The following is a 56,983-nucleotide window of genomic DNA, read 5'->3' on the forward strand; positions in this document are numbered from 1 at the left end:
GGCGTCGGCAGCATGGAGAAAATCTGCCCGCCGTTGTTGTTCACCACGATCAGCACCAACGGCGCCGACGCCTGGCGCAGCAGGGCCAGCGAGTTGAGATCGTACAGCGCCGAAAGATCGCCGACGATAGCCAGGGTTGGCCGGGCGCTGGCGCGCTGGACGCCGGCGGCGGTGGCGATCAAGCCATCAATGCCGCTGGCGCCGCGGTTGCTGTAAACCGGGTAGCCAGCCGGCAGCTGCGCCAGGGCGTCGATCAGGCGCACCACCAGGCTGTTGCCGACAAACAATTGCCCCTGTTCCGGCAGATAGCGCCGAATTCGCTGCGCCAGCTGCGCTTCGCCAAAGGGTTCGTTGCTGGCGACCGCCGCCTCCCACGCCTGTCGGGCCAGTTCAGGAATAGCCGTCGCCCACGGCTGGCGTTTCTCCGCCGGGTGAAGCTCAAGCCAGCGGTCAATGCTGGCGAGCAGACGACGGCCGCGGTGCTGCGCCGGATCGAGACGGCCGGGCAGATTATCCACCAGCCAGTATTCATCAGGCTCGCAGGTGGCCTGCCACTGCAGGACCCGCTTGCCGGTCAGGCTGCTGCCGAGCTGAACCACGATCTGCGCCTGCGCCAGCTCGCTCACCGCTTTGCCGTTGCCCAGCCACAGGTCAGCGCACGGCAGCGGCTGCCCGGTCTGCGACAGGACATCGCCGATCAGCGGCCAGCCGAGGGTTTGCGCCCACTCGGCCACTTTTTTCCCTTCGGCGGCGCTCATTCTGCCCGCCACGACCACGCCGCGCTTTTGCCGCCAGAAGAACCAGTCGCGCTGTTTCTCACTTTCCATCTGCAGCGCCTGACGTAACCAGGGTTTATCGCTCTGCCACCAGTTGCCGAGCTGCTGCTGCCACTCCACGCCGGTATCATCCATATCGCCATACAGCGGTTCGGCGAACGGGCAGTTGATATGCACCCCGCCGGCGTGCAGCTCGCCCAAGGCCTGGTCGAGGGTCGAGACCAGCCAGCGGGCGGAAATATCCTGCGAGGGACGCGGCAGAGAAATCGTCTGCGACGGATGGGAGGCGAACATCCCCGGCTGACGAATCGCCTGATTGGCGCCGCAGTCGATCAGCTCCGGCGGACGGTCAGCGGTCAGGAGAATCAGCTTTTCCCCGGTAAGCCCCGCCTCAATCAGCGCCGGATATAGGTTCGCGGTGGCAGTCCCGGAGGTCACAATAACCGCCACCGGCTGACGACTGGCTTTCGCCAGACCGAGCGCCAGGTGGCCAAGGCCGCGTTCGTCAAAATGGGTATGATGGATAAAGGCGCGGTTTTCCGCCGCCGCCAGGGTTAAGGGTGTCGAGCGCGAGCCCGGCGCAATGCAGATATGCTGCACGCCGTGGCGCGTTAAAGCTTCCAGGATCACCGCCGCCCAGCGTCGGTTAAATGCGCTTACTGACATGAAATTGTCCGGTATCAAATATTGATGCTAAGTATAGATAAGGCAAAGTGACGGCGTTTTGATATGCATCGTCATTCCCGTCTTATGGACACAGCAGCGAGCGCAGCCCGGCCGCTTTGTTGTCAATCTCCTGCCACTCCTGCTGCGCATCGGAGCCGCTGACGATCCCCGCCCCGGCATACAGTCGCAGAGTGTCGTTGTCCACTTTCGCCGAACGCAGCGCCACGCAAAACTCGCTTTGCGCCAGCGACAGATACCCGGCGGAACCGGCGTACCATTCACGGGAAAAAGGTTCATGGCGCTGAATGAATGCCAGCGCCGCCCGCCGCGGCAGGCCGGCCACCGCGGCGGTGGGCTGGAGCTGCAGCAGGCAGCGGCTGTCGTCAGGCTCCGCCAGCTCGGTCCAGATGCAGCGTCGGAGATGCTGCACCTTGCGCAGCCTCACCACCTGCGGCGGCAGAACGTCCAGCGTCGAGGCCTCACTCTGCAGGCGCTGGCAGATATCCTCCACCACCAGCATGTTTTCCCGCTGATTTTTGTCGTCTTTCATCAACCAGTCGGCCAGCTGCTGCGCCTTCGCGTCATCCTGATGATTAGCGACGGTGCCCGCCAGCGCTTCGGTGCGTAGCAGCGCGCCGCGCCGGCGCCACAGCCGCTCCGGCGTGGAGCCGAAAAACGCCTGCCGGGCATTGAACGCCATCAGGAAATGAAAACAGTTAAGATTGCGGCTGCGGCTGGCGGCCATGATACTCACGGCATCCAGCGGGGCGGCAAACTGCAGGTCGGTTGCCCGCGCCAGCACCACTTTATCCATGTCGCCGGCGGCGATGGCCTGCGTCGCCTGGTCTATCATTGCCTGCCACTGGGGATAATCGGAGGAGTGGCGCTCGCTCAGCAGCGGCGGCACGCCGCCAGGGGTCGCCTGGGCGGTGGTCAGGCTGGAGAGAAAATCACCCGCCGTCACGGCATCGTCGCGCAGGGAGAGGTCGCTGTGCAGCACCAGCCGCATCGCGGCCCTGCCGCCGCACCGACGCCACTCCAGACGCGGCAGCACCAGCCGGCCCTGCTGCGGGGCAAACGCATTCAGGCCGCAAATGCGCAGATCCTGCCGCCCGGCCTGGTGTAAAAAGCGGTTTGCGGCGTCGAGCGAGGGAAAGCTTTTTACCGCTCCCAGCGCCGCCAGCTCCTCGTCGCCATTGCGCTGCTGCCAGTAGAACTGCGGCCACTGCGGCTGCTGGCCGCACCATAGCAGCGGATCGAAGGCATCATTCAGCGGAAAGGCAATATCGATAATTCGCGTGCCGGGTGAGTCAGGAAAGGGCTCACTCAGGCCGTCACGTAAACGGGCCAGCGCAGTGGAAACAGACAGCACGCAAACCTCCACGGTAGTAAAACCCCACATTATAAGGGGTTCAACGGCGGAATAGCAGTACCCATGACGAGGGAGCGGGTTTTAACTCCCCCGCTCGCCGGCCCGGAACAAGGTTGGGACGCGAGTGTTCAGGGGTCAGAGAGCGCGGCTTTCCCGCGCCATGCCGATGTGCGGAATGCCATCCTCATCATAGACCTCAGTCACTGGCGTAAAACCGAAGTGGGCGTAAAAGGCTTGCAGATGCGCCTGCGCCCCGAGGTAAATCGCCTTTTGCGGCCAGTGCCGCTGACAGCTGGCCAGCGCCTGCGCCATCAGCTGATGGCCGAGCTTTTCACCGCGCGCGGCGGGGCTGACGATAACCCGGCCAATCACCACCGGATCGTACGTCTCTTCGCTTTTAAGGATCCGCGCATAGGCCACCAGTTCGCCATCGCGCCAGCCGAGCAGATGGCGATTTTCCCCGACCAAATCATCGCCGTCGACATCCTGATAGGCGCACTGCTGCTCCACGACAAAGACTTCGCTGCGCAGCTTCAGCAGCGCATACAGCTGGGGAACGGTAAGTTCACTATGATGGAGATCCTGCCAGGTCATCATCTGCTGCTCCTTATTGATATACTGATACTTTGCGACTCGCCCTGAGGACACTGGACGATGGAATTAACTTTTTTGGGGACATCCGCCGGGGTGCCGACCCGCACGCGTAATATGACGTCGATAATACTCAATTTGCAACAGCCAACCCGCGCCGAAATGTGGTTGTTTGACTGCGGCGAAGGGACCCAGCATCAATTTCTGCATACGCCCCATCATCCTGGCAAACTGAATAAGATCTTTATTACCCATCTGCACGGCGACCATCTGTTCGGCCTGCCCGGCCTGCTGTGCAGCCGCTCGATGCAGGGGAATTCGCTGCCGCTGACGGTCTACGGACCAAAAGGAATAAAGGAATTCATTGACACCGCGCTGCGCCTCAGCGGTTCGTGGACCGATTATCCCCTGACCATCATCGAAGTCGGCCCCGGTCTGGTGTTCGACGAAGAGGGCTATCGGGTCACCGCGTTCCCGCTCAGCCATCCGGTGGAGTGCTACGGGTATCGCATTGAGCAGCATGACAAGCCCGGCGCCCTCGACGCCGCCCAGCTGATTGCCGACGGCGTGCCCCCCGGACCGCTGTTTCACCGGCTTAAGCGCGGTGAACAGGTCACGCTGGCGGATGGCCGGACGATCGACGGCAGCCGCTACCTGGGGCCCGCTACGCCGGGTAAAACGCTGGCCATCTTCGGCGATACCGCCCCCTGCCCGCAGGCGCTGGAAATGGCGCGCGGGGCGGATGTGATGGTGCACGAAACCACGCTGGAGCAGGCGATGGCGGAGAAAGCCAATAGCCGCGGCCACTCTTCCAGTCAGCAGACCGCAGCGCTTGCCAAAGAAGCGGGGGTCGGCACGCTAATCGCCACCCACTTTAGCTCACGCTACGATGCCGAAGGCTGCCTGCGGATGCTGGCGGAATGCCGGGAGATTTTCCCGGACACCCTGCTGGCGGAAGACTTTATGGTCTACAGGGTGGCGTAACATTCCGGGCATAAAAAAACCGCCATTCCGGCGGTTTTTTTATTGAGGCAATCAACTTACATCAGCGGCGTCGCCAGCTGCACGATGCTAATCAACGGCTGCGGCCAGATACCGAGCACCAGCACCAGCAGGGCAGAGATCAGCACCACGATACCGCCCGCGCTGTACTGCCAGTTCGACGGCGCATCACGGTTCAGCTGCTCCGGCGCGCTCAGGTACAAACTCACCGCCACGCGCAGGTAGTAGTAGAGACCGATCGCCGAGCCGACAACCACCGCGGCAACCAGCCACCACAGATGGGCGTGAACACCGACGGCCAGCACGTAGAACTTACCGATAAAGCCGAGCGTCATTGGGATACCGGCCAGGGAGAGCATCATCACCGTCATCACCGCCGACAGGATCGGACGGTGCCAGAACAGACCGCGGTAGGAGAACAGCGAGTCCGCGTCCGGGCCACGGTATGGGCTGGACATCAGGCTGACCACGCCGAACGCGCCGAGGCTGCTGAACAGGTAGCCGGCCAGGTAGACGCCAACGGCTTCCATCGACATTTCGCCGCTTTGCAGGGCGATCAGCGCCACCAGCAGATAGCCGAGGTGGGAGATAGAAGAGTAACCGAGCAGACGTTTGATATTGGTCTGGCTCAGCGCCATCAGGTTACCGAAGATGATAGAGGCGAAGGCGATCAGCCCCAACACCACGCGCACCGCTTCGCTGTTGCCCACCGGCATGTACAGGAACAGACGCATCACCACGCCGAAGATAGCAATCTTGCTGGCGGTCGCCAGGAAGGTGGAGACCGGCGCAGGCGCCCCCTGGTAAACGTCCGGCGTCCACAGGTGGAACGGCACCAGCGACAGCTTAAAGCCAAGACCGACGATCATCAGGCCGAGCCCCGCCAGCAGCAGCGGCTCGTGCAGGGTGTTGTCCGCCAGGCTCTTGCCCAGCGCAAGGAAGGACAGGTTGCCGGAGTTCGCATACACCAGCGCCATACCGAACAGCAGGAAAGAGGAGGCTGCCGCGGAGAGGATGGTGTATTTGATGCTCGCTTCCAGCGAACGCTTCTGGCGGAAGGCGTAGCCGACCAGGCCGAACAGCGGCAAGGAGATTAACTCGATGCCGAGGAACAGCGCCGCCAGATGATTCGCACCGGCCAGCAGAATGCCGCCCAGGGCGGCAATCAACACCAGCAGGTAGAACTCTTCTTTGTTGTCCTTGTAACCCTCAAGCCACGGGTAGGCGAAAGTACAGGTCGCGAGGCTCGCCAGCAGCACCAGCCCGGTATAGAGCATAGCGTAGCCGTCAACGCGGATCAGCGGCGTGACGTCCATCGCCCCGTTCTGGCCGACGAACCAGAGCGAGACCAGCGCGGCGTTAAGCCCGAGAACCGACAGCGTGGCATTGAGAAAATGATTGCGTCGCCACGCAATGGAGAGCATCACAACCACCACCGTCAAGCCGACGATCAGCAGCGGTAGCAGTGCGATCAGTTGTTGTGGAGTTATTGTCATGGCGAATTACGGCCTTGTAGTAGAAACAGAATTAACAAACCACTGCTGAATGTTGCTCATCGCAGCATGCGAGGTGTCGAGGATCGGCTGCGGGAAGAAGCCCAACAGCACCAGCAGCACCACCAGCAGCAGGATGATAGACAGTTCACGCAGGGACATCCCCGGCAGCGCTTTCGCCGCGATTTCGCTTTTCGCTTTACCGAAATAAGCGCGATGCAGCATCGACAGCGAGTAAACGGACGCGAATACCAGACCAAAGGTCGAGATCACGGTGATCACCGGCACCACTTTATAGCTGCCGAAAAGGATCATAAATTCGCCGACGAAGTTACCCGTGCCCGGCATCCCCAGGGTGGCGACGGCGAAGAACATCGACATCGCCGGCAGCCATTTGATTTTGCTCCACAGACCGCCCATCTGACGCATGTCACGGGTATGCAGACGTTCGTACAGCTGGCCGCAGAGAATAAACAGACCCGCCGCGGAGAGACCGTGAGCAATCATCTGGATCACCGCCCCCTGATACGCCAGCTGGCTGCCGGTGTAGATAGCAATCAGCACGAAGCCCATGTGGGACACGGAGGTGTAGGCGATAAGACGTTTGATATCCGTCTGCGCAAAGGCCATCCACGCGCCGTAGAAGATCCCGATCACGCCCAGCCACATCGCGATGGGCGCAAACTCGGCGGAGGCGTTCGGGAACAGCGGCAGCGCAAAGCGCAGCAGACCGTAGGCCGCAGTTTTCAGCAGGATCCCCGCAAGGTCGACGGAACCGGCGGTCGGCGCCTGGGAGTGGGCGTCCGGCAGCCAGCCGTGCAGCGGCACCACCGGCATTTTCACCGCGAAGGCGATGAAGAAGCCGAGCATCAGCAGATATTCCACGCCGTGGGACATCGGGGTTTTCAGTAGCTCTTCATAGTTGAAAGTCCACACGCCGGTGGCGTTGAAGTGGACGAATGCCAGCGCCAGAATGGCAATCAGCATCACCAGGCCGCTCGCCTGGGTATAGATGAAGAACTTGGTGGCCGCCGTGATACGCGTTTTACCATCAGAGGCTTTGTGGCCCCACAGCGCAATCAGGAAGTACATCGGCACCAACATCATTTCCCAGAAGAAGAAGAACAGGAACATGTCGATGGCGAGGAACACGCCGATGACGCCGCCCAGGATCCACATCAGGTTGAGGTGGAAGAAGCCCTGGTATTTTTCGATTTCGCGCCAGGAACAGAGCACCGCCAGCACGCCGAGCAGGCCGGTCAGCACTACCATCAGCAGCGACAGGCCGTCGATCGCCAGATGAATGCTAATGCCGAAGCGTGGGATCCACGGCAGCACGAACTCAGACTGCCACTGCGGAATACCCGCGGATTGCGTCAGAGAATAGCCGCCCTGCATCCACAGCTGCAGGCCAAGCACCAGCGTCAGTCCCATGGTAATCAGCGCGATCCAGCGCGGCACTTTCACGCCAAAGCGTTCGGTCTGCCAGCACAGGAAGCCGCCGATAAAGGGGATTAATATCAACCAAGGCAATAACATGGTGATTTTTATTCCTTATTTAAGTCCGGTTCAGGCTATCTTACTCGTCATAACGAACTCCGGCTGTGCTCACAATCCTCACGTACTTTAGTACGCTTCGATTGCTCCGCGCAGGCGGCGTCCACTTTGACTTCGCCGATAACGCCTGTCCTTTACGACCTGATTTTCAACGAATTCTCACAGAAAATTCACTTCGGTTTGAGGCTTGTTTTGTCAGGTGGAGCTAATGCTAACCCGACCTACGCTCCCGTAGGCCCGGCAAGCACCGCGCCGCCGGGCAACACAAAGGTTCTCAAACTCAACGCAATACCATCAGCAGCGCCAGCACCACCACCGCGCCAATGCTCATTGACGCCACATACCAGCGCAGATAGCCGTTCTCGCTCACCAGCAGGCCTTTACCTGCGAAGCGGGAGAGGAGCGCCGGGATGTTCATCAACGAGTTCAGCGGATCGCTCTTCAGCAGCCAGGCAATGCCGAGGAATGGCTTAACGAAGACTTTGTCGTATAACCAGTCGAAGCCCCAGGCATGGAACCACCAGGTACCGAAGAAGCGGCCAGGCGCGCTGTTGGCGATAGAGGTCACCAGGGTGCGTTTGCCCAGCCACAGCCATGCGGCGATCAGGATGCCGGCAATAGCGATGATCCCGGAGGCAATCTCCAGCGTCATCACGCTGCCGTGCGCCAGTTCAGTGGTCTGCGGTAAGACGCCTTCCAGCGGCGGCACGATCAGCGCGCCAACGAAGGTGGACAGCACCAGCAGCACAATCAGCGGCAGATGATGGGTGATCCCCTTCCCTGCGTGCGCGTGAATTTGCTCTTTACCGTGGAACACAATGAAAATCATGCGGAAGGTGTACAGCGAGGTCATAAAGGCGCCGACCAGGCCCGCCACCATCAGGTTGATATGACCGTTGGCCATCGCCCCCGCCAGGATCTCATCCTTACTGAAGAAGCCTGCGGTAATGAGCGGCAGAGCGGACAGCGCCGCGCCCCCCACCAGGAAGCAGACGTACACCAGCGGAATAGATTTGCGCAGGCCGCCCATCTTGAAGATGTTCTGTTCGTGATGGCAGGCGAGAATCACCGAACCAGACGACAGGAACAGCAGCGCTTTAAAGAACGCGTGAGTCATCAGATGGAAAATCGCCGCGTCCCATGCCTGCACGCCCAGCGCGAGGAACATGTAGCCAATCTGGCTCATCGTGGAGTAAGCGAGAACGCGTTTAATGTCGGTCTGCACCAGCGCGGCGAAGCCCGCCAGCACCAGGGTAACCGCCCCGACGATCCCGACCAGATGCAGCACTTCCGGCGTTATCAGGAACAGACCGTGGGTACGGGCGATCAGGTAGACGCCCGCGGTGACCATGGTCGCGGCGTGGATCAGCGCGGAAACCGGCGTCGGACCCGCCATCGCATCGGCAAGCCACGTTTGCAGCGGCAGCTGGGCGGATTTACCGACCGCGCCGCCGAGCAGCATCAGCGTCGCCCACTGCAGCGTGGTGCTGCCGTTAGCAAAGTGCTGCGGCGCCAGCTCAACCATTTCGCGGAAGTTGAGGGTACCCAGTTCGTTGTAGAGGATGAACAGCGCGAAGGCGAGGAACACGTCGCCGACGCGGGTCACCACAAACGCTTTCATCGCTGCGGCGCCGTTCTTCGGATCGGTGTAGTAGAAGCCGATCAGCAGGTAAGAGCAGAGACCCACCCCTTCCCAACCCAGGTACATCAGCAGCAGGTTGTCGGCCAGTACCAGAACCACCATGCTGGCGATAAACAGGTTGGTGTAGGCGAAGAAGCGGGAGTAGCCCTCTTCACCGCGCATATACCAGGAGGCGAACATGTGGATCAGGAAGCCGACGCCGGTCACCACGGAGAGCATGGTCAGCGACAGGCCGTCCAGCACCAGGTTGAAGCCGATGTTGAAATCCCCTACCGACATCCAGGTCCACAGCGGCACGCTGACCGCCTGTTTGCCGTTAGCGAAAAAGTCGACGCCGACATAGGCGGTGACCAACGCCGCCAGGCCTACCGAGCCCATGCCAACGGTGGCGGAAAGGTTTTCCGACCAGCGCCCGCGGGAGAAGGCCAGCAGCACAAAGCCAATCAATGGCAAAAGAATGGTTAAGGCAAGCATGTTCATCCACGCAACTCACTTACTGAATCGATGTTCAGGTTCTGGCGGCGACGATGGAGCTGCAGCAGCAGCGCCAGACCGATACTCGCTTCCGCAGCCGCAAGGCTGATGGCGAGGATATACATAATCTGACCATCTGCCTGGCCCCAGTAGCTTCCCGCAACCACAAAGGCCAGCGCGGCGGCGTTAATCATGATTTCCAGGCTGATCAACATAAACAGCAGATTGCGGCGGATCACCAGCCCCGTCAGACCAAGCACAAACAGGATGGCCGCGAGGATCAGTCCATGTGTTAAGGGGATCATGCGTGTTCCTCCGTTTTTCTTTTGTCGCTGTCGTTCACGCGGTTGCTCAGCACCTCGCCGGCGCGCTCTTCGCGACCGATGTGGAAGGCGACCACCAGGCCCGCCAGCAGCAGCATGGAGGCCAGCTCCACCGCCAGGACGTACGGCCCAAACAGCGCAATACCCACTTCTTTAGCGTTGATTGCCGCGCCGTCGATACCCTGGTCGTTAATCCCCAGAATGGCGTAAACGATAACCACCAGCAGCACTGCGGAGAGGATGGCCGGGCCAATCCAGATCCCCGGCTGCAGCCATTTGCGTTCCTGTTCGATTTCGCTGCCGCCCAGGTTGAGCATCATCACCACGAAGACGAACAGCACCATAATGGCCCCGGCGTAGACGATAATCTCCAGCGCCCCGGCGAAGTAAGCGCCCAGCGAGAAGAACACCCCGGCAATCGCTAACAGCGAAATGATCAGGTACAGCAGCGCATGCACCGGATTGGTGTGGGTGACGACCCGCAAGGTTGCGAGGATGGCGATCAGGCCACAGATATAAAAAGCGAATTCCATTGCCCTCTCCTTACGGTAACAGGCTCTTGACGTCGATCGGCTTAGCTTCGTTTTCCGCTTCGCCCTTATCTTTGCCGTCGATTGCCATACCCGCCATCCGGTAGAAGTTATATTCCGGGTATTTGCCCGGACCGGAAATCAGCAGATCCTCTTTTTCGTACACCAGATCCTGACGCTTGTATTCACCCAGCTCAAAGTCCGGGGTCAACTGGATCGCCGTGGTCGGGCACGCTTCTTCACACAGACCGCAGAAGATGCAGCGTGAGAAGTTGATGCGGAAGAACTCAGGGTACCAGCGGCCGTCTACCGTCTCTGCTTTCTGCAGCGAAATACAGCCCACCGGGCAGGCTACCGCACACAGGTTACAGGCGACGCAGCGCTCTGCACCGTCCGGATCGCGCGTCAGCACGATGCGGCCGCGATAACGCGGCGGCAAATAGACCGGCTCTTCCGGGTACATCCGGGTTTCACGTTTGGCGAAGGCATGCAGGCCAATCATCCAGATACTCCGGACCTGGGTGCCGAACCCCACCAATAATTCTTTTAAGGTCATGTTCAATTCACCCCTTATTGCGCCTGCCAGAGAATGACAGCCGCCGTTACCAACAAGTTGACCAGCGTTAACGGCAGGCATACCTTCCAGCCAAAGGACATTACCTGGTCATAGCGCGGACGCGGTAATGATGCGCGGATCAAAATGAACATCATCATGAAGAACGCGGTTTTCAGCGCGAACCAGATGAAAGGAGGTAACCACGGGCCATTCCAGCCGCCGAAGAACAGCGTGACGATCAGCGCTGAAACGGTGACGATACCGATGTATTCACCCACGAAGAACAGACCGAACTTCATGCCGGAGTATTCAATGTGGTAACCATCGGCCAGCTCCTGCTCCGCTTCCGGCTGGTCGAACGGGTGACGGTGACACACCGCCACGCCGGCGATGGCGAACGTCACGAAGCCGAAGAACTGCGGGATAACGTTCCACAGATGCGCCTGGTTGTTGACGATATCGGTCATATTGAATGACCCCGCCTGCGCCACCACGCCCATCAGGGAGAGGCCGAGGAACACTTCGTAGCTTAGGGTCTGCGCGGAAGCACGCATCGCCCCCAGCAGGGAGTATTTGTTGTTGCTCGACCAACCGGCGAACAGCACCGCGTAAACCGCCAGGCCTGCCATCATCAGGAAGAACAGGATCCCGATGTTCAGGTCAGCCACCACCCACGTCGGGCTGACCGGCACGATAGCGAAGGCCAGCAGCAGCGAGGTAAAGGCGATAACCGGCGCCAGAGTAAAGATCACGCGATCGGAAAAGCGCGGGATCCAGTCCTCTTTAAAGAACATCTTGATCATGTCGGCGACCAGCTGCAGCGAACCGCCCCAGCCCACCCGGTTTGGCCCGTAGCGGTTCTGGAACAGACCGAGCAGACGACGCTCGCCGAAGCTCATGAACGCGCCGCAGGTGACCACCACCAGCAGAATGACCACGGCCTTCAGGATGCTTAACAGAATGTCGATAAGATCCGGCGTTAACCAGCTCATGCTTTCGCCTCCTGCAGTGAATCAATACGCGATCCGGTCAGTACCGGCGCAATGCCCGGCATGCCCATCGGTAAGCCAACCTGCCCTGCGGTCAGACCTTCAGAGATAACCAGCGGCAGACGCAGGGTCTGGCCTTCCACGCTAAAGGAGAGCATCGCCCCGGCGTTGACGCCAAGCTTCGCGGCATCCGCCGGGTTCAGCTTGATGTACGGCTCAGGCATCCGGCTCTGGAACACCGGCGCGCGCTGTGACAACTCATCGCTGCCAAACAGGTGATAATAAGGTGCGATACGCCATTTCCCCTCTTCCGCCTGGAAGCTGGCCGGCACCGCCGTGAAGTATTCCAGCCCGCTGGCGGAAGCTTCAAACAGGCGGACGCCCGGATCGCCATGGCGCAGTTTCCCGCCCACTTCATCCTGGAACTTGTTCCATGCCTGCGGGGAGTTCCAGCCCGGCGCCCAGGCGAACGGGATCTGCGAACGCGGGGCAGACGGCTGGTTGTTCCCTTCCATGGAGAAGGCGAACATCGTGTCTTTATCCTGCGGCTGACGCGGCTCGTGGACGCTGATGTTAGCGCGCATCGCCGTGCGGCCGCTGTAGCGGTGCGGTTCACGCGCCAGTTTCTGCCCACGAATGCGGAAGGTCGCATCCGGCGCGGCATCTTTTATGCCCGCCAGCTGCGGCAGTGCGGCAATCGCGGCATCGATAACGTGGTCCAGCTGCGTCCAGTCAACCTGACGGTTGTTAACGGTGCTGTGCAGAGAATGCAGCCAGCGCCAGCTTTCCAGCATCACGGTTTTCGCGTCGTAGTAGGCCGGGTCGTAGACCTGGAAGAAACGCTGGGCGCGGCCTTCGTTGTTCACCACGGTACCGTCGCTTTCCGCAAAGCTTGCTGCGGAGAGCACCAGGTGCGCTTTGTCCATAATCGCCGAGCGCTGATGGTCAACCACCATCACCAGCGGCGCTTTGGAGAGCGCTGCGTCGACGCGGGCGGCGGAAGCATGACGGTGAAGGTCGTTTTCCAGCACGATAACTGCGTCTGCGGCGCCGCTTTCCAGTTCGTCGAGCGCCTCCTCGAGCGAGCCGCCGCCGATCATACCCAGACCGACGCTGTTCACCGCGCGGGCAACCATGGTCACGCCGACGTCGGCGCCACGGCCTTTCAGAGCTTTCGCCACGTTAGCAGCGGCCTGGATGATCTCCATGCTGCCGGCGTTGGTCCCGGAAATAATCAGTGGTTTTTTCGCCCCGGCCAGCGCCTGGACGATGACATCGACTTTACCCTGCAGTTCGCGGCTCAGGCCGTCAACCGCCGGCGCGCTGTCGTCCAGCGCATGGGCGATGGCGAAGCCGAGACGCGCCTGATCTTCTACCGGCGCGCGGTAGGTCCACGCGGCGATGTCATCCAGGCGGGTGTCATCGATGTTGGTGACGAATAGCGGGTGCTTGGCGCGCTGGCCGATGTTGAGGATCGCCGCAATCTGCCAGTCGGCCACTTTCTGTGCCGCCGCCATTTCGCGTGCTTTCCCTTTCACCGCCTGACGCACCGCCAGCGCGACGCGCGCGCCGGTCTGGGTAATGTCTTCGCCCAGCACCAGTACCGCGTCGTAGGATTCGATATCGCGCAGGCTTGGGGTGTGGATCCCACCTTCGCGCAGCACTTTCAGCATCATCTGTAGGCGCGCTTGTTCGCCTTTGGCGATGCCGGTATAGAAGTTGTCGGCGCCCACCAGCTCGCGCAGCGCGAAGTTGCTTTCAATGCTGGCGCGCGGGGAGCCGATGCCGATCACTTTCTTCGACTGGCGCAGAATATCCGCCGCGCCCTGCATCGCCTGCTCGGCGTTGAGGGTAATCAGATCGTCGCCGCGGCGCTGAACCGGCTGACGTGGACGGTCTTTCAGGTTCACATAGCCATAGCCGAAACGACCGCGGTCGCAGAGGAAGTAGCGGTTAACGGTCCCGTTATAGCGGTTTTCGATACGACGCAGCTCGCCATAGCGTTCGCCTGGGCTGATGTTGCAGCCAATGGAACACTGCTGGCAGATGCTCGGCGCAAACTGCATGTCCCACTTACGGTTATAACGCTCGGAGTGCGTTTTATCGGTGAAGACGCCGGTCGGGCAGACTTCCACCAGGTTGCCGGAGAATTCGCTCTCCAGGGTGCCATCTTCCGGGCGGCCGAAGTAGACGTTGTCGTGGGCGCCATAGACGCCCAGATCGGTGCCGTCGGCATAATCTTTGTAGTAGCGCACGCAGCGGTAGCAGGCGATGCAGCGGTTCATTTCGTGAGAAATAAACGGCCCCAGATCCTGGTTGCGGTGGGTACGCTTGGTAAAACGATAGCGGCGGAAGCTATGGCCGGTCATCACCGTCATATCCTGCAGGTGGCAGTTGCCGCCCTCTTCGCAGACCGGGCAGTCGTGCGGGTGGTTGGTCATCAGCCACTCCACCACGCTTTCGCGGAACTGCTTCGCTTCGCCGTCGTCGATAGAAATAAAGGTGCCGTCGGATGCCGGAGTCATACAGGACATCACCAGGCGACCACGCGTGTCTTCCGCGTTCTGATATTGCTTCACCGCACACTGGCGGCAAGCACCGACGCTCCCTAGCGCCGGGTGCCAGCAAAAGTAGGGAATATCAAGCCCAAGAGAGAGACAAGCCTCCAGCAGGTTGTCCGCTCCGTTGACCTCGTATTCTTTGCCGTCTACATGAATCGTAGCCATTAGCGTGCTTCCAAAAATAAAAAAACCTTTAGATTACCAGCGCGTCTTAAGCAGGTTCGGCTGAATCCCGTTGATTGCATGGGTATTGCTGAACTGCTGCTTAATGCCAGCCTCGAATTCTTCGCGGAAATATTTAATCGCGCTCTGCAGCGGCTCAACCGCGCCCGGCGCGTGCGCGCAGAAGGTTTTACCCGGGCCCAGGAATCGACACAGTTGCTCAAGCGTTTCGATATCGCCAGGCTGACCTTCGCCGCGCTCCAGGGCGCGCAGGATCTTCACGCTCCACGGCAGACCATCGCGGCACGGCGTACACCAGCCACAGGACTCGCGGGCAAAGAACTCTTCGAGGTTGCGCACCAGCGAGACCATGTTGATCTCGTGGTCAACGGCCATCGCCAGCGAGGTGCCCAGACGGCTGCCCGCTTTACCAATGCTTTCGAACTCCATCGGCAGATCGAGGTGCGCTTCGGTGAGGAAGTCGGTCCCTGCCCCACCCGGCTGCCAGGCTTTAAACTTCAGGCCATCGCGCATACCGCCGGCGTAATCTTCCAGGATCTCGCGGGCAGTGGTGCCGAACGGCAGCTCCCAGACGCCCGGGTTCTTCACGCGGCCGGAGAAGCCCATCAGCTTGGTGCCGGCATCTTTACTGGTGGAGATGTTCTGGTACCACTCGACGCCGTTAGCCAGAATCGCCGGCACGTTGCACAGGGTTTCCACGTTGTTGACGCAGGTCGGCTTACCCCACACGCCGGAGCTCGCCGGGAACGGCGGCTTGGAGCGCGGGTTAGCGCGGCGGCCTTCCAGGGAGTTGATCAGCGCCGTCTCTTCGCCGCAGATATAGCGTCCTGCCCCGGTGTGGACAAACAGCTCGAAGTCAAAACCAGTGCCGAGGATATTTTTCCCCAGCAGGCCCGCCTCGGTGGCTTCGGCAATCGCGCGGCGCAGATGCTGGGCCGCTTCGATATACTCACCGCGCAGGAAGATGTAGCCGCGATAAGCCTTCAGCGCAAAGGCGGAGATCAGCATGCCTTCCACCAGCAGGTGCGGGAGCTGCTCCATCAGCAGGCGGTCTTTATAGGTGCCCGGCTCCATCTCATCGGCGTTACACAGCAGGTAACGGATGTTCATGGATTCGTCTTTCGGCATCAGGCTCCACTTCAGACCGGTGGAGAAGCCCGCGCCGCCGCGCCCTTTCAGGCCAGCGTCTTTTACCGCCGTGACGATCTCGTCCGGCGCCATGCCGGTCAGCGCTTTTCGCGCCCCTTCATAGCCATTTTTGCTGCGATACTCGTCCAGCCAGACCGGCTGCTTGTCGTCGCGCAGGCGCCAGGTGAGCGGATGCGTTTCCGCAGTACGAATTACGGTTTTCATTTGTACTGCTCCAGCAGGTCAGGAATTGCCTCCGGCGTCAGATGGCTGTGAGTGTCCTCATCAATCATCATGGTCGGTCCCTTGTCGCAGTTGCCCAGGCAGCAGGTCGGCAGCAGGGTAAAGCGGCCATCAAAGGTGGTCTGCCCTGGCTTGATGTTCAGCTTCTTCTCGATGGCGGCCTGAATCCCCTGATAGCCGGTAATGTGACACACCACGCTGTCGCAGTAGCGGATCACGTGACGGCCAACCGGCTGGCGGAAAATCTGGCTGTAGAACGTCGCCACGCCTTCGACGTCGCTGGCCGGGATGCCCAGCACATCGGCAATGGCGTAGATCGCGCCATCCGGCACCCAGCCGCGCTGTTTCTGAACGATTTTCAGCGCTTCGATGGACGCCGCACGCGGGTCTTCGTAGTGGTGCTTCTCGTGCTCAATAGCCTCACGCTCTGCCGCACTCAGCTCAAAAGCCTCGGTTTGTGGTTGTTGATTCTCGTGCATAATTAGCGGTCCACGTCTGACATAACAAAATCGATACTACCCAGATAGACGATCAGGTCGGATACCAGGCTGCCGCGGATCGCCGACGGGATCTGCTGCAGGTGCGCAAAGCTCGGCGTGCGGACGCGGGTACGGTAGCTCATGGTGCTGCCGTCGCTGGTCAGGTAGTAACTGTTAATCCCCTTGGTCGCCTCAATCATCTGGAAGGATTCGTTGGCCGGCATGACCGGGCCCCACGATACCTGCAGGAAGTGGGTGATCAGGGTTTCGATATGCTGCAGCGTGCGCTCTTTCGGCGGCGGCGTTGTCAGCGGGTGATCCGCTTTGAACGGCCCTTCCGGCATATTGTCGAGGCACTGCTGAAGAATGCGCAGGCTCTGGCGCAGCTCTTCGACTTTCAGCATCACGCGGGTGTAGCAGTCAGAGACGCCGCCCCCGGTCGGGACTTCGAAGTCGAAGTTTTCATAGCCAGAATAAGGACGCCATTTACGCACGTCGAAGCCGATACCGGTGGCGCGCAGGCCTGCGCCGGTGGTGCCCCACTCCAGCGCCTCTTTAGCGGTATAGGCTGCCACGCCGACGGAACGGCCCTTCAGAATGGTGTTGCGCAGGGCGGCTTTTTCATAGGAGTCCAGACGCTTCGGCATCCACTCGAGGAACTCACGCAGCAGACGATCCCAGCCGCGCGGCAGATCGTGCGCGACGCCGCCGATGCGGAACCACGCCGGGTGCATACGGAAACCGGTGATCGCTTCCACCAGATCGTAGATTTTCTGCCGATCGGTAAAGGCGAAGAAGACCGGGGTCATCGCGCCGACGTCCTGAATAAAGGTAGAGATATACAGCAGGTGGCTGTTGATGCGGAACAGTTCGGAGAGCATTACGCGGATCACGTTGACGCGATCCGGCACGGTGATCCCGGCCAGTTTTTCCACGGCCAGCACGTACGGCATCTCGTTGACGCAGCCGCCAAGGTATTCGATACGGTCGGTGTACGGGATGTAGCTGTGCCAGGACTGGCGCTCGCCCATCTTCTCGGCGCCGCGGTGGTGGTAACCGATGTCCGGCACGCAGTCGACGATCTCTTCGCCATCCAGCTGCAGAATAATGCGGAACGCACCGTGCGCGGAGGGGTGGTTCGGACCGAGGTTGAGGAACATGAAGTCCTCGTTGTCGGTGCCGCGCTTCATGCCCCACTCTTCCGGTTTGAAAGTCAGCGCTTCCATCTCCAGATCCTGCTTGGCTTTGGTCAGCTCAAACGGATCGAATTCGGTGGCGCGCGCCGGGTAGTCTTTACGCAGCGGGTGACCTTCCCAGGTCGGCGGCATCATGATGCGACGCAGATTCGGGTGGCCATCGAAGGTAATACCAAACATTTCCCAGGTTTCACGCTCATACCAGTTGGCGTTGGGGAACAGTTTGGTGAAGGTCGGCAGATGCAGATCGTTTTCAGACAGCGCCACCTTGAGCATGATGTCGCGGTTGCGGTCGATGGAAATCAGGTGATAGAAAACGGAAAAATCCGCGGCGGGCAGGCCATCGCGGTGCGTGCGCAGACGTTCGTCCATGCCGTGCAGGTCAAACAGCATCACGTAAGGCTTCGGCAATTTCTTCAGGAAATCACCCACCTCAAGCAGCTGCTCGCGCTTGACCCATACCACCGGTACGCCGGTACGGGTTGGCTGAACGGTAAAGGCATCCGGCCCAAAGCGGTTGCGCAGTTCGCCGATCACCGGGTCATCAAGGTGATCGCGGGTTTGCCAGGCTGGTGCGGCGTCATGCGCGGTTAAATCGGTCATATTGTTCACCATTGCAAAAGGTCCGTGGTGACTGCCGGGCGAGACTTCGCGCTGTTGTAGATTGATTTGCGAAGTGGTTCTCCCGCCCGCAGGCGCAAATTAAATCTCGTCCGGCGTCCGCAGATTGGTCACTGCAATACGTTCGCCGCGTTTACGCTCGCGTTCCGACTGCATATTGGCGCGATAGACGCCCTGATCGCCAACCACCCATGAGAGCGGACGACGTTCTTTACCAATGGACTCCTGCAGCAGCATCAGCGCCTGCATATAGGCCTCCGGACGCGGCGGGCAGCCCGGGATGTACACATCGACCGGAATAAACTTATCCACGCCCTGGACGACGGAATAGATGTCGTACATGCCGCCGGAGTTCGCGCAGGCGCCCATGGAAATCACCCACTTCGGCTCCAGCATCTGATCATAGAGACGCTGAATCACCGGCGCCATTTTGGTGAAGCAGGTTCCGGCGACCACCATCAGGTCCGCCTGACGCGGAGAGGCGCGCAGAACTTCGGCCCCAAAGCGCGCAACGTCATGCACCGCAGTGAATGACGTCACCATTTCCACATAACAGCAAGAAAGGCCGAAGTTATACGGCCAAATTGAGTTCTTACGGCCCCAGTTCACCATGTCATGCAGCGCGTGTTCGAGTTTCCCCATATACACGCTTTTGTTGACTTCCTGCTCCAGGGGGTCGGTAACGATCTCCTGTTTCTGCAGGGGGTAACGGTCGTTCTCACCGTTAGGATCTATGCGGGTGAGCGTATAATCCATCTTATTGCCTCGCTTTTACTGCATATGACGGTTAGTGGGACTGTCTGTTTCCGGGTTAACCAGCGTGCGACGGGAACGCGCAGGCGTCCAGTCCAGTGCGCCGATGCGAACGAGATAAACCAGGCCAGCCAGTAGCACTAAAATGAAAATTGCGGCTTCCACAAAGCCGACCCAGCCGCTCTCGCGGATGGAGGTCGACCATGCGTAGAGATACAGGGCTTCCACGTCGAAGATCACGAAGAACATGGCAACCAGATAAAACTTCGCAGAAAGACGTAAGCGGGCCGAACCAACGGAGTCGATCCCCGATTCAAACGGCGTGTTTTTGCTTCGCGCGCGCGCGCGACCGCCAAGGTACCAGCCGCCGACGAGCATCAGGCAGCACAGACCGATAGCGATGATGAGAAATATAGCGAATGCCCAGTGATGAGCGATGACTTCAGTGGATGTTGACATACGCATTGCTTAACCAAAAAAGTGTAGCGCCAAAACCCTCTGCTCTTACTGGCAGATGAACGCCACAGCGTTTCACGGGAGGAATAAAAAATAACCGTGCAAAAAAGCGTCCCTGGAAGATGTGAGAAGCCCAGATGCCGTGGCTTTTTACCCCTTTCTTTAACCTTTTGTCAACTTTAACAAAAGTTTTCATAACATTAATTTACATTGGAATCTTTTCATTAACATTAAATGCCCTTTTATGCGAAATAACCTTGCATACTGTTCGGTTTTAGTGTTGTTGAATCGTGTCCGTTTCCGTCGTAAATCAAAAATCCCTGCTATTTTGACAGGATTTAGCCTCGATTCCTCCCCCCAAAGAGGGGTATTTTCTTGATCTGCGACACGGTTTTGTTAATTACCCCAGAAAATCGGCAACAATCCATCCGGTTTTTTAACATTAGCAGGAAGTGTTGAAAGTGCAGGAAAAAGTCGACAAGGTGAGCGTCCGGTCACGCCAATATGCTGATTTTTCTGCAAAGAAATAAAAAAAAGATTCAAAACATCAATAAGAGTGCAAAAAAAAGAGCCACCAGACGAGAAACCCACCCCTGAGGCTCTTTTTGGACACTTACATTCTGTTACCAGTTTTTGTGATCTTTGTTAGCAAAATAACCTCACAAAATGAAGGTGCTTCCTCCCTCTTCCGGAGTAAGTACCGGCCCCGCGCGCCAGGGATCGCTCTCCTGGCTCAGAGACTGAAAAATCGCCTGCGGTAGTTCGCTCACCGTCTGCGGATTGCAGCTGACGACGTACCGGGTATCCGGCAGGACCGGCAGGCCATCGCTAATGCCGGCCACGCGCAAATCCGGGCTCATCATTTCGACCGGACGCGCGGTGACCCCCAGCCCGGCTTTCACTGCCGCTTTCACCCCGGAGAGCGACGAGGCGCCGTGGGCCAGATGCCAGGAGACGCGAGCAGCCTCCAGCGCGGCGATGATGTCCTCACGGAACGGGCCAGGCTCTTCGAGCAGGATCAGGGGGATCGATTCCCCTTTCGCCAGCACGTAGTCCGCCGCACAGTACCAGAGGGTAGGCGACGTTCTCAGCGTGAAAGCGGTAAAACCGGGAAGCTGATGGGTGGTTAATGCCAGATCGACCTCTCCCCCGCTCAGCATCGCCATGATGACGGCGTGGGGATGGACTTTAATCTCCAGCGTCATTCTGGGATAGAAGCAGCCGATGCGGTTTAACAGAAACGGCAGGATAGTATCAGCGGTTTCTTCCGACGCGCCGATGGTCAGTCCCCCCTGCAGACTGCCATACATCAGCGACATGCAGGCTTCATCGTTAAAGCGCAGGATTTTGCGGGCATAGCCCAGCAGCTGGATGCCCTGCTCGGTCAGCAGTTTATTGCGTCCGTGACGAGCGAAAAGCTCCTTGCCAACCAGCTGCTCCAGGCGTTGCATTTGCTGGCTGACCGCGGACTGGGTACGGCACACTGCGGCGGCGGCGGCGGCGAAGGTGTTCAAATCAGCGACGGCTACAAAGGTGCGCAGCAGATCGAGATCGAGGTTGAGTATCGGACGTGTTGTATTAATCATCTTTCTTCACTTACAGGTGGCTAACGCTGACCTGCCTTGTTGATGCTTTACGCCAGGTTTCCGGCTATTCCCTGAGCCTTGTGCTCACCGTCAGATGGCGGATAAACAACTGGACGAACGTTATTACATGCCAAAGTACTCATCTGAGCAAATGCGCAGAACACCGGAGTAATATATTGTTCGTATTCCTCATTATTATTAATTACCACGGCCAGCAAGGCGTCATACGTCGCCCCGGGAAATCGCACAGTGGTGGTGAGAAAGCCTCTCTTTCGCCGGACGTCTTTTTTGGCGAAAAACGAACAATAAAATTCTGTAATAACAATATATTAGATACCAATTCAGCCGTAAATCATACCGACTACCACTGATATTAACGGCGATATTCTAACCGATTCCCATCCTTTTTATAAGCCTTAATAAGGATTAACTGAGTTAATTTTAAATTTTTTTCAACATTTTATATAAATTAACAAACCTCAGATTATTACCTGTCAAAAATAATAATAATGCGCTTGCGCACAGTTTTTTATTAAAATTACTTAACATCAAGATTACAAATCAACCGCTATTACATTAAGGATAGCGTTTTTTTGCGGCCATCCATTCTTCAGCCCCCCCGTTTACCCGACAAACAAACCAGATAAATGATGGTAAAAAAGGCACTACCTCAACATAGACGACCGAAAAAATGCCATGAAAAGGCATAAACCACAGGAAAAATCAGCAAGCAGCAGATAAATCAATTACGCTTAAAATCCTGCGTTAACAAAATCTTCTCCTGCAAAGCCTTCAAAACAGCGGGGAGGCGGAGTACATTGTTCCGTGCTGACTTCCACGGCAGGGAGTGGCGATAACAGCTAAAAGGTCAAGATTCATGTCCCCCATCGAAAAATCCAGCAAGTTAGAGAACGTCTGTTATGACATCCGCGGCCCGGTTCTGAAAGAAGCGAAACGTCTTGAAGAAGAAGGCAATAAGGTTCTGAAACTGAACATCGGCAACCCGGCGCCCTTCGGCTTCGAAGCCCCTGACGAGATCCTCGTCGACGTCATCCGCAATCTGCCTACCGCCCAGGGTTACTGCGATTCGAAAGGATTGTACTCGGCGCGTAAAGCCATCATGCAGCATTACCAGGCGCGGGGAATGCGCGATGTCACCGTGGAAGATATTTACATCGGCAACGGCGTGTCCGAACTGATTGTCCAGGCGATGCAGGCGCTGTTAAACAGCGGCGATGAGATGCTGGTTCCCGCCCCGGACTACCCGCTGTGGACGGCGGCGGTGTCCCTTTCCAGCGGTAAAGCGGTGCACTATCTGTGTGACGAATCCTCTGACTGGTTCCCGGATCTTGACGATATCCGCGCTAAAATTACGCCTCGCACCCGCGGGATCGTGATCATCAACCCCAACAACCCCACCGGCGCGGTCTATTCCAAAGAGCTGCTGCAGGAGATCGTGGAGATCGCCCGCCAGCACAACCTGATTATTTTCGCCGATGAGATCTACGACAAGATCCTCTACGACGAAGCCCAGCATCACTCGATCGCCGCTCTGGCGCCCGATCTGCTGACGGTGACCTTCAACGGACTGTCGAAAACTTACCGCGTCGCCGGCTTCCGTCAGGGCTGGATGGTGCTGAATGGCCCGAAAAAACACGCGAAAGGCTATATCGAAGGACTGGAAATGCTGGCGTCGATGCGCCTGTGCGCCAACGTGCCGGCCCAGCATGCTATCCAGACGGCGCTGGGCGGCTACCAGAGTATCAGCGAATTCATCATTCCCGGCGGGCGTCTGTATGAACAACGCAACCGCGCCTGGGAGTTGATCAACGATATTCCGGGCGTCTCCTGCATGAAGCCAAAAGGCGCGCTGTACATGTTCCCGAAAATCGACGCCAAACGCTTCAATATTCACGATGACCAGAAAATGGTGCTCGATTTCCTGCTGCAGGAGAAAGTGCTGCTGGTGCAGGGTACTGCCTTTAACTGGCCGTGGCCGGATCACGTACGCATTGTGACCCTGCCTCGCGAAGACGACCTGGAGATGGCGATCTCCCGCTTTGGCCGCTTCCTCTCCGGCTACCATCAGCTGTAATCGTGCCGCCGCCGGCATTTGCATCCGGCGGCGATCCCTGCGCACAATGGAACCCGATGTTGTCACTGATTAAGGGTTCCTATGAGTCAGAGTCATTTCTTTGCCCACCTCTCCCGTCTGAAACTGATTAACCGCTGGCCGCTGATGCGCAACGTGCGCACTGAAAATGTCTCCGAGCACAGCCTGCAGGTGGCGATGGTCGCCCACGCGCTGGCGGCGATCAAAAACCGCAAATTCGGCGGCCAGGTCAACGCCGAGCGTATCGCCTTGTTAGCGATGTACCATGACGCCTCGGAAGTCTTAACTGGCGATCTCCCTACTCCGGTGAAATATTTCAATTCGCAGATTGCCCAGGAATATAAGGCGATTGAGAAAATCGCCCAGCAGAAGCTGGTGGATATGGTGCCTGACGAGCTGCGCGATATTTTCGAACCGCTGATTGACGAGCATCACTACAGTGAGGAAGAGCAGTCGATCGTCAAACAGGCTGACGCCCTCTGCGCCTACCTGAAATGCCTCGAAGAGCTGTCGGCGGGCAACAACGAATTTCTGCTGGCCAAAGGCCGTCTGGAAAAAACGCTGGCGTCGCGGCGCAGCGCGGAGATGGATTACTTTATGCAGGTGTTTGTCCCGAGCTTCCAGCTGTCGCTGGATGAAATCAGCCAGGATTCGCCGCTGTAATTTTTCAGGCCGGGCCGCGGTCGCCCCCTACCCGGCCTGCATACCTTAAAACGGGAAGAGCACCGGGATCAGCAGGACGCAGACCACCATTACCAGCACGGTAAAGGGCACGCCAATCTTTACAAAGTCGCTGAAGGAATACTTACCCGGGCCAAGCACCAGGGTGTTGACCGGCGAGGAGACCGGGGTCATAAACGCCGCCGAAGCCGCCATCGCCACCACCATGGCAAAGGGATAGGGCGACACGCCCATCGACTTCGCCGCCGCTAAGGCAATAGGCGCCATCAGCACTGCGGTGGCCGTGTTAGAGATAAACAGGCCTATCGCCGCGCACATCACAAACAGGCAGCCGAGCATCAGATAAGGCCCCTCGCCTCCGGCAACGTCCATCAGTCCCTTGACCACCAGATCCACCCCACCGGTTTTCTGCAAGGCCAGGGCAAATGGCATCATCCCGACAATCAGAATAATGCTCGGCCAGTGGATCGCCTTGTAGGCGCTTTCGGCGTTGATGCAGCGGAATTTGCCCATCAGCAGACAGGCGATGATCGCGGCGATGGGGTTGGGGATTTCATCCGTCAGCATCAGGGCCACCATCAGCACCAGACAGAAAATCGCGTGCGGAGCCTGGCTGTGGGCCGGCGAAGCGTCATCGACCTCAACCGGCATATTGAGCACCACGAAATCCCGACCGCGCTTCGCCAGCAGGGCAATTTGCCGCCAGTTGCCGACCACCAGCAGGATATCGCCGAGCTGCAGCGGCTCATCGACCACGGAACCATCCATCGCTTTGCCATCGCGCTTCATGCCGACGATATTGAGACCAAACCGGGTGCGGAAGGCTATCTCACGCACCGTTTTGCCTATCATCTCTGAATCCGGGATCAGCGCCACCTCCGCCATCCCCACATCCAGCGCCTGATCGGCAAAATACTCGCCGCGCAGCACCATCGGCTCGAGCATTTGCTCGCCGCAGAACTGGCGCAGGTCGACATCGGAGGCGGACATATCGATCAGCAGGACGTCGCGGGCGCGAAATTCCGATACCCCGTTGACGTTAACAATCACCCGACGGAACCGCCGCCAGCGCTCAACGCCGATAACGTTGGCACAGTAGCGCTCACGCAGCTTTAAATCATCCAGCCGCTGACCGATCATCGGCGAACCGGGTCGGATCGCCAGTCGGCGGGCGCGGCCGGTGAGGTGATATTCGCGAATCAAATCGCGGAAGGTGCTTCTTTTTCGTCCATCGCGCGCGGATTCGCCATTATCCGTCTTCAGCATAAAGCGCACCGCCAGCATATAGACGATGCCCAGGATCAGCACCACCAGGCCAATCGGGGTGACGCTGAAAAAACTGAAGCCGTGCAGCCCTTCGCGCAGCAGTTCGCTGTTGACCACCAGGTTGGGCGGCGTCGCCACCAGGGTCATCATCCCGCTGATAAGCCCGGCGAAGCTCAGCGGCATCATCAGCCGCGAGGGGGAGGTATTCATCCGCGCCGAGACGCTAAGGACCACCGGAATGAAAATGGCGACCACGCCGGTGGAGCTCATAAACGCGCCCAGCCCGGCGACAGTGAGCATCAGGTAGATCAGCATTTTGGTTTCGCTGTTGCCTGCTACGCTCACCAGCCAGGCGCCCATCTTGGTGGCTACCCCGGTACGCACGAGGCCGTCGCCGATAATAAACAGGGCGGCAATCAGGATCACGTTAGGATCGCTGAACCCGGAAAAAGCTTCGGTCAGCGTCAGCGTGCCGCTGAGGACAAAGGCGACAATGACCATCAGGGCGATAGCATCCATGCGCACCTTGCCGGTAGCAAACAGCACAACCGCGATGGCCAGGAGGGATAAAACCCAAATCAATTCACCGTTCACAACGTTTCCTTGTCACAAGTGGGAGTCGACATAGTGGCATAAAAAAGCCCCGACGACGCGGGGCGAAATCATGGGTTTACGCTTTAAGACGCACATTCACCACGCCGTCGGCCTGGCGTTCAACCAGCAGATCTTCCAGGCTGCTCAGCACGAGGTCGGCTTCATCCAGACGGGGGGCATCGGCAGGCACCTTGACCGCGATGGTGCGACAGCCTGCCGTCAGCCCGGAGAGCAGCCCCGCCGGCGCATCTTCCACCACCGCGCACTCCCCGGCAGGCAGCCCCAACCGCTCGGCGCCCAGCAGATAGGCGTCCGGCGCCGGCTTGCCGTGCTTCACTTGCTCAGCGGTGACAAACACCTCCGGCATCGGCAGGCCCGCCGCGCGGTGACGCGCGTGCGCAACCGGAATCGAGCCGGAGGTGACAATCGCCCACGGGATCCCAGCCTCATTGAGCGAATTCAGCAGGGCTAACGCCCCCGGCAGGGCGACGATGCCTTCGATATCAGTGGCTTCCATCTGCTCGAGATAACGGAATTCGGCCTGGATATCCTCCTCGCTGCGACCCGGCATAAAATGGCGAATGGAGGTAATGGCCTGCTTGCCGTGAATAAAACTGAGAATTTCATCATGGTCGATGGCGAAACGATCCCCCCACTTGCACCATGAACGCTCCACCACCGGCAAGGAATCCACCAGCGTCCCGTCTAAATCGAACAGGAAACCTTTACACTGCACGGGCACCTCCCTCAGGCATTGATGATTTGGTTAATTTCGTTACTGCTCAGATGATACTGGCGCGGGCAGGCGTGCCAGACGCTCAGCATCCGCTGATATTTCTCCCACATCGGGGTCTGCGAGTTAAAGCCATGGGTGCCGGCGTCAAAGTGGCTGTAACGGCCTTCAACATTGACCATAAAGCGCACGTAGCCGAGAAAACGCGCTTCGGTGGCGGCATCAAAGCCGAGGAAGGTGACTCGGCGCTCGTCGATACCCTCCGCGTCTTTCAGGTTGGTCCAGGAGACGTGTAGCGCGTGGTACATCTCCATGATGTCGATAACGGTACGGCAGGTTTCTTCCGTCAACTGGCCGAACTCGCGGTCCAGTTCACGCATCTGCAGCCCATACCCACGCTCAATGATGGTTTGCAGACGACGATAGCGCTCCGCATTGTCCGGGTCGAGCATCGTCATCATTTTGTACTGATTGGATAAAATCAGACGCTGCGCATTGGTCATTTCCATGTTGTGACTCCTGTAGCACGGTAGGGCGTGAAATAAAGAAGGCGCATAAATCATGCGCCTTCTTTTATATGCGTTTTCCGTAGTGAATTACAAATCATCAAGGAAAGTTTTATCGAGTTGTTTGAAGGCGCGCTTAAGCGTGTCAGCCAGCGCCTGATAATCGGGCTTGCCTTCGACAGGCGCCAGCGCCTGCCCCGCCTCCTGCAGTTTGCCGCGTACTTCGTAGAACCAGTTAAGAATGGAAGGCGGCAGCGGCGTCACTGAACGTTTACCCAACCACCATAACCCCTGCATCGGCAGGCTCAATGCAAACAGCGCGGTGGCCACGGCGGGACCCAGCTGGCCGCCCAGCGCTATCTGCCAGCAGAGGGTGAAAATGGCGATCGGCGGCATGATGCGGATGGCGTAGCGGGTGGCACGAATGATGCGGTTTTCAATAAATACCGGCGCGAGGCGCTTGTCGAGAGGCCAGGTCTTGGCGTAGTGCTGCCCGCGGTTGAACAAGCTAAAGAAGCTAACGGGGCGTTTCTCAGGGGTCGACATGGCTTTACCTCAACTTTACATATAAAACTTAAAAAATTCGTGCAAAACACCAACTATGCATGACATCGTTCAAAAGATTTTGGCAAAGGATGCCGCAATCAGGTATCCTGTGCCCGCCTGAAAGGGCGGATAGACTCTTTTGCCAGGCTAGTCAAATTATCGCATATTCTGCCATTGGCTGAAAATTATGCAAAATGGCATAAAATCAAATGTACTTATCTCATCGTGCCTGAAAACAGAACAAGGCATGATGTTAATCATAAATGTCGAGGTCATCCTGCGCTACGCTAATGACACACTGACGTTTTTTTAGCCACGTATCATAAAAAGGTACTTCCATGTCGAGTAAGTTAGTACTGGTTCTGAACTGCGGTAGCTCCTCTCTGAAATTTGCTATCCTTGACGCCGTGAACGGCGACGAATACCTGTCCGGTTTAGCGGAATGCTTCCACCTGCCGGAAGCCCGTATCAAATGGAAAATTGACGGCGGCAAACAAGAAGCCGAATTAGGCGCGGGCGCCGCGCACAGCGAAGCACTGAACTTTATCGTTAACACTATTCTGGCACAAAAACCAGAACTGTCTGCTCAGCTGACCGCAATCGGCCACCGTATCGTCCACGGCGGCGAAAAATACACCAGCTCCGTAGTCATCGACGAGTCCGTGATTCAGGGCATTAAAGACGCCGCGTCCTTCGCCCCGCTGCACAACCCGGCACACCTGATCGGCATCGCTGAAGCGCTGAAATCCTTCCCGCACCTGAAAGACAAAAACGTGGCAGTATTCGATACGGCGTTCCACCAGACCATGCCGGAAGAATCCTATCTCTACGCCCTGCCGTACAGCCTGTACAAAGAGCACGGCGTTCGTCGTTACGGCGCGCACGGCACCAGCCACTTCTACGTGACTCAGGAAGCCGCTAAGATCCTGAACAAGCCGGTTGAAGAGCTGAACATCATCACCTGCCACCTCGGCAACGGTGGTTCGGTTTCCGCTATTCGTAACGGCAAGTGCGTTGACACCTCCATGGGTCTGACCCCGCTGGAAGGCCTGGTGATGGGTACCCGCTCCGGCGATATCGATCCGGCCATCATCTTCCATCTGCACGACACCCTGGGCATGAGCGTTGACGCCATCAACAAAATGCTGACCAAAGAGTCCGGCCTGCTGGGCCTGACCGAAGTCACCAGCGACTGCCGCTACGTGGAAGACAACTACCAGGAAAAAGCCGACGCTAAACGCGCGATGGACGTCTACTGCCACCGCCTGGCGAAATACATCGGTTCCTACACTGCGCTGATGGACGGCCGTCTCGACGCCGTGATCTTCACCGGTGGCATCGGTGAAAACGCCGCGATGGTGCGTGAGCTGTCGCTGGGCAAACTGGGCGTACTGGGCTTTGAAGTTGACCATGAGCGTAACCTGGCTGCCCGCTTCGGCAAGTCTGGCTTCATCAACAAAGAAGGCACCCGTCCTGCCGTGGTTATCCCGACCAACGAAGAGCTGGTCATCGCGCAAGACGCCAGCCGTCTGACCGCATAATTCCACACCGCCAGCCCTGACCCGCAATACTTCGAGCTGCAGGAAGGCGGCGACACAGCAGATCCCCGGCGCGTACAGCGCGTACGCGACCGGGGTGAGCAAGTAGAGCCAACGCACGTGCAACGTGGAGTATGACGGGTCGCTGGTGGTGCTGTTTTGTATCCCGCCTGATACTGGCGGTAACGAAAGAGGATATACCGTGTCCCGTACTATCATGTTAATTCCTACCGGTACCAGCGTAGGCCTGACCAGCGTCAGCCTCGGTGTGATCCGCGCTATGGAACGCAAAGGCGTTCGTCTGAGCGTCTTTAAACCTATCGCCCAGCCGCGCTCCGGCGGCGATGCCCCGGACCAGACCACCACCATCGTTCGCGCCAGCTCCTCCACCACCACCGCTGCTGAACCGCTGAAGATGAACCACGTTGAGTCTCTGCTCTCCAGCAATCAGAAAGATGTGCTGATGGAAGAGATCATCGCCAACTACCACGCGAACACTCAGGACGCGGAAGTGGTACTGGTGGAAGGCCTGGTGCCGACCCGTAAGCATCAGTTCGCCCAGGCGCTGAACTTTGAAATCGCCAAAACCCTGAACGCGGAAATCGTCTTCGTGATGTCGCAGGGCACCGATACGCCAGAACAGCTGAACGAGCGTATTGAACTGACCCGCAACAGCTTTGGCGGCGCGAAAAACACCAGCATCACCGGCGTTATCATCAACAAACTGAATGCGCCGGTCGACGAGCAGGGCCGTACCCGTCCTGACCTGTCAGAAATCTTCGACGACTCATCCAAAGCGAAAGTCGTGAAGATCGACCCGGCTCAGCTGCAAAACGGCAGCGCGCTGCCGGTGCTGGGCGCCGTACCGTGGAGCTTCGATCTGATCGCCACCCGCGCGATCGACATGGCCCATCACCTGAATGCGACCATCATCAACGAAGGCGACATCAACACTCGCCGCGTCAAATCCGTGACCTTCTGCGCGCGCAGCATCCCGCACATGCTGGAGCACTTCCGCGCGGGCTCGCTGCTGGTGACCTCCGCAGATCGTCCTGACGTGCTGGTTGCCGCCTGCCTGGCAGCGATGAACGGCGTGGAAATCGGCGCCATCCTGCTGACCGGCGGCTATGAAATGGACGCGCGCATCAGCAAGCTGTGCGAACGCGCCTTCGCCACCGGCCTGCCGGTATTCATGGTCAACACCAACACCTGGCAGACCTCCCTGAGCCTGCAGAGCTTCAACCTCGAAGTACCGGTTGACGATCACGAGCGCATTGAGAAAGTTCAGGAATACGTCGCCAACTACATCAACGCCGACTGGATCGAATCGCTGACCGCGACCTCCGAGCGCAGCCGTCGTCTCTCCCCGCCAGCCTTCCGCTACCAGCTGACCGAGCTGGCGCGTAAAGCCGGCAAACGCGTGGTTCTGCCGGAAGGCGACGAGCCGCGTACCGTGAAAGCCGCCGCTATCTGCGCCGAACGCGGGATCGCCACCTGTGTGCTGCTGGGTAACCCGGATGAGATCAACCGCGTTGCGGCAGCGCAGGGCGTTGAGCTGGGCGCCGGTATCGAAATCGTCGACCCGGAAGTGGTACGCGAAAGCTACGTGGCTCGCCTGGTCGAACTGCGTAAGAGCAAGGGCATGACCGAAGCGGTCGCCCGCGAGCAGCTGGAAGATAACGTGGTTCTCGGCACCCTGATGCTGGAACAAGACGAAGTCGACGGCCTGGTGTCCGGCGCGGTACACACCACCGCCAACACCATTCGTCCGCCGCTGCAGCTGATCAAAACCGCACCGGGCAGCTCGCTGGTCTCTTCGGTGTTCTTCATGCTGCTGCCGGAACAGGTTTACGTTTACGGCGACTGCGCGATCAACCCGGATCCGACCGCAGAGCAGCTGGCGGAAATCGCGATTCAGTCTGCAGACTCCGCGATTGCCTTCGGCATCGAACCGCGCGTGGCGATGCTCTCCTACTCCACCGGTACTTCCGGCGCGGGTAGCGATGTAGAAAAAGTCCGCGAAGCGACCCGCCTGGCGCAGGAAAAACGTCCTGATCTGATGATCGACGGTCCGCTGCAGTATGACGCCGCGGTGATGGCTGACGTCGCGAAATCCAAAGCGCCGAACTCGCCGGTAGCTGGCCGCGCGACCGTGTTCATCTTCCCGGATCTGAACACCGGTAACACCACTTACAAAGCGGTACAACGCTCTGCCGACCTGATCTCCATCGGGCCGATGCTGCAGGGTATGCGCAAGCCGGTCAACGACCTGTCTCGTGGCGCGCTGGTAGACGATATCGTCTACACCATCGCACTGACCGCGATCCAGTCAGCTCAGCAGCAGAAGTAATCGCTCGCTGAGAGAAAAGCAAAAGGCAGCCAGATGGCTGCCTTTTTTTGTCAGGAGGCGAACAGCGTTTGCTGCCACGCGTTCGCGCGATTATTCGCGCTCGCTCTCTTCCGCGTCATCATACTCGTTACCGGCGTTGCGGGTCATCCACAGCGCCAGCGCTTTCAGGGAGTCGGGCGTGAACTCATCGCAGCGGGCGGTGATCTCTTCCGGCGTTAACCAGCACACCTCGCTTACCTCTTCTTCCTGCAGGGCAAACGGCCCGTGGGAAACGCAGCTGAACAGGCTTCCCCAGACGCGGCAGAATTTATCTTCGTAGTAGAACTGGCCGTGATCGGCGAACGGCACCCCGGCGATGCCTAACTCCTCTTCCGCCTCGCGGCGGGCCGACTCCAGCAATTGCTCATCAGCCTGCACGACGCCGCCGGCGGTGGCATCCAGCATGCCCGGATGAAAGTCTTTTGTCTCGGTGCGTCGCTGCACCAGAATTTTCCCCATTCCGTCGTGAACGACGATATAGGTCGCCCGGTGGCGCAGGCACTGCGCGCGCATCTGCTCGCGGCTGGACTGTGCTATCACCTCATTGTTTTCATTAACAATATCGACCCATTCTGTGCTTGCCAAATGATTCTGTTCCGCCATCAGGAAACCTTACTTTAAAAGCGCTCTTGCGGCGCGTCTTTATGATTGAGGGCTAAATTACGGGTAAATTGCGACCTCTGCAATAACCTGATTATCATTGAGTGCTAAAACCTGCAGACGCCCCTCATCCAGTAGCCCATAGCTGGCGGAATATCCCCCTTTCGGGATACTCACTGAGCCTGGATTAAACAGAGAGATCGCCCCGCGTTTTTCAGCAACCGGAATATGAGTATGGCCATACGCCAGGACATCGCCAGCGGCAAGTGGCGGCAAATTGTCCGGGCTATACAGATGACCATGGGTCAGAAACAGGCGATAGCCTTCGCCAAGCACCTGCTGCCAGGGTGCGGTCATGGGAAAACGAAGCAGCATTTGATCCACTTCGCTGTCGCAGTTACCGCGGACGGCAATGATGCGCTCCGCCACGCTGTTCAGCCGCTCGGCCACCTCCGCCGGCGCATAGCCTTCCGGCAACGCGTTGCGCGGTCCGTGATTAAGCACATCGCCGAGGATGATCAGCCACCTGGCACCACTTTGCGCGAAACGTTCAAGCACGCGTTCCGTGGCGGGCAGCGAACCATGAATATCGGAGGCAAACATCAGCTTCATAGGTTCCATCTCCACTGGTTACGATGCCTCTATGATAGCGGAAGCGCAGCGGGTTATCAGCCTCCGCGTTTGGCGGAAAGCGCCACGTAACGCTGGATTGAGGCCCGCTGCCACTGGAACGCCGCATAATCCGCCAGCGCCTCCGGCACCTCATCGCCATTGAGAACCAGACGATTGAGCATCAGCGCCAGGTCGGCGTCGGCAATAGACCATTCGCCGAATAAATTTTGCCCGCCGTGGGCCAGCAGTGTGGTCGCGGTGGCAAACAGTTTTTCCGCCGACCGCTTGCCTGCCTCGCTGAGCGCCGGCATTTTCACTCCACCAAACACCACGGCGGTGGATCGCTCTTCACGAATGGGCACCAGATCGCTGCGCAGCCAGGCCTGGATCTGCCGGGCGCGGGCCCGCTTTTGCAGATCGTGTGGATAAAGGCGCTCCCACTCAGGCGGCGCGAAACGTTCATCCAGATATTCGGTAATCGCCGAAGACTCGCTTAACGCGAAATCGTCAACCTCCAGCAGCGGTACGCGACGGGTGGCGGCATAGCCCGTCCAGCCGGCCTGCAGATGTTCGCCGCGGTTCAGGTCGATGGTTTTAAGGCTAAAAGGCAGGCTCTTTTCCTGCAGCGCGACATAGACAGACATCACGTACGGTGAGAAAAAATCGGCATCGGACCACAGGGTAATCACAGGCTGGCTCATAGCTTCCTCAGGGTTGGTAGACAGGGCAATAAACCAACATAGCCTGTCTTACAGGCGATGTCACTGCTCGCCCGCTGCGTGGCTGGCGAAAGACCGAGGCACCGCTCGCGGATTTTCTCCCGGGTCGCGCAGCTTCACCTATACTCGATCAGTTTGCGACCCACGACGGCGGGAAATATTATGATCGATCTCTACTATGCGCCCACCCCAAACGGCCACAAAATCACCCTCTTTCTCGAAGAGGCGCAGCTGGCCTATCGGCTAATCCGGGTCGATATCGGTAAAGGGGAGCAGTTTCATCCGCAGTTTCTGGCGATTTCGCCGAATAACAAAATTCCGGCTATCGTCGACCACATGCCTGCCGACGGCGGCGCGCCGTTGAGCGTCTTTGAGTCCGGCGCCATTCTGCTCTATCTGGCGGAAAAAAGCGGCAAGCTGCTGAGCGGCGAGCTGCGGGCGCGCTATACCACCCTGCAGTGGCTGTTCTGGCAGGTCGGCGGCCTGGGACCGATGCTGGGGCAAAATCAGCATTTTTCCCACTCAGCGCCGCAAACCGTGCCCTACGCGATTGAGCGTTTTCAGGTGGAAACCCAGCGACTCTACGGGGTACTGAATCACCGCCTGGGATCCAGCCCGTGGCTGGGCGGGGACCACTACAGCATCGCCGACATCGCCGCCTGGCCCTGGGTGAACTGCCATGTCCGCCAGCGGATCGATCTGGCGAACTATCCGGCGGTGCATAACTGGTATGAGCGCATTAAGCAGCGGCCGGCGACGGTGGAAGCGATGCTAAAAATTCAGTCTTATTAACCCCCTGCTCGCCCGTCGCGCTTTGTTGTATGATTGCAGGACTTACACCACGGAGGAAGCCTGCAATGTCTCAACCAGACGCCATTATTCGTATTAAGAACCTGCGCCTGCGTACTTTTATTGGTATTAAAGAGGAAGAGATCGCCAACCGCCAGGACGTGGTGGTGAATGTGGCCATTCACTACCCTGCCGATAAAGCGCGCGACAGCGAGGACATTAATGATGCGTTGAACTACCGCACCATTACCAAACGCATCATCAGCCATCTTGAGAATGGTCGTTTTTCACTGCTGGAAAAATTAACTCAGGATGTGCTGAATATCGCATGCGAACATCACTGGGTCACATATGCTGAAGTGGAGATCGATAAACTTCACGCGCTGCGCTATGCCGACTCAGTATCCATGACCATGAGCTGGCGGCGCTAACCATGTCAGGGAGGTGGTATGAAGATCCTGCTTACTGGTGGTACCGGCCTGATTGGCCGACATCTGATACCCAGATTGCTGGAGCTCGGGCATAGCGTCACGGTCTCCACCCGGCATCCGGATACCGCCCGCGCCCGTCTCGATCCGCGCGTCACGCTGTGGCGCGATTTCGAGGGCCATCACCACCTCAATGACATCGATGCCGTCATCAATCTGGCGGGCGAACCCATCGCCGATAAACGCTGGACCGCCGAACAGAAACAGCGCTTATGCCATAGTCGCTGGGATCTCACTCAGCGGTTGGTGGGCCTGATCCACGCCAGCGACACCCCTCCCTCCGTGCTGATCAGCGGGTCAGCCACCGGCTATTACGGCGACCTCGGCGAAGTGGTGGTGACCGAAGAAGAGCCGCCGCACAATGAGTTTACCCATAAGCTCTGCGCCCGCTGGGAGCAAATTGCCTGCGAAGCGCAAAGCGAGCGCACTCGCGTCTGTCTGCTGCGCACCGGCGTGGTACTGGCGCCGCGGGGCGGTATTCTCGGCAAAATGACCCCAGCCTTTAAGCTCGGCCTCGGCGGGCCTATCGGCAGCGGCAGACAGTACCTGGCCTGGATCCATATCGACGATATGGTTAACGGCATTCTGTGGCTGCTGGATAACGATCTGCGCGGCCCGTTCAATATGGTTTCGCCCTATCCCGTGCATAACGAGCAGTTCGCCCACGCGCTGGGTCATGCGCTCAATCGACCGGCGATTTTCCGCGTCCCCGCCGCCGCCATCCGCCTGCTGATGGGCGAATCGGCCGTCCTGGTGCTCGGCGGTCAGCGCGCGCTGCCTAAGCGGCTGGAAGCCGCCGGCTTCGCCTTCCGCTGGTACGATCTCGACGAAGCGCTAAAGGATGTGCTGAGTTAATGGCTGACACGGGGGAGCATTGGCTCCCCTGATTCCATTCTGCTGGCTAATGCCCCACGCCAGGATGGTCTCAGCCTGGCGCTGCAGCGTCGCCCTATCCCGGACAACCCGCGCCCTGAAGCGCCTGAGTTCATCGCCAGCGGGCCGGTTCGCCGGTGTTAACAGGCGGAGTAAAGTGCTAAGGTAGGCCTTTCCTTCTTTGTATTGACTGCTTTATGACGACCATCACCACGCCTCGCCTTTCGCTTACCCGCTTTGTTACCGATGACTGGCCCTTTTTTCTGCGCCTGCGCCAGGATCCGCAGGTGATGCGTTTTATGGGCGAAATGTTAAGCGAGGAGGCGTTGCGCAGCGTGTTCGCCAGTCGCTGCGCCGATCCCGGCGTGTATGTTCTGCGTAATCAGCGCGGCGATGCGCTGGGCGATATTGGGCTTCGCGTCAGCCCTAAAAATCCGCACGAGGCCGACGTCGGCTATGCGCTGCTGCCCGAGGCTCAGGGAAAAGGGTATGCCAGCGAAGCGCTGCGGGCGATCTGCGATTATGGTTTCAGTACGCTGGGGGTGCGGGCTATCAATGCCTGGGTTTTGGCAGAGAATCGTGGCTCATCGCGCCTGCTGGAGAAGCAGGGCTTTGTACGCACGCAGGTGCTGGAGAAAGCCTATCATCTGAACGGCGTCGATTACGATGACTGGATCTACCGGCTGGAGCGTGGATCCCACCCGGCGCCCGCGGACGCCGGGTGAGCCGTTTATTTCAGCGAACCTTTCAGAAACTGCTGCAGGCGCGGGCTTTTCGGCGCGCCGAACAGCGCGTCCGGATGCCCTTCTTCTTCAATTTTTCCCTGATGCAGGAAAATGACATGCGAAGAGACGTGGCGGGCAAAGCCCATTTCGTGGGTCACCACCACCATGGTTTTCCCCTCTTCCGCCAGCTGCTGCATAATGCGTAACACTTCGCCCACCAGCTCCGGATCCAGCGCGGAGGTCGGCTCATCAAACAGCAGCACCTCCGGCTCCATCGCCAGCGCTCGGGCAATAGAGACACGCTGCTGCTGGCCGCCGGAAAGATGCACCGGGTATTTCGCCTGCTGACGTTCGTCTATCCCGACCTTGGCCAGGTATTTTACCGCCCGTTCGCGCGCTTCCTGTTTGCTTAAGCCCAGCACCTGAATCGGCGCCTCCATGACGTTCTCCAGCACCGTCATATGGCTCCACAGATTGAAATGCTGAAACACCATGGTCAACCGGGTGCGCAGCAGGCGCAGCTGGTTCTTGTCGGCTACCTTCAGCTGGCCATCTTTATCCCGTACCAGGCCAATATTCTGGCCGCTGACGACGATCGTGCCTTCGCTCGGTTTTTCAAGGAAGTTAATACAACGCAAAAAGGTACTTTTCCCGGAGCCCGATGAACCGATGATACTGATAACGTCCCCGGCTTTCGCCTGCAGCGAGACGCCCTTCAGCACCTCGTGTTCCCCATAGCGTTTATGCAGATCGATAACGTTTAATTTATTGTCGGACATGGCGTTCTCAATGCGTTGAAGAAGGTTTGATATGCTGCAACCAGCGCTTTTCCGCTTTGCGGAACAAGCTAATCAGCACATACGAGATAATTAAATAGAGCACCGCGGCGATACCGAAGGCGGTGAACGGCTGATAGGTGGCCGAGTTGATATCGCGGGCGATTTTCAGCAGATCCGGCACCGTGGCGGTAAACGCCAGCGCCGTTGAGTGCAGCATCAGGATCACTTCGTTACTGTAGGCCGGCAGCGCAATCCGCAGCGCGGAAGGCAGGATGATGCAGCGGTACAGTTTGACCGAAGAGAAGCCGTAGGCCCGCGCCGCTTCAATTTCGCCCGCCGGTACCGAGCGGATCGCGCCGGCGAAAATTTCGGTGGTATAGGCGCAGGTGTTCAGGGTCAGCGCCAGCACCGTACAGTTTAACCCGCTGCGGAAAAAGGCGTTCAGCAGTTCAGTGCCTTTGACGATTTCCAGGGTGTACATGCCGGAGTAAAAGACCAATAGCTGCACATACAGCGGCGTGCCGCGAAATATGTAAGTAAACAGCCAGATGGGAAACTGGATGTACTTATTGCTCGAAACGCGGCCGATTGCCAGAAAGACCGCCAGGATGCCCCCCATGACCACCGAAGAGATCAGCAACCATAAGGTAATCGCCACGCCGGTAAAGCGATACCCGTCGGTCCACAGCAGTGATTTCCAGTACTCCTGAATAATTTCAATCACAGGTCAGCCCTCTTCACGCCAACGGTATAGCGGCGTTCGAGCAGCAGCAGTACGCCATTAGACAGGGTGGTAAACACCAGATAAATCAGGCCGCAGACGATGGCGAAGTAGAACGGCTGCCAGGTGCTTTTGCCCGCCAGCTGCGTGGCTTTGACCACATCCTCCAGCCCCAGCAGCGAGACCAGCGCCGTCGCCTTGAGGATAACCTGCCAGTTGTTGCCGATCCCCGGCAACGCGTAGCGCATCATCGCCGGGAACAGGATGCGCCGGAACGTCTGCCCGCCGCTGAAGCCAAAGGCGGTGGCCGCTTCGATATGCCCCTTCGGCACCGCCAGGTAGGCGCCGCGGAAGGTTTCCGTAAAATAGGCGCCATAGATAAAGCCAAGGGTAATTATCCCGGCGATCATCGGGTCAATATCAAACTGCGACATGCCCAACGCGTCGGTGACGCTGTTGAGCGCAATTTGCAGGCCGTAGAAAATCAACAGCATCAGCACCAGGTCGGGGACGCCGCGGATCAGTGTGGTATAGCCTTCAAACACCAGCGCCAGAGGACGGTTGCTCGATAGCTTTGCGCCCGCGCCCGCCAGCCCGATCAGGACGGCGAGAACGACCGAGCTGAGCGCAAGCTCCAGGGTGACGAGCGCACCCTGCAAAATAACCTGTGAAAACCCATACAGCATGCTGCCTACCCTGTCTGTCATCCACCACTGCGCGTGAATCGGACGCGCAGTGGTGAGGCGTGAGAATTATTCGCCGTATACGTTAAAATCGAAATATTTTTTCGCCAGCTTGTCGTAGGTGCCGTCCTTACGCATCTCTGCAAACGCCTTATTCAGCGCTTCACGCAGTTCGTTGTCTTCCTTACGCAGCCCCATACCGGTGCCGACGCCGAACAGCTTTTCGTCTTTAATCGACGGACCGCCAAACTGGTAATCTTTACCGATAGGCTGTTTCAGGAACCCTTCGCTGGCCGCGACCTCATCCTGGAAAGCGGCATCAATACGGCCGGCGGTCAGGTCGGAATAGATATTGTCCTGTCCCTGATAGGAGACAATCTCGATACCTTTCGGCGCCCAGTGCTCATTACCATAAGTTTCCTGCGTCGTGCCCTGCAGCACGCCCACGCGCTTCCCCTTCAGGGTGGCGAGGTCCGGCGTCACGGGGCTGCCCTTTTTCACCACCAGACGCGAATCAGCCGCATACAGTTTGTCGGTGAAAGCGATTTCCTGCTGACGCTTTTCGGTAATCGACAGCGAAGACATAATCGCGTCGATTTTCTTCGCTTTTAAAGAGGGGATCAGCGCATCCAGCGGGTTTTCCACAAAGGTACATTGGGTATTAATACGCTTACACAGCTCTTTTGCCAGATCGATATCAAAACCCACCAATTCCCCCTGCGCATTCTTCGATTCGAAGGGAGCATAAGTCGGATCGGTACCGATACGAATTTTTTGCGGAATAGCGGCAAAGACCGTGGAAACGCTGGAAAGGGCCAGCGCTAAAGAGAGAGACAACGCCAGTTTTTTCATAACTATCCTCGACAGACTGTCATTCTAACGGGTTTATTAGAACTATTAACACCAGTTATCGTGCCATTATTCGCCCCTTGAGGGCAAAGATTTATGCACCAGAAAGGCCATTTTTTTGCATCACAAACGCTTAACTATGCATTTTTTAGCCACAAAAGCGGCCGCCTTTGCACTAAAATGATCCACAGCGTCTGGCGATGCACCTTTTCGGGGCTTTTACACGAGCATGGCGGCAGGCCCACCCGATAGCGCGGGCCTGCGGCAGTCTTAGTCGCCGTAGACGTTAAAATCGAAGTATTTCTTCGCCATTTTGTCGTAGGTGCCGTCTTTGCGCATCTCGCCCAGCGCTTTATCAAACGCGGCTTTCAGCTCGACGTCGTCCTTACGCAGGCCGATACCGGTGCCGTCGCCAAAGTACTTTTTGTCTTTAACCGACGGACCGGCGAAGGCGAAATCTTTCCCGGCGGGCTGTTTGAGGAAGCCTTCGCTGGCGGCGACTTCATCCTGCAGCGCCGCATCCAGACGACCCGCGGAGAGGTCGGAATAGATCAGGTCCTGGTTTTGATAGGCCACCACGTCAACGCCCTGGCTGCGCCAGCGATCGTTAGCATAGGCTTCCTGCGTGGAGCCCTGCAGCACGCCGACGTGTTTACCTTTCAGCGCCTCCAGCGTCGGCTGGATCGGCGAGCCTTTGGCCGCGATCAGACGGGAGTCGGCGGCATAAAGCTTGTCAGAGAAGGCGATCTCTTGCTGGCGCTTCTCGGTGATGGAGAGCGAGGAGATGATGGCGTCAATTTTCTTCGCCTTGAGGGAGGGGATCAGGGAGTCAAAATCACTGCCGACCCAGGTACATTTCACCTTAATACGGGAGCACAGTTCATTGCCTAAATCGATATCAAAGCCAACAAAGTCCCCTTTCGCGTCTTTCGACGAAAACGGCGCATAGGTCGCGTCAGTGCCAATGCGAATGCTCTGCGGCAGAGCAGCGAACACGCTGGCCGTGCTGCTCATTCCCACGAGTAAAGAGAGAGCCAGAATCGTCTTCTTCATACAGTACCCTTAAGTGTCGTGATGTGGTGCGTTGCTTGTTATGGTGATTGCCGAGCAATCCTGCAGTTTTTGTGCCATCTTCCCGGTGCGTGCCGGGAACAGGGTTAAATTTGTTAAAATAAAGTTGCAGGATTGTCTTAAAAGGGAAGATACCAGCATTACTGGCGAAACCGCAGCGCCTGAGCGCAAAAAGACGAAATAAATGTCGAGGATTTGATCGGGGCGACAAATTTGCACCACCGCAGCGCAAGCGTACATTTCACGCACCTATTTGGTGCAATCCTGGGCCCCTTGCCAGCGAGTAAACAAGTCTTGTTCCAGGCTAATGTCGAACTGATCGAGCACCCGGTTGACGGTCTGGTTGATAACATCATCCAGGCTTTGCGGCCGATGGTAGAAGGCCGGCACCGGCGGCATAATCACTGCCCCCAGCTCCGCGGCCTGCACCAGCAGGCGCAGATGGCCAAGATGGAACGGGGTCTCCCGCACGCAGAGCACAAGCGGACGACGCTCCTTCAGCACCACATCCGCCGCCCGCGTCAGCAGACCATCCGTGTAGCTATGGACAATACCCGAGAGCGTTTTCATTGAGCAGGGTAAAATCACCATCCCGGCGGTTTTAAACGAGCCGGAGGAGATGCTGGCGGCGATGTCGCGGGCATCATGCACCACATCAGCCAGCGCCTGTACTTCACGCACGGTAAAGTCGGTCTCCATCGCCAGCGTCTGGCGCGCCGCCTGGCTGAGGATCAAATGGGTTTCAATATCCGGCACATCCCGTAGCACCTGCAGCATCCGCACGCCATAGATGGCGCCGCTGGCGCCGGAAATGCCAATAATCAGTCGTTTCACGTTCAGTTACCCCTTGCGCGTCGTGCCGCAGACTTTGCCGGATTATAGCCGTTGGCGCAACCATTGACGCACGGTTGCCGGGCGAAAAAAAGGCCCGCCGTCCATCAGAAACGGCGGGCCCGCGACGCGCGAACGGCTTAACCCTCGTTGTGCATCTCGAGGTTTTCGACTTCGTTCTGCAGCTGGACCGCTTTGGCATCATCGTTACGCAGGGAATCGAGGTAATCGAGGTACTGCTGGTCGACATCCCGGGTGACGTATACGCCGTTGAACACTGAGCATTCAAACTGCTGAATATCCGGATTTTCCGCGCGCACCGCTTCGATCAGATCGTTGAGATCCTGGAAAATCAGGCCATCGGCGCCGATGATCTGGCGGATCTCATCCACTTCGCGGCCATGGGCGATGAGTTCGTTGGCGGTCGGCATATCGATACCGTACACGTTCGGGAAACGAATTTCCGGCGCGGCTGAGGCCAGATACACTTTTTTCGCCCCTGCTTCGCGCGCCATCTCGATGATCTGCTCCGAGGTGGTGCCGCGGACAATGGAATCGTCCACCAGCAGCACGTTCTTATCGCGGAACTCCGCACGGTTGGCGTTGAGCTTGCGGCGCACAGACTTACGACGCAGCTGCTGACCCGGCATGATAAATGTGCGGCCGACATAGCGGTTCTTCACGAAGCCCTGACGATAAGGCTTGTCAAGGATGCGGGCGATCTCCAGCGCGATATCGCAGGAGGTCTCCGGAATCGGGATAACGACGTCAATATCCAGATCTTCCCACTCGCGGGCAATCTTTTCGCCAAGCTTGGTCCCCATATTGACGCGGGCGCTGTAGACGGAAATTTTGTCGATAAACGAGTCCGGACGGGCAAAATAGACATACTCGAACAGGCACGGGTTGCTGACCGGGTTATCGGCGCACTGACGGGTAAACAGCTGGCCCTTCTCGGTAATATAAACCGCTTCGCCCGGCGCCACATCGCGCAGGAATTCAAAGCCAAGGGTGTCAAGCGCCACGCTTTCCGAGGCCACCATATACTCGGTGCGGCCATCGCCTACGTCACGTTTGCCCAGCACCAGCGGACGAATGCCGTTCGGGTCGCGGAAGGCCACCATGCCATGACCGATGATCATCGCCACGCAAGCGTACGCGCCGCGGATCAGGCGGTTGGTCGCCGCAATCGCGGCAAAGATGTTGTCCGCTTCCAGTGGGTAGTGACGGAAGTTATCCAGCTCACTGGCGAAAATATTGAGGAGGATTTCGGAATCTGAGGTGGTATTGATATGGCGGCGTTTTTCTTCAAACAGCTTTTTACGCAGCTCATGGGCGTTGGTCAGGTTGCCGTTATGCGCCAACGTGATGCCATACGGCGAGTTGACGTAAAACGGCTGCGCTTCGGAGGCGCTGGAGCTGCCCGCCGTGGGGTAACGCACGTGGCCAATCCCCATATTGCCCTGCATACGCTGCATATGGCGGGCTTCGAATACGTCGCTTACCAGCCCGTTAGCCTTACGCAACCGGAAGCAGTTGTTGGCATCAATGGTGATGATGCCAGCGGCATCCTGTCCACGGTGCTGGAGCACCGTTAGCGCATCATAAATCGACTGGTTAACCGGCATAACACCGGCGATACCGACAATACCGCACATACGTCTTTTCCTCGTTCAGCAACGACCCAAAGTCTATACTTTAGGCAAGAAACTTGACGAGCTTTGCAGGTATTCAAAAAACCATCTGATGACGGGGGTAAAATAGGGAATAAACTGCGACTGCTGCCAGTCATCGCTCTTCGCCATCCCGGTAAAGGTGTCAAGGAAGAACAGGATAGCGGCGATGATCAGCACCCCACGTAGCGCGCCGAAGCAGATCCCCAATACCCTGTCGGTACCTGACAAACCGGTTTTCTCCACCAGTTGGCCTATCACATAGTTCACGATAGCGCCAACGATGAGCGTCACGATAAACAGCGCCGCAATAGCAATCCCATTTCGAACCCGTTCATCCTCAAAGCCCGTAAACCAGACAGACAGGTCAGCGTAGTAGTGGCTGGCGACATAAAACGCGCAACCCCACGTGACTAACGATAAAGCTTCGCGAACGAAGCCGCGGATCAGGCTGACCAGGCAAGAAAGACCCAGCACCGCCATAATGGCGTAATCAATCCAGACCATATACGTCCCACGATTTTACGCCCTGTCGTCCAGTTCGGGGCGCATTCTAACAGAAAAAGAAAACGTTTGCGTAGGGATTTCCTTGCCCTACAGAAATAAAAATGGCGCTGAAAAAACATTCAACGCCAGACTGCCTTTCGCCTCTTCAGGGCGGCTGAGACAGGGTTTGCGGGGCGTTTAGCCCCGCCGCGTTCTCTCCGCATGGCGGAAAAAAACCATCAGTTCGGGGTGAAGCCCATCACCACCCCGCTGAGCCCGGAGATCTGTTGCAGATCGCCCAACTGGCCCTTCAGCTTGTCTTTTGACGCATCCGGGCCGACGAGGATACGGGTAATTTTACCCTGTACCGGCGTCGAAGGCGACGTATAGACTTTGAAGCCCGATGCCCGTAGCTTACCGACGATCTCGTTCACCTTATCGGCGTTCTTCAACGCGCCCAACTGGACCACATAGGCCTTGCCGGTCGGCGCCGGCAGGGCCGCCTGCTGCTGCGGTGGTTGCTGCTGCTGAGGCTTAGCCGGCGGAGGGGTAGGCGTCGCAGCCTGCTGTTGCGGCTTCGGCTGCGGCTTCGGCTGGGGTTTAGGCTGCGGTTTCGCGGCAACCACCGGCTCCTGAACGTCATCGAAGCTGTTGCTGTTCACCGGGATACGCGACGGATCTAACGATGGCGCAGCGGCATCGCCAGCCCGCACCTCCTCCGCCGCCCCTTCCGGCGGCTGCGAAGGCAGCGCCTGAGTCGCCGCCGGCAGCATATCCGGTTCATCGCGATCGCCGGGTTTCGGCACCAGCGGGATCGCGGCAAACTCATCCTGATAATGCTTTTTCTGCCCGTCCAGCAGCCCTGGCAGGATAATCACCCCCAGCGCCACCAGCACGATTGTCCCGACTAAACGGTTCTGAAACTTACTCGCCACCGATTCTCCCCGCGTCAATCTCTTCCATTACCTGCGCTACCGTGTGAAATGAACCACACACCAGCACTGTATCTTCCGCTTTAGCGTCAGCCATGGCCGCGCGCCATGCCTGCGCCACGCTGCTATAGACTGTGCCGCCACGCAAATGTTCCACCAGTTGCTCCGCCGTCGCCCCGCGCGGACCCTCCAGCGGCGCGCAGTACCAGACGTCAACTTCCGGCGTCAGATTGGCCAGCGTACCGGCGATGTCCTTATCATGCAGCATACCAATAACCGCCAGCACGCGTCCCGTTTTCGCTAACGTTTTGAGACGCCCGGCGAGATAAGCCGCCGCGTGCGGGTTATGCGCCACATCGAGGATCACCCGCGGGGCGTCGCTGATTATCTGAAAGCGTCCCGGCAGCATCGCGTCGCGGATCCCCGCGCGCAGGATAGCGTCATCCACGGCAAGGCCGCTGGCGCGCAGCGCCGCCACGGCCGTGGCGGCATTCGGCAACGGCACCTGAGGCAGAGGCAGGCGGCTTAACGCCCCGCCCGCGTCGCGGAAGGACCATGTCTCGCCTTCCACCTCATAGCGCCAGTCGACGCCGCGGCGCTGGAGCAGCGCACCCTTCTCGCGCGCCACTTCAGCAATGGTGTGCGGCATATCCGGCTCCCCTACCACCGCCGGTTTACCGGCACGGAAGATACCGGCTTTCTCCCGGCCGATACTGTCGCGATCCGGTCCCAGCCAGTCGGTATGATCGAGGGCGATGCTGGTGACCACGGCGACGTCGGCATCCACGATATTGGTGGCGTCGAGACGGCCGCCGAGGCCCACCTCCAGGATCACCACATCCAGCTGCGCCTGCTTAAACAACCATAGCGCAGAGAGCGTGCCGTACTCAAAATAGGTCAGCGAGATGTCGCCCCGCGCCGCTTCAATCTCCGCAAACGAGGCCGTATGCGCTGCCTCCGGCAGTTCCGCGCCCTGAATGCGCACGCGTTCGGTGTAGCGCACCAGATGCGGAGAGCTGTAAACACCCACTTTATAGCCGGCCGCCATCAGGACCGTTTCCAGCGTGCGGCAGGTGGTGCCTTTGCCATTGGTGCCCGCGACCGTAAAGACGAACGGCGCCGGTTTGACGATATCCATCTGCCGCGCGACCTCGCTGACGCGCGCCAGCCCCAGGTCGATGGTTTTACTGTGCAGATGTTCCAGATAAGAAAGCCACGTAGCCAGGGGCGACGTGGCCTGAGGAATAGGATCTTTTTCCATGATGCCCGCAAGAATTGACGGTTAACGCGTTTGAATAAAAAAGGGCAGCGCCGCCAGGCCCTGCCCTCTGCTTTATCAGGCCTCGGGTTCCTGATCCGGTGCCGGCGGCACCACCACGCCTTCATGAGGCGTTTCCGAAGCGGCAACCGGCGCCGGCAGGTTCATCAGCTTCGCCAGAATACTGGCCAGCTTGAGACGCATTTCCGGACGGCGAACGATCATATCGATCGCCCCTTTTTCAATCAGGAACTCACTGCGCTGGAATCCCGGCGGCAGCTTCTCACGTACGGTCTGCTCAATGACGCGAGGACCGGCAAAGCCGATCAGCGCTTTCGGCTCGGCAATGTTCAGGTCGCCCAGCATCGCAAAGCTCGCCGATACGCCGCCCATGGTCGGGTCGGTCAGCACAGAGATGTACGGTAATCCGCGCTCCTGCATTTTTGCCAGCGCCGCGGAGGTTTTCGCCATCTGCATCAGCGACATCAGCGCTTCCTGCATACGGGCGCCACCGGAGGCGGAGAAGCAGATCAGCGGGCAGTTATCTTCCAGCGCCTGCTCCACCGCGCGCACAAAGCGTGCGCCAACGACGGAACCCATCGATCCCCCCATAAAGGAGAATTCAAAGGCCGCGGCCACCACCGGCATCGCGTAGAGCGTACCTTTCATCACCACCAGCGCGTCTTTTTCGCCCGTCTCTTTTTGAGCGGACGCCAGGCGGTCTTTGTATTTTTTTGAATCGCGGAACTTCAGCACATCTTTTGGCTCAAGTTCGCTACCCAGTTCCACCAGGGAACCTTCATCCAACAGGCTATGCAGGCGATTACGCGCCGACATGCGCATATGGTGATCGCACTTAGGACAAACCTCCAGGTTGCGCTCCAGCTCGGCGCGGTAGAGTACCTGACCGCAGCTGTCGCACTTGGTCCATACACCCTCAGGAATGCTCGCCTTGCGGGTGGGAGTGATGTTGCTTTTAATTCGTTCAATCCAGCTCATTGATAACCTTTCTGCCTGAACCTGGTCGATGCCAGTTTTGTCGTAAGGGGCGCATAATGCCATTTTTGCCTCTTACAGACCATGAATGTTGCACATTAAATCATATCATCCCGGAACATGGGATAAAAAAGTGGTCAAACCGCTGCGCGTGACGCTCGTGCACCGTCACGCGCAACGCAGGCTAAACTACTTCGCCTGCTTCGCCGCCGCCCGCTTATGGCGAATAATCTCAATCACGCCCGGCAGGACGGAAAGCACGATGATCGCCACGATCAGCAGCTTCAGGTTCTCCTGCACCACCGGCAGATCGCCAAACAGATAGCCGGCGTAGGTGAACAGCAGCACCCACAGCAGCGCCCCGACGACGTTATAGGCCGCAAAATGACGATAGGACATATGCCCCATTCCCGCCACAAACGGCGCGAAGGTTCGGACTATCGGCACAAAGCGCGCCAGGATAATGGTTTTTCCGCCGTGACGTTCGTAGAAGCTATGGGTTTTATCCAGATAGCTGCGACGGAAAATCTTCGAGTTCGGGTTGCTGAACAGCTTTTCGCCGAACAGCCGGCCAATGGTGTAGTTGACCGCATCGCCGACGATAGCCGCGATGACCATCAGCAATACCATCAGGTGGACATTCAGATCGTTGGTGGGCAGGGCCGAGAGCGCGCCCGCGACGAACAGCAGGGAATCCCCCGGCAGGAACGGCGTTACCACCAGCCCGGTTTCGCAGAACAGAATCAAAAACAGAATGGCATAAACCCAGACGCCATACTGGGCGACCAGCTCGGCCAGGTGCACATCAATATGCAGGATGAAATCAATTAAAAAGTGAATCAAGTCCATGTTTGTCTTTACCCTTAATGACCCTATTAGTCCGCCAGAAACAGCGGGCCCATTGGCAGCACCGGTAAATCATAATGGGCCGGGTAATCCACCGACACCAGATACAACCCTTCCGCTTTTGCCGTTGCCGCAGCGAGCGTCCTGTCTTTTGCTGCCAGCAGTTCTGCCATCCAGCTCTCCGGCTGGTTTCCGGCCCCGATTTCCATCAGGCTGCCCACAATATTCCTGACCATATGATGTACAAAGGCATTCGCTTTGATATCCACCACCACATAAGCGCCGTAGCGGGTAACGTTAATATGCATCACGTTGCGCCACGGGGTACGCGACTGGCACTGCACCGCGCGAAACGAGGTAAAGTCATTCTCCCCCAGCAGACACTGTGCGGCACGCTGCATGCGCGCGGCGTCGAGCGGCTGGTGAAAATGCGTGACGCCCTGACTTAATACCGCCGGACGCAGGCGATGATTATAGATGACGTAACGATAGCGGCGCGCCGTGGCGCTGAACCGGGCGTGAAAATCCGCCGGGACATGTTTGACCCAACGCACCGCGATGTCACCAGGTAAATTCGCATTTACCCCCAGCGTCCAGGCGGCATCTTTACGCTGCGCCCGGGTTTCGAAATGCACCACCTGGCCGGTGCCATGGACACCGGCGTCGGTGCGGCCGGCGCAAAAGACGGTAATGGGTTCGTTCGCCACCTGCGAGAGCGCCTTTTCCAGCTTCTCCTGCACGCTGCGTACTTCGTTTTGCCGCTGCCAGCCGTAATATTTGCTACCGTCGTACTCGATGCCCAGCGCGATTTTACAGACCGGCTGTTGCTCCATCTCAGACATCAGTACAGGTACTCCTCAATCAGCTTCTCGGCGATCTTCACCGCCATCAGCGCGCCGCCGAAGCGGACGTTATCCGCCACCGACCAGAACTGGACTTGCTCCGGCATACCGTAATCATTATGCACGCAGCCGATGGAGAGACGGGCGTTGCCGGAAGCGTCGCCAACCTGAGTGGGGAATTCGCCCTCTTCAGAAAGTTCGATCTCCTCGCCGCGGGTAAAGGCGTCACGCGCCTCTTCCGCCGCCAGCGGACGCATCGCTTCAAAGTTCACCATCTGCGCATGGCCGTAGAAGACCGGCGACTGGACGACGCTGGCGGAGATCATCAGCCCGTCATCCTGAAGAATTTTGCGCGCTTCATCGACGATACGGCGCTCTTCGCGCACGCTACCTTCACGATCCGGCAGCAGCGGCAGCATGTTGAAGGCCAGCTGGCGGCCAAAGAAATCGTCTTCATCGATGGGGATGCCGTTCAGCAGCTTGGCGCTCTGCCCTGCCAGCGCATCCACCGCTTTTTTCCCCTGCCCTGAGGCGGAGAGCAGGTTAGTGACGCTAATGCGCGACAGTCCACCCTGATCGATAAGCGGCTTCAGCGCCGTCAGCAGCTGGCTGGTCAGACTATTGGGCACCGCAATCAGATTGCGGTTGCGGTAATCGCCTAACACGAACGGGTTCACGTCCGGCACCACCAGCGGTACGTCCGGCTCCAGCGCAAACAGGCCGCTGAGATCGATAACCAGACATCCGGCGTTTGTCGCATCTTCGACATACGCTGCGCTGGCTTCGACGCCTGCGGCAAAGAAAGCCAGCTGGGCCTGGGTCCAGTCAAACTCGGCGGCGTCCTTGACGATCACCGACTTGCCACCAAAACGCAGATGTTCGCCCGCGCTTTCATTGCGCGCCAGAGCAAAAATCTCCCCCACCGGGAACTGGCGTTCAGCGAGAGTTTCGAGCAGGGCTTCGCCTACGGCGCCCGTTGCGCCCAGTACGGCAATATTCCAGCCTTCAGACATGGTGGTTTACTCCAGAAATAAAGCGGCCCTGCCGGAGTATCCGGCAGGGGCATTAAGAAGACATTAACGAACAGGATGATGCACGGCGTTAAAACCGAGCTGGCGCAACAGCGTCGCCGCCTGCTCATCGCTGCACTGCACGTACAGCGAAGACCATTCGCGACGTTCCTGATAATTTTTACGCAGCTTGTCGAATTCACCGGCGACGCCCGCCACCTTCCGCAGCGGCGCATCATCGCGGCGCACATCATACACCAAATGAACCAGTCTTTTCAGCGTCGGCTGATCGAGCGGGCCATGCAGGGTGATGCGGCCAAACTCCGGGGCCGGCAGCAGGGTATCCAGCGCCACCTGCTGCGGATGACCGATAAAGGCGCTATAGGCTTCGAATACCTGCGTCGTCCCGCGCGCCTTCCCTTCAAGGGTGTAGCCGGCGATATGCGCCGTGCCGATATCCACCCGCTTGAGAAGCGCTATGTTGAGATCCGGCTCCGGCTCCCAAACGTCCAGCACCACGCTCAGGGACTGACCGGCTTCCAGGCGTTTCAGCAACGCGGCGTTATCCACCACCGGCCCGCGGCAGGCGTTGATCAAAATCGTTCCGGGCTTCAGGCGGCTAATCAGCGCCTCATCCGCCAGATGCAACGTTTTATATTGTCCTTCTTTATACAGCGGGGTATGGAAGGTGAGGACATCGGCCTGCTGGACCAGATCGTCAAGGGAGCGGAAGTCGCCTTCGTCGCCGCGGTCAGCGCGCGGCGGATCGCAGAGCAGAGTTTTGATGCCCAGCGCCTCCAGACGCTTTTGCAGTCGCCCGCCGACGTTACCGACGCCGACAATCCCGACGGTGCGATCGCGCAGTGCGAAGCCGTCACGTTCGGCCAGCATCAGCAGCGATGAAAAGACATACTCCACCACCGCAATGGCGTTACAGCCTGGCGCCGCGGAGAAACCAATCCCCGCCTGCTGCAGCCACGCCTGATCGACATGATCGGTGCCTGCGGTCGCGGTGCCGACGAACCTGATGGCCTTGCCGGCAAGCAATGCTTCATTGACCCGGGTGACCGAGCGCACCATTAAGGCATCCGCATCGGTCAGGGCATCGGCCGGGACCGGGCGGCCCGGGATCGCCTGCACGTCGCCTAAACGGCTAAAAAGCTCACGGGCATAGGGCATATTTTCATCAACGAGGATTTTCACAGTTCAGTACCTGTCTGAGAACGAGAGTTAACCGGGGAAGTGTGCCATAATCTGGCCGCCAGGCATACTCATCACCTGGTTCCAGCACCGCGATATCGAAAGGATGAATCATGACGCACCCCCTTGCAGATATGCCAGACCGTCCTCCAGGGCGAGGCCCATCAGGCACTGCCGCCACCGGCGAACCTTCGCTTTCCATGCAGCAACGCACCGTCCTGGAGCGACTGATCACGCGCCTGGTGGCGCTGACCTCGCAGCAGAATGCGGAAGTGTGGGCCTGCGTCAAACATGACCTCGGACTGAAAGGCGACACGCCCCTGCTGGCCCGCCATTTCAGCGCCGCCGAGGCCAGTCTCAACCAGCGTCTGACCGCCGCGCAGGACAATCATCATCATCGCCAGACCCTGGCGCAGCTCAGCGATCTGCTCGGCCAGGGCAATAACCGCCAGGCGGTGAGCGATTATATTCGTCAGCATTATGGGCAAACGGCGCTGCATGCCCTCAGCCAGTCGCAACTGGAGAACATTCTGCATCTGCTGCAGCGTGGTCAGCTGTCGATCCCGCAGCCGCAGCAGCGCCCGCCGACCCTTCGTCCACTGCTGCCGGCCGAGCACAACACGCTCAATCAGCTGGTGACTAAGCTGGCGGCCGCCACCGGCGAACCGAGCAAACTGATTTGGCAGTCCATGCTGGAACTTTGCGGCGTCAAGTCCGGGGAGCTGATCCCGGCGACGCACTTCACGCCGCTTTCGTACTGGCTGCAGGCGCGGCAGACGCTCAGCGCGCAAAGCGCGCCCACGCTTACCTCGCTGCAGGGGGCGCTCAAGCAGCCGCTGGAGGCCGCGGAGTGGCAGAAGATTGTCGACTTTGCCCGTCGCAACTGGCAGGTCACGCCGCAGACCACGCTGAGCCCGGCGCAGATCCTGGCGCTGCTGAATAAGGTGTTTGTGCTGCGGGTAGCCCGCGCCCAGGAGACGCTGGCGATCCCGCAGGAGGAGCCCGCGACCCGGCGGACATGGGCCGCTAAGCCTTGGCAGCTGGCGCTGGGCGCGGTTGTCCTGCTCCTGGTGCTGTGGCTCCTGCTGTAGCCCAGCAGGCACTGGCGGCGTTCACGGCACCCTTTGATGCCAAACGCCGCAGTGTTTACTACGGCGGTTTCTGGTCTGACAACAACCTAGCGGCGAAATGAGATGAGGGTGACGAGGATCCCCAGCGCCGCGCAGAGGGCGCCGGCAAGGAATACCGACGAGTAGCCCAGCGAAGTGGCCAGCAGACCGGTCAGCGGCCCGGTCAGGCCATAAGAGATATCCTGAAAGGCCGCATAGCCGCCGAGCGCAGTGCCGCGCACCTGCGCCGGGACGCGCTTCACCACCTCCACGCCAAGCGAGGGGAAAATAAGCGAACAGCCGCATCCGGTCAGCGCCGCGCCGGCCAGCGCCACCCAGACGCCGGGCGCCAGCCCCAGCAGCGTCAGACCGACCGCCTCTATCAGCAGCGAGACCATCGCCACTTTAACGCCGCCAAACCGATCCGGCATCCAGCCAAACAGCACCCGCATCAGCACAAAGGCGCCGCCAAACGCCGTCAGGGTAAATCCGGCCATCGGCCAGTTCTGGCTGGCAAAATAGAGAGAAACGAAGGTGCCGATCACCGCAAAACCGACGCCCTGCAGGCCCAGGCCAATACCCGGCCGCCAGATCATGCCGATGACGCTCCACAGTGAAGGCCGCTCACCGCCGTGCGCCGCCACTTTGCGCACCGTGCCGTTGATGAGCAAGGCGACAAGCGGTAGTCCCATGGTGACGCAGGCCAGGACCGCCACGCCAAAGTGGCTGTAAATTAACAATCCCAGCGGGGCGCCCACCGCCAGCGAGCCGTACATCGCCATGCCGTTCCATGACATCACTTTGCCTGAGCGGGCCGGCCCCACCAGCCCCATCCCCCAGCTCAGGTTGCCGGTCAGCAGCTGGCTTTCGCCAAACCCGAGGATCAGGCGGCCCAGCAGCAACAGGCCCAGCTTCGCGAACACCGGCAGCGGCAGCAGCGCAGCGGCCAGCCAGGCCGCGCCGGCCAGGGCGCAGGCCAGCATCCCTTGCAGGACGGAGCGTTTGGCGCCGTACTGGTCTGCCAGGCGCCCGGCGTAGCCGCGGGTAAGAACGGTGGCGAGGAACTGGATCCCCACCGCTACGCCGACCATGGTGTTACCCAATCCCAGCTCCTGATGGACAAACAGCGGGATCACCGGCAGCGGCAAACCGACGGTCATATAGGTCAAAAAGACGGCGAGCGTAATGCGAAAAAGCGACAAATTCGCGGATGAATGAGATGTTGTTTCAGTGACTGCGGACATGCATTACTCCAGATTCGCAGAGTAAGGCGAGCAAAGCGACACGCCCCCTCCACCTGACTATCAGGGTTAAGGCGCGTTGGTTGACGTTAAACGCTTACGCATTAGTGGAGAGACTAATGGATCCGCCAGCAGTGTGCCTGCGGGCTCTTACCCTGTCAAGATGACAAAAAAGGGGAGCCGGTGGCTCCCCTCAGTGCATCGCGTGCCGATTAGGCGTTGTATTTACGCATCACCAGCGTGGCGTTGGTGCCGCCAAAACCGAAGCTGTTGGACATCACGGTGGTCAGCTTAGCGTCAGTCGGTTTGGTGACGATGTTCAGGCCGGCAGCCTGCTCGTCCAGCTCTTCGACGTTGATGCTCGGCGCGATAAAGCCGTGCTCCAGCATCAGCAGGGAGTAGATAGCTTCCTGCACGCCAGCAGCGCCCAGCGAGTGACCGGTCATTGCTTTGGTCGCCGAGATAGCCGGGCTGTTGTCGCCGAACACTTCGCGGATCGCGCCCAGCTCTTTCACGTCGCCGACCGGCGTGGAAGTACCGTGGGAGTTCAGGTAGTCGATCGGGGTATCAACGCCGTGCATCGCCATCTGCATGCAGCGCACTGCGCCTTCACCGGATGGGGCTACCATGTCTGCGCCATCGGAGGTTGCGCCGTAACCGACGATTTCCGCATAGATGTGCGCGCCACGCGCCAGGGCGTGTTCCAGCTCTTCCACCACGACCATACCGCCGCCGCCGGCGATAACGAAGCCGTCACGGTTGGCGTCATAGGTGCGGGAGGCTTTTTCCGGCGTGTCGTTGTATTTGGTGGACAGCGCGCCCATGGCGTCGAACTCGCAGGCCATTTCCCAGCACAGCTCTTCGCCGCCGCCGGCAAAGACGATATCCTGTTTGCCCAGCTGGATCTGCTCTACCGCGTTACCGATGCAGTGTGCGGAAGTGGCGCAGGCGGAGCTGATGGAGTAGTTAACGCCGTGGATTTTAAACGGCGTGGCGAGGCAGGCGGAAACGCCGGAAGCCATCGCTTTGGTGACCACATACGGACCCACGGCTTTCAGACCACGCGGGCTGCGCATGGCATCGGCGCCGAAGACCTGGAATTTCGGGGAGCCGCCGCCGGAGCCTGCGATCAGGCCGACACGCGGGTTATTCTGGTATGCTTCCGGCGCCAGACCTGCGTCGGCAACGGCCTGTTCCATGGACAGGTAAGCATAGATGGAGGCGTCGCTCATGAAGCGCACTACTTTGCGGTCAATGAGGCCAGTGGTATCCAGTTTGACGTTGCCCCATACGTGGCTGCGCATCCCTGAATCTTTCAGCTCCTGAGAGAAAGTGATCCCTGAACGTCCTTCACGCAGAGATGCCAGGACTTCCTGCTGGTTATTACCGATGCTGGAAACGATGCCCAAGCCAGTAATCACTGCACGTTTCATTAAATACCTCTGTAAGTCGCACTATTTTAAGTTTCGTGTCGCACGATAGCGTACACTTGTACGCCGAACAAGTCCGATCAGACATTTTGTGTATAAATTTGCGCCCTCAGGCACACATCGCTAAGATCGCGCTACGCCTTGTGATTCGAGTAACTTACGTGAAACAAAACGCTATACAACCCGCCAACCTGGAATTCAATGCTGAGGGTACACCTGTTTCCCGAGATTTTGACGATGTTTACTTTTCCAATGACAACGGTCTGGAAGAGACACGCTACGTCTTTCTCGGCGGAAATCATCTGCCGGAGCGCTTCTCCAGCCACCCTCGCCCGCTGTTGATCGTCGCGGAGAGCGGCTTCGGCACCGGGCTCAATTTCCTCACCCTCTGGCAGGCGTTTGACGTTTTTGTTCGCGATAACCCGGACGTTACCCTGCAAAGGTTACATTTCATCAGTTTTGAGAAATATCCGCTGAAGGCGGAAGATCTCCGCCTGGCGCACCAGCGCTGGCCAGAGCTGGCCCCATGGGCGGAACAGCTGCAGGCGCAGTGGCCTTCGGCCTTCGCCGGATGCCATCGTCTGCTGCTCGACGGCGGACGGGTCACGCTCGATCTGTGGTTTGGCGATATCAACGAGCTGACCAGAGAGCTGGATGATTCGCTGAATCAGCAGGTGGACGCCTGGTTTCTCGACGGCTTTGCCCCGGCGAAAAATCCCGACATGTGGACCCAGGATCTGTTCAATGCCATGGCGCGCCTGGCGCGTCCCGGCGGGACGCTGGCCACCTTTACCTCCGCCGGTTTTGTCCGCCGCGGCCTGCAGGAAGCCGGGTTTACCCTGCGTAAAACCAAAGGCTTCGGCCGCAAACGGGAGATGCTGACCGGCGAGATGGCGCAAACGCTGACCTTTCCGGGGCGCGCGCCCTGGTTCGCCCGCCCCGGGAGCGAGGCCCGCGAGGCGGCCATCGTCGGCGGCGGTATCGCCAGCGCCCTGCTCTCCCTGGCGCTGCTGCGTCGCGGCTGGCAGGTGACCATTTACTGTGCGGACGACGCCCCGGCGCAGGGCGCCTCCGGTAATCGCCAGGGCGCGCTCTACCCGCTGTTAAGCCAGCACGATCCGGCGCTGGCGCGCTTTTTCCCGGCCGCCTTTACCTTCGCCCGCCGCACCTACGACGCGCTGCCGGTGCTGTTCGATCATCAATGGTGCGGGGTCACCCAGCTTGGCTGGGATGAAAAAAGCGCACACAAAATCAATCAGATGCTGGATCTGGAGCTGCCCCCTGATATCGCCTGCGCGGTGACGGCGGAGCAGGCCGAGGAGCTGACCGGCGTCGAGACCGGCTGCGGCGGCATAACCTATCCAGCCGGCGGTTGGCTGTGCCCGCAGCAGCTCACCGCCGAGCTGCTGGCGCTGGCGGCGACTCGCGGACTGCACGTGCATTATGGTTATCAGGTCGAGACGTTGAGCGCGGAGGGCGATGGCTGGCTGCTCAACCAGCAGCGCTATCATCAGGCGGTCGTGCTGGCCAACGGCCACCGCATATCGGATTTTGCGCAAACCGCGCCGTTGCCGGTCTACCCCGTTGGCGGCCAGGTCAGCCATATACCCACCACCCCACGGCTTTCCGCCCTGCGCCAGGTGCTGTGCTACGACGGCTACCTGACGCCGCAGAATCCGCAAAATCAGCAGCACTGCATTGGCGCCAGCTACCATCGCGGCAAAACCGACACCACCTTCAGCGAAGAAGATCAGCAGCACAACCGGCAACGGCTGATCGACTGCTTCCCGGGCGCGGAGTGGCCGCAGGACGTGGATATTAGCGCCAGTGACGCCCGCTGCGGCGTGCGCTGCGCCACCCGCGATCATCTGCCGATGGTCGGCAACGTGCCGGACTATGCGGCGACATTGACGCAATACGCCAGCCTCCACGAACGGCAGGATAACGCCGGTAGCGCGCCGGTCTTTCATAACCTGTTTATGCTTGGCGCCCTCGGATCGCGAGGCATTTGCACCGCGCCGTTAAGCGCTGAGCTGCTGGCGGCGCAGATGAGCGCAGAACCGCTGCCGCTGGATAGCGGCACCCTGGCGGCGCTGAATCCGAATCGGCTATGGGTGAGAAAACTGCTGAAGGGAAAAGCGGTGAAGTAACAGCGCAAGGGGAGAAAAATCCCTGGGAAGCACGACATTCCCGGCCTCATCCGGGCGACCAACACGGTAGCCCGGCGAAGCACAGCGCAAACAGGGTAAATCCTGGTTGCGCCGTTAGCGTGTCGGATGGCGCTACGCTTATCCGACCTACATCATGGATCAGGCCTGATTTTTCGCCTGCTGATACAGGTTTTCCCACATGCCCTGCACCAGAATTTGGTCCGGCGGCGACAGTTCGCCAGCGCCGATGGCTTTCTCCAGGCTATGGCTGACTTTGCTGTGTACCGCTTCCGCTGAATGTTCGCCCTCACCTTCCAGCTCAGCCACCGCCAGCGTCAGGTGGCCGCGCAGATAACCGCCGGCAAACAGTTCATCATCACTGGCGTGGTCTACCATGTTGTCAATCAGCGCCAGAATGCGTGATTCAAACTCCGCGATCATCATCTTACCTCTTGTCATGTAATGTGTGGCCTTAGTGCAGGTCTTCCGGCCACGGAAAGTGTTCTGCCGTCAATGGCGGCGTTTGA

General features: G+C 58.8%; 56 protein-coding genes (2 of these 56 only partly in view). 12 read left to right on the forward strand and 44 right to left on the reverse strand.

Translation table 11 applies throughout. The annotated features are described in order from the left end of the window. The 3 genes from menD to L2I46_RS10760 form a co-directional block, all read right to left on the reverse strand. Positions 1-1,442: the 5' portion of a 2-succinyl-5-enolpyruvyl-6-hydroxy-3-cyclohexene-1-carboxylic-acid synthase gene (gene menD, locus L2I46_RS10750; protein ID WP_048297927.1), read on the reverse strand. The gene continues 229 nt to the left of window position 1, outside the view; only the first 1,442 of its 1,671 coding nucleotides appear in the window; the start codon lies at positions 1,440-1,442; the stop codon falls past the left edge of the window. 82 nt (positions 1,443-1,524) lie between these two features. Beyond that, entirely contained in the window at positions 1,525-2,814 is a 1,290-nt protein-coding gene (gene menF / locus L2I46_RS10755) for an isochorismate synthase MenF (RefSeq protein ID WP_236947856.1), read from the reverse strand. 135 nt (positions 2,815-2,949) lie between these two features. Further along, complete coding sequence (locus L2I46_RS10760; protein ID WP_032428946.1) at positions 2,950-3,411, reverse strand: GNAT family N-acetyltransferase; 462 nt, start codon at positions 3,409-3,411, stop codon at positions 2,950-2,952. Between the two features lie 57 nt (positions 3,412-3,468). Here L2I46_RS10760 and rnz point away from each other — a divergent pair, with 57 nt between their 5' ends. After that, a complete protein-coding gene (gene rnz / locus L2I46_RS10765; protein WP_032453590.1) occupies positions 3,469-4,389 on the forward strand; it encodes a ribonuclease Z in 921 nt (306 codons plus the stop codon). A gap of 56 nt (positions 4,390-4,445) precedes the next feature. Here the strand turns inward: rnz and nuoN are convergent, their stop codons facing one another. From nuoN to L2I46_RS10835, 14 genes are all read right to left on the reverse strand, one after another. Beyond that, positions 4,446-5,903, reverse strand: coding sequence for an NADH-quinone oxidoreductase subunit NuoN (gene nuoN, locus L2I46_RS10770; protein ID WP_004201737.1), 1,458 nt, complete (start codon positions 5,901-5,903; stop codon positions 4,446-4,448). A gap of 6 nt (positions 5,904-5,909) precedes the next feature. Beyond that, the gene (gene nuoM / locus L2I46_RS10775) at positions 5,910-7,439 is read right to left on the reverse strand and encodes an NADH-quinone oxidoreductase subunit M (RefSeq protein WP_004201738.1); all 1,530 of its coding nucleotides are present in this window, start codon (positions 7,437-7,439) and stop codon (positions 5,910-5,912) included. Between the two features lie 298 nt (positions 7,440-7,737). Then, positions 7,738-9,579 carry an NADH-quinone oxidoreductase subunit L gene (nuoL, locus tag L2I46_RS10780; protein ID WP_236947857.1) on the reverse strand — a complete coding sequence of 614 codons (1,842 nt, stop codon included), beginning with the start codon at positions 9,577-9,579 and terminating at the stop codon, positions 7,738-7,740. After that, entirely contained in the window at positions 9,576-9,878 is a 303-nt protein-coding gene (gene nuoK, locus L2I46_RS10785; RefSeq protein WP_002913148.1) for an NADH-quinone oxidoreductase subunit NuoK, read from the reverse strand. The genes nuoL and nuoK overlap by 4 nt, the downstream gene beginning before the upstream one ends. Beyond that, a complete protein-coding gene (nuoJ, locus tag L2I46_RS10790; RefSeq protein WP_004201743.1) occupies positions 9,875-10,429 on the reverse strand; it encodes an NADH-quinone oxidoreductase subunit J in 555 nt (184 codons plus the stop codon). The genes nuoK and nuoJ overlap by 4 nt, the downstream gene beginning before the upstream one ends. 10 nt (positions 10,430-10,439) lie before the next feature. Then, positions 10,440-10,982 carry an NADH-quinone oxidoreductase subunit NuoI gene (nuoI, locus tag L2I46_RS10795; protein ID WP_002913152.1) on the reverse strand — a complete coding sequence of 181 codons (543 nt, stop codon included), beginning with the start codon at positions 10,980-10,982 and terminating at the stop codon, positions 10,440-10,442. Positions 10,983-10,996: 14 nt separating this feature from the next. Continuing rightward, positions 10,997-11,974, reverse strand: a complete 978-nt coding sequence (gene nuoH / locus L2I46_RS10800; protein WP_002913156.1) for an NADH-quinone oxidoreductase subunit NuoH — start codon at positions 11,972-11,974, stop codon at positions 10,997-10,999. After that, positions 11,971-14,697 (reverse strand): NADH-quinone oxidoreductase subunit NuoG, encoded by a 2,727-nt coding sequence (gene nuoG / locus L2I46_RS10805; RefSeq protein WP_236947858.1) that lies wholly within the window; start codon positions 14,695-14,697, stop codon positions 11,971-11,973. The genes nuoH and nuoG overlap by 4 nt, the downstream gene beginning before the upstream one ends. A 33-nt stretch (positions 14,698-14,730) precedes the next feature. Beyond that, positions 14,731-16,068, reverse strand: coding sequence for an NADH-quinone oxidoreductase subunit NuoF (gene nuoF, locus L2I46_RS10810; protein ID WP_002913158.1), 1,338 nt, complete (start codon positions 16,066-16,068; stop codon positions 14,731-14,733). Next, on the reverse strand, positions 16,065-16,565 hold the full coding sequence (nuoE, locus tag L2I46_RS10815; protein WP_002913160.1) for an NADH-quinone oxidoreductase subunit NuoE: 501 nt from the start codon (positions 16,563-16,565) through the stop codon (positions 16,065-16,067). Before nuoE ends, nuoF begins: the two co-directional genes overlap by 4 nt. Before the next feature lie 2 nt (positions 16,566-16,567). After that, positions 16,568-18,376, reverse strand: a complete 1,809-nt coding sequence (gene nuoC / locus L2I46_RS10820) for an NADH-quinone oxidoreductase subunit C/D (RefSeq protein WP_004201746.1) — start codon at positions 18,374-18,376, stop codon at positions 16,568-16,570. An 87-nt stretch (positions 18,377-18,463) separates the two neighbouring features. Further along, on the reverse strand, positions 18,464-19,138 hold the full coding sequence (nuoB, locus tag L2I46_RS10825) for an NADH-quinone oxidoreductase subunit NuoB (RefSeq protein WP_002913178.1): 675 nt from the start codon (positions 19,136-19,138) through the stop codon (positions 18,464-18,466). 15 nt (positions 19,139-19,153) lie between these two features. After that, the gene (gene nuoA / locus L2I46_RS10830; protein WP_002913181.1) at positions 19,154-19,600 is read right to left on the reverse strand and encodes an NADH-quinone oxidoreductase subunit NuoA; all 447 of its coding nucleotides are present in this window, start codon (positions 19,598-19,600) and stop codon (positions 19,154-19,156) included. 650 nt (positions 19,601-20,250) lie between these two features. Beyond that, entirely contained in the window at positions 20,251-21,177 is a 927-nt protein-coding gene (locus L2I46_RS10835) for a LysR family transcriptional regulator (RefSeq protein ID WP_086075473.1), read from the reverse strand. An 877-nt stretch (positions 21,178-22,054) separates the two neighbouring features. Here L2I46_RS10835 and alaA point away from each other — a divergent pair. Next, the gene (gene alaA / locus L2I46_RS10840; RefSeq protein ID WP_004201748.1) at positions 22,055-23,272 is read left to right on the forward strand and encodes an alanine transaminase AlaA; all 1,218 of its coding nucleotides are present in this window, start codon (positions 22,055-22,057) and stop codon (positions 23,270-23,272) included. An 81-nt stretch (positions 23,273-23,353) separates the two neighbouring features. Next, positions 23,354-23,953 (forward strand): 5'-deoxynucleotidase, encoded by a 600-nt coding sequence (yfbR, locus tag L2I46_RS10845; RefSeq protein WP_002913188.1) that lies wholly within the window; start codon positions 23,354-23,356, stop codon positions 23,951-23,953. Between the two features lie 45 nt (positions 23,954-23,998). Here the strand turns inward: yfbR and L2I46_RS10850 are convergent, their stop codons facing one another. The 4 genes from L2I46_RS10850 to yfbV all read right to left on the reverse strand — a co-directional run bounded on the left by L2I46_RS10850 (position 23,999) and on the right by yfbV (position 27,616). Then, positions 23,999-25,831 carry an SLC13 family permease gene (locus L2I46_RS10850; RefSeq protein WP_044524269.1) on the reverse strand — a complete coding sequence of 611 codons (1,833 nt, stop codon included), beginning with the start codon at positions 25,829-25,831 and terminating at the stop codon, positions 23,999-24,001. Positions 25,832-25,907: 76 nt separating this feature from the next. Further along, complete coding sequence (locus tag L2I46_RS10855) at positions 25,908-26,567, reverse strand: sugar phosphatase (RefSeq protein WP_023290514.1); 660 nt, start codon at positions 26,565-26,567, stop codon at positions 25,908-25,910. A gap of 11 nt (positions 26,568-26,578) precedes the next feature. Beyond that, entirely contained in the window at positions 26,579-27,073 is a 495-nt protein-coding gene (locus L2I46_RS10860; RefSeq protein ID WP_023290515.1) for a YfbU family protein, read from the reverse strand. Between the two features lie 87 nt (positions 27,074-27,160). Further along, the gene (yfbV, locus tag L2I46_RS10865) at positions 27,161-27,616 is read right to left on the reverse strand and encodes a terminus macrodomain insulation protein YfbV (RefSeq protein ID WP_002913194.1); all 456 of its coding nucleotides are present in this window, start codon (positions 27,614-27,616) and stop codon (positions 27,161-27,163) included. Positions 27,617-27,954: 338 nt separating this feature from the next. Between yfbV and ackA the strand changes: the two genes are divergently transcribed. Beyond that, a complete protein-coding gene (ackA, locus tag L2I46_RS10870; RefSeq protein ID WP_008803940.1) occupies positions 27,955-29,157 on the forward strand; it encodes an acetate kinase in 1,203 nt (400 codons plus the stop codon). Positions 29,158-29,356: 199 nt separating this feature from the next. After that, complete coding sequence (gene pta, locus L2I46_RS10875) at positions 29,357-31,504, forward strand: phosphate acetyltransferase (protein WP_032453599.1); 2,148 nt, start codon at positions 29,357-29,359, stop codon at positions 31,502-31,504. A 90-nt stretch (positions 31,505-31,594) separates the two neighbouring features. Here pta and yfcD read toward each other — a convergent pair whose 3' ends face one another. The 3 genes from yfcD to yfcF are packed head-to-tail and all read right to left on the reverse strand — an operon-like array spanning position 31,595 to position 33,456. Beyond that, on the reverse strand, positions 31,595-32,146 hold the full coding sequence (yfcD, locus tag L2I46_RS10880) for an NUDIX hydrolase YfcD (protein WP_002913197.1): 552 nt from the start codon (positions 32,144-32,146) through the stop codon (positions 31,595-31,597). Positions 32,147-32,203: 57 nt separating this feature from the next. After that, a complete protein-coding gene (yfcE, locus tag L2I46_RS10885; RefSeq protein WP_023290517.1) occupies positions 32,204-32,755 on the reverse strand; it encodes a phosphodiesterase in 552 nt (183 codons plus the stop codon). A gap of 56 nt (positions 32,756-32,811) precedes the next feature. After that, positions 32,812-33,456: a glutathione transferase gene (gene yfcF, locus L2I46_RS10890; protein ID WP_032453600.1), complete on the reverse strand. Its 645-nt coding sequence runs from the start codon at positions 33,454-33,456 to the stop codon at positions 32,812-32,814. A 180-nt stretch (positions 33,457-33,636) separates the two neighbouring features. Between yfcF and yfcG the strand changes: the two genes are divergently transcribed. The 3 genes from yfcG to L2I46_RS10905 all read left to right on the forward strand — a co-directional run bounded on the left by yfcG (position 33,637) and on the right by L2I46_RS10905 (position 35,606). Further along, the gene (gene yfcG, locus L2I46_RS10895) at positions 33,637-34,266 is read left to right on the forward strand and encodes a GSH-dependent disulfide bond oxidoreductase (protein WP_023290519.1); all 630 of its coding nucleotides are present in this window, start codon (positions 33,637-33,639) and stop codon (positions 34,264-34,266) included. A 65-nt stretch (positions 34,267-34,331) separates the two neighbouring features. Further along, positions 34,332-34,694 (forward strand): dihydroneopterin triphosphate 2'-epimerase, encoded by a 363-nt coding sequence (folX, locus tag L2I46_RS10900; RefSeq protein WP_002913200.1) that lies wholly within the window; start codon positions 34,332-34,334, stop codon positions 34,692-34,694. Between the two features lie 18 nt (positions 34,695-34,712). Next, complete coding sequence (locus tag L2I46_RS10905) at positions 34,713-35,606, forward strand: TIGR01777 family oxidoreductase (RefSeq protein ID WP_017899519.1); 894 nt, start codon at positions 34,713-34,715, stop codon at positions 35,604-35,606. On the opposite strand, the gene L2I46_RS10910 is transcribed toward L2I46_RS10905, so the two are convergent. Beyond that, entirely contained in the window at positions 35,586-35,693 is a 108-nt protein-coding gene (locus tag L2I46_RS10910; protein ID WP_032429195.1) for a hypothetical protein, read from the reverse strand. The genes L2I46_RS10905 and L2I46_RS10910 overlap by 21 nt on opposite strands. 128 nt (positions 35,694-35,821) lie before the next feature. On the opposite strand from L2I46_RS10910, the gene L2I46_RS10915 reads away from it, so the two are divergent. Then, positions 35,822-36,349: a GNAT family N-acetyltransferase gene (locus tag L2I46_RS10915; RefSeq protein ID WP_023290520.1), complete on the forward strand. Its 528-nt coding sequence runs from the start codon at positions 35,822-35,824 to the stop codon at positions 36,347-36,349. A 5-nt stretch (positions 36,350-36,354) separates the two neighbouring features. Here the strand turns inward: L2I46_RS10915 and hisP are convergent, their stop codons facing one another. The 5 genes from hisP to argT form a co-directional block, all read right to left on the reverse strand. Beyond that, entirely contained in the window at positions 36,355-37,128 is a 774-nt protein-coding gene (gene hisP / locus L2I46_RS10920) for a histidine ABC transporter ATP-binding protein HisP (protein WP_002913206.1), read from the reverse strand. 7 nt (positions 37,129-37,135) lie between these two features. Then, a complete protein-coding gene (hisM, locus tag L2I46_RS10925; RefSeq protein WP_085551273.1) occupies positions 37,136-37,852 on the reverse strand; it encodes a histidine ABC transporter permease HisM in 717 nt (238 codons plus the stop codon). Then, positions 37,849-38,535: a histidine ABC transporter permease HisQ gene (locus L2I46_RS10930; protein WP_023290521.1), complete on the reverse strand. Its 687-nt coding sequence runs from the start codon at positions 38,533-38,535 to the stop codon at positions 37,849-37,851. Before L2I46_RS10930 ends, hisM begins: the two co-directional genes overlap by 4 nt. Before the next feature lie 66 nt (positions 38,536-38,601). Then, entirely contained in the window at positions 38,602-39,384 is a 783-nt protein-coding gene (gene hisJ / locus L2I46_RS10935; RefSeq protein ID WP_002913209.1) for a histidine ABC transporter substrate-binding protein HisJ, read from the reverse strand. 267 nt (positions 39,385-39,651) lie between these two features. Next, complete coding sequence (argT, locus tag L2I46_RS10940; protein WP_048336249.1) at positions 39,652-40,434, reverse strand: lysine/arginine/ornithine ABC transporter substrate-binding protein ArgT; 783 nt, start codon at positions 40,432-40,434, stop codon at positions 39,652-39,654. 40 nt (positions 40,435-40,474) lie between these two features. Here argT and L2I46_RS10945 point away from each other — a divergent pair, with 40 nt between their 5' ends. Continuing rightward, positions 40,475-40,636: a hypothetical protein gene (locus tag L2I46_RS10945; protein ID WP_032424512.1), complete on the forward strand. Its 162-nt coding sequence runs from the start codon at positions 40,475-40,477 to the stop codon at positions 40,634-40,636. Between the two features lie 65 nt (positions 40,637-40,701). Here L2I46_RS10945 and L2I46_RS10950 read toward each other — a convergent pair whose 3' ends face one another. From L2I46_RS10950 to pdxB, 10 genes are all read right to left on the reverse strand, one after another. Continuing rightward, on the reverse strand, positions 40,702-41,286 hold the full coding sequence (locus L2I46_RS10950; protein ID WP_023290522.1) for a UbiX family flavin prenyltransferase: 585 nt from the start codon (positions 41,284-41,286) through the stop codon (positions 40,702-40,704). Positions 41,287-41,423: 137 nt separating this feature from the next. After that, on the reverse strand, positions 41,424-42,941 hold the full coding sequence (gene purF, locus L2I46_RS10955; protein WP_004180758.1) for an amidophosphoribosyltransferase: 1,518 nt from the start codon (positions 42,939-42,941) through the stop codon (positions 41,424-41,426). 33 nt (positions 42,942-42,974) lie between these two features. Then, positions 42,975-43,463 (reverse strand): colicin V production protein, encoded by a 489-nt coding sequence (gene cvpA, locus L2I46_RS10960; RefSeq protein ID WP_023290523.1) that lies wholly within the window; start codon positions 43,461-43,463, stop codon positions 42,975-42,977. A gap of 218 nt (positions 43,464-43,681) precedes the next feature. After that, on the reverse strand, positions 43,682-44,377 hold the full coding sequence (gene dedD, locus L2I46_RS10965) for a cell division protein DedD (protein ID WP_023290524.1): 696 nt from the start codon (positions 44,375-44,377) through the stop codon (positions 43,682-43,684). Then, positions 44,367-45,635 (reverse strand): bifunctional tetrahydrofolate synthase/dihydrofolate synthase, encoded by a 1,269-nt coding sequence (gene folC / locus L2I46_RS10970; protein WP_049013210.1) that lies wholly within the window; start codon positions 45,633-45,635, stop codon positions 44,367-44,369. Before folC ends, dedD begins: the two co-directional genes overlap by 11 nt. 75 nt (positions 45,636-45,710) lie before the next feature. Continuing rightward, a complete protein-coding gene (gene accD, locus L2I46_RS10975) occupies positions 45,711-46,631 on the reverse strand; it encodes an acetyl-CoA carboxylase, carboxyltransferase subunit beta (protein WP_004201773.1) in 921 nt (306 codons plus the stop codon). 186 nt (positions 46,632-46,817) lie between these two features. Beyond that, on the reverse strand, positions 46,818-47,477 hold the full coding sequence (locus tag L2I46_RS10980; protein WP_002913221.1) for a DedA family protein: 660 nt from the start codon (positions 47,475-47,477) through the stop codon (positions 46,818-46,820). Positions 47,478-47,503: 26 nt separating this feature from the next. Further along, positions 47,504-48,316, reverse strand: coding sequence for a tRNA pseudouridine(38-40) synthase TruA (gene truA, locus L2I46_RS10985; protein ID WP_032453605.1), 813 nt, complete (start codon positions 48,314-48,316; stop codon positions 47,504-47,506). After that, positions 48,316-49,329: an aspartate-semialdehyde dehydrogenase gene (locus L2I46_RS10990; protein WP_023290529.1), complete on the reverse strand. Its 1,014-nt coding sequence runs from the start codon at positions 49,327-49,329 to the stop codon at positions 48,316-48,318. Before L2I46_RS10990 ends, truA begins: the two co-directional genes overlap by 1 nt. A 63-nt stretch (positions 49,330-49,392) precedes the next feature. Beyond that, positions 49,393-50,529, reverse strand: a complete 1,137-nt coding sequence (pdxB, locus tag L2I46_RS10995; RefSeq protein WP_032453607.1) for a 4-phosphoerythronate dehydrogenase PdxB — start codon at positions 50,527-50,529, stop codon at positions 49,393-49,395. Positions 50,530-50,639: 110 nt separating this feature from the next. Here pdxB and flk point away from each other — a divergent pair, with 110 nt between their 5' ends. Further along, positions 50,640-51,617, forward strand: coding sequence for a flagella biosynthesis regulator Flk (flk, locus tag L2I46_RS11000; RefSeq protein WP_085551270.1), 978 nt, complete (start codon positions 50,640-50,642; stop codon positions 51,615-51,617). Between the two features lie 86 nt (positions 51,618-51,703). Here flk and L2I46_RS11005 read toward each other — a convergent pair whose 3' ends face one another. Further along, positions 51,704-52,879, reverse strand: a complete 1,176-nt coding sequence (locus L2I46_RS11005) for an MFS transporter (RefSeq protein ID WP_072420956.1) — start codon at positions 52,877-52,879, stop codon at positions 51,704-51,706. A gap of 209 nt (positions 52,880-53,088) precedes the next feature. Continuing rightward, positions 53,089-54,309: a beta-ketoacyl-ACP synthase I gene (fabB, locus tag L2I46_RS11010; RefSeq protein ID WP_002913291.1), complete on the reverse strand. Its 1,221-nt coding sequence runs from the start codon at positions 54,307-54,309 to the stop codon at positions 53,089-53,091. A gap of 158 nt (positions 54,310-54,467) precedes the next feature. Here fabB and mnmC point away from each other — a divergent pair, with 158 nt between their 5' ends. Then, positions 54,468-56,456: a bifunctional tRNA (5-methylaminomethyl-2-thiouridine)(34)-methyltransferase MnmD/FAD-dependent 5-carboxymethylaminomethyl-2-thiouridine(34) oxidoreductase MnmC gene (gene mnmC / locus L2I46_RS11015; protein ID WP_085551332.1), complete on the forward strand. Its 1,989-nt coding sequence runs from the start codon at positions 54,468-54,470 to the stop codon at positions 56,454-56,456. Between the two features lie 159 nt (positions 56,457-56,615). On the opposite strand, the gene L2I46_RS11020 is transcribed toward mnmC, so the two are convergent. Together L2I46_RS11020 and L2I46_RS11025 are read right to left on the reverse strand one after the other, a co-directional pair. Next, complete coding sequence (locus L2I46_RS11020) at positions 56,616-56,897, reverse strand: YfcL family protein (protein WP_023290534.1); 282 nt, start codon at positions 56,895-56,897, stop codon at positions 56,616-56,618. Positions 56,898-56,928: 31 nt separating this feature from the next. Next, positions 56,929-56,983, reverse strand: the 3' portion of a protein-coding gene (locus tag L2I46_RS11025) for an elongation factor P hydroxylase (protein ID WP_032453614.1). The gene runs 494 nt beyond the window's last position; 55 of the gene's 549 nt are visible here — the last part of the coding sequence; its start codon lies beyond the right edge, outside the window — the gene reads right to left on this strand; its stop codon occupies positions 56,929-56,931.

The sequence above is a fragment of the Klebsiella sp. 2019SCSN059 genome, from assembly GCF_021739525.1.
Classification (GTDB): domain Bacteria; phylum Pseudomonadota; class Gammaproteobacteria; order Enterobacterales; family Enterobacteriaceae; genus Klebsiella; species Klebsiella quasipneumoniae.

What these genes read in the sequence shown, in the direction of transcription:
- L2I46_RS10760 (WP_032428946.1), bottom strand. Translation starts at nt 3,411, where the DNA reads ATGATGACCTGGCAGGATCTCCATCATAGTGAACTTACCGTTCCCCAG.
- rnz (WP_032453590.1), top strand. Translation starts at nt 3,469, where the DNA reads ATGGAATTAACTTTTTTGGGGACATCCGCCGGGGTGCCGACCCGCACG.
- nuoN (WP_004201737.1), bottom strand. Translation starts at nt 5,903, where the DNA reads ATGACAATAACTCCACAACAACTGATCGCACTGCTACCGCTGCTGATC.
- nuoM (WP_004201738.1), bottom strand. Translation starts at nt 7,439, where the DNA reads ATGTTATTGCCTTGGTTGATATTAATCCCCTTTATCGGCGGCTTCCTG.
- nuoL (WP_236947857.1), bottom strand. Translation starts at nt 9,579, where the DNA reads ATGAACATGCTTGCCTTAACCATTCTTTTGCCATTGATTGGCTTTGTG.
- nuoK (WP_002913148.1), bottom strand. Translation starts at nt 9,878, where the DNA reads ATGATCCCCTTAACACATGGACTGATCCTCGCGGCCATCCTGTTTGTG.
- nuoJ (WP_004201743.1), bottom strand. Translation starts at nt 10,429, where the DNA reads ATGGAATTCGCTTTTTATATCTGTGGCCTGATCGCCATCCTCGCAACC.
- nuoI (WP_002913152.1), bottom strand. Translation starts at nt 10,982, where the DNA reads ATGACCTTAAAAGAATTATTGGTGGGGTTCGGCACCCAGGTCCGGAGT.
- nuoH (WP_002913156.1), bottom strand. Translation starts at nt 11,974, where the DNA reads ATGAGCTGGTTAACGCCGGATCTTATCGACATTCTGTTAAGCATCCTG.
- nuoG (WP_236947858.1), bottom strand. Translation starts at nt 14,697, where the DNA reads ATGGCTACGATTCATGTAGACGGCAAAGAATACGAGGTCAACGGAGCG.
- nuoF (WP_002913158.1), bottom strand. Translation starts at nt 16,068, where the DNA reads ATGAAAACCGTAATTCGTACTGCGGAAACGCATCCGCTCACCTGGCGC.
- nuoE (WP_002913160.1), bottom strand. Translation starts at nt 16,565, where the DNA reads ATGCACGAGAATCAACAACCACAAACCGAGGCTTTTGAGCTGAGTGCG.
- nuoC (WP_004201746.1), bottom strand. Translation starts at nt 18,376, where the DNA reads ATGGTGAACAATATGACCGATTTAACCGCGCATGACGCCGCACCAGCC.
- nuoB (WP_002913178.1), bottom strand. Translation starts at nt 19,138, where the DNA reads ATGGATTATACGCTCACCCGCATAGATCCTAACGGTGAGAACGACCGT.
- nuoA (WP_002913181.1), bottom strand. Translation starts at nt 19,600, where the DNA reads ATGCGTATGTCAACATCCACTGAAGTCATCGCTCATCACTGGGCATTC.
- L2I46_RS10835 (WP_086075473.1), bottom strand. Translation starts at nt 21,177, where the DNA reads ATGATTAATACAACACGTCCGATACTCAACCTCGATCTCGATCTGCTG.
- alaA (WP_004201748.1), top strand. Translation starts at nt 22,055, where the DNA reads ATGTCCCCCATCGAAAAATCCAGCAAGTTAGAGAACGTCTGTTATGAC.
- yfbR (WP_002913188.1), top strand. Translation starts at nt 23,354, where the DNA reads ATGAGTCAGAGTCATTTCTTTGCCCACCTCTCCCGTCTGAAACTGATT.
- L2I46_RS10860 (WP_023290515.1), bottom strand. Translation starts at nt 27,073, where the DNA reads ATGGAAATGACCAATGCGCAGCGTCTGATTTTATCCAATCAGTACAAA.
- yfbV (WP_002913194.1), bottom strand. Translation starts at nt 27,616, where the DNA reads ATGTCGACCCCTGAGAAACGCCCCGTTAGCTTCTTTAGCTTGTTCAAC.
- ackA (WP_008803940.1), top strand. Translation starts at nt 27,955, where the DNA reads ATGTCGAGTAAGTTAGTACTGGTTCTGAACTGCGGTAGCTCCTCTCTG.
- yfcD (WP_002913197.1), bottom strand. Translation starts at nt 32,146, where the DNA reads ATGGCGGAACAGAATCATTTGGCAAGCACAGAATGGGTCGATATTGTT.
- yfcE (WP_023290517.1), bottom strand. Translation starts at nt 32,755, where the DNA reads ATGAAGCTGATGTTTGCCTCCGATATTCATGGTTCGCTGCCCGCCACG.
- yfcF (WP_032453600.1), bottom strand. Translation starts at nt 33,456, where the DNA reads ATGAGCCAGCCTGTGATTACCCTGTGGTCCGATGCCGATTTTTTCTCA.
- yfcG (WP_023290519.1), top strand. Translation starts at nt 33,637, where the DNA reads ATGATCGATCTCTACTATGCGCCCACCCCAAACGGCCACAAAATCACC.
- folX (WP_002913200.1), top strand. Translation starts at nt 34,332, where the DNA reads ATGTCTCAACCAGACGCCATTATTCGTATTAAGAACCTGCGCCTGCGT.
- L2I46_RS10905 (WP_017899519.1), top strand. Translation starts at nt 34,713, where the DNA reads ATGAAGATCCTGCTTACTGGTGGTACCGGCCTGATTGGCCGACATCTG.
- L2I46_RS10915 (WP_023290520.1), top strand. Translation starts at nt 35,822, where the DNA reads ATGACGACCATCACCACGCCTCGCCTTTCGCTTACCCGCTTTGTTACC.
- hisP (WP_002913206.1), bottom strand. Translation starts at nt 37,128, where the DNA reads ATGTCCGACAATAAATTAAACGTTATCGATCTGCATAAACGCTATGGG.
- L2I46_RS10930 (WP_023290521.1), bottom strand. Translation starts at nt 38,535, where the DNA reads ATGCTGTATGGGTTTTCACAGGTTATTTTGCAGGGTGCGCTCGTCACC.
- hisJ (WP_002913209.1), bottom strand. Translation starts at nt 39,384, where the DNA reads ATGAAAAAACTGGCGTTGTCTCTCTCTTTAGCGCTGGCCCTTTCCAGC.
- argT (WP_048336249.1), bottom strand. Translation starts at nt 40,434, where the DNA reads ATGAAGAAGACGATTCTGGCTCTCTCTTTACTCGTGGGAATGAGCAGC.
- L2I46_RS10945 (WP_032424512.1), top strand. Translation starts at nt 40,475, where the DNA reads ATGGTGATTGCCGAGCAATCCTGCAGTTTTTGTGCCATCTTCCCGGTG.
- purF (WP_004180758.1), bottom strand. Translation starts at nt 42,941, where the DNA reads ATGTGCGGTATTGTCGGTATCGCCGGTGTTATGCCGGTTAACCAGTCG.
- cvpA (WP_023290523.1), bottom strand. Translation starts at nt 43,463, where the DNA reads ATGGTCTGGATTGATTACGCCATTATGGCGGTGCTGGGTCTTTCTTGC.
- folC (WP_049013210.1), bottom strand. Translation starts at nt 45,635, where the DNA reads ATGGAAAAAGATCCTATTCCTCAGGCCACGTCGCCCCTGGCTACGTGG.
- accD (WP_004201773.1), bottom strand. Translation starts at nt 46,631, where the DNA reads ATGAGCTGGATTGAACGAATTAAAAGCAACATCACTCCCACCCGCAAG.
- L2I46_RS10980 (WP_002913221.1), bottom strand. Translation starts at nt 47,477, where the DNA reads ATGGACTTGATTCACTTTTTAATTGATTTCATCCTGCATATTGATGTG.
- truA (WP_032453605.1), bottom strand. Translation starts at nt 48,316, where the DNA reads ATGTCTGAGATGGAGCAACAGCCGGTCTGTAAAATCGCGCTGGGCATC.
- L2I46_RS10990 (WP_023290529.1), bottom strand. Translation starts at nt 49,329, where the DNA reads ATGTCTGAAGGCTGGAATATTGCCGTACTGGGCGCAACGGGCGCCGTA.
- flk (WP_085551270.1), top strand. Translation starts at nt 50,640, where the DNA reads ATGACGCACCCCCTTGCAGATATGCCAGACCGTCCTCCAGGGCGAGGC.
- L2I46_RS11005 (WP_072420956.1), bottom strand. Translation starts at nt 52,879, where the DNA reads ATGTCCGCAGTCACTGAAACAACATCTCATTCATCCGCGAATTTGTCG.
- fabB (WP_002913291.1), bottom strand. Translation starts at nt 54,309, where the DNA reads ATGAAACGTGCAGTGATTACTGGCTTGGGCATCGTTTCCAGCATCGGT.
- L2I46_RS11020 (WP_023290534.1), bottom strand. Translation starts at nt 56,897, where the DNA reads ATGATCGCGGAGTTTGAATCACGCATTCTGGCGCTGATTGACAACATG.